The 57,436-nt window shown below is 74.8% G+C and carries 54 protein-coding genes and 1 pseudogene (1 of these 55 running past the window's edge); 23 read left to right on the forward strand and 32 right to left on the reverse strand.

The window, feature by feature from the left end:
- The 5 genes from ACVJO7_RS12910 to ACVJO7_RS12930 all read left to right on the forward strand — a co-directional run.
- Nucleotides 1–608, forward strand: partial view of an ABC transporter family substrate-binding protein gene (locus ACVJO7_RS12910; RefSeq protein WP_491673067.1) — the final stretch only. It extends 1,072 nt beyond the left edge of the window; 608 of the gene's 1,680 nt are visible here — the last part of the coding sequence; its start codon lies off the left edge, out of view; its stop codon occupies nt 606–608.
- A 67-nt stretch (nt 609–675) separates the two neighbouring features.
- Nucleotides 676–1,659 (forward strand): ABC transporter permease, encoded by a 984-nt coding sequence (locus tag ACVJO7_RS12915; RefSeq protein WP_491673068.1) that lies wholly within the window; start codon nt 676–678, stop codon nt 1,657–1,659.
- A 1-nt stretch (nt 1,660) separates the two neighbouring features.
- Nucleotides 1,661–2,557 (forward strand): ABC transporter permease, encoded by an 897-nt coding sequence (locus tag ACVJO7_RS12920; protein WP_491673069.1) that lies wholly within the window; start codon nt 1,661–1,663, stop codon nt 2,555–2,557.
- Nucleotides 2,554–4,629 carry an ABC transporter ATP-binding protein gene (locus ACVJO7_RS12925; RefSeq protein WP_491673070.1) on the forward strand — a complete coding sequence of 692 codons (2,076 nt, stop codon included), beginning with the start codon at nt 2,554–2,556 and terminating at the stop codon, nt 4,627–4,629. Before ACVJO7_RS12920 ends, ACVJO7_RS12925 begins: the two co-directional genes overlap by 4 nt.
- Nucleotides 4,630–4,644: 15 nt before the next feature.
- Complete coding sequence (locus ACVJO7_RS12930) at nt 4,645–6,339, forward strand: ABC transporter family substrate-binding protein (RefSeq protein WP_491673071.1); 1,695 nt, start codon at nt 4,645–4,647, stop codon at nt 6,337–6,339.
- A gap of 34 nt (nt 6,340–6,373) precedes the next feature.
- Here ACVJO7_RS12930 and ACVJO7_RS12935 read toward each other — a convergent pair whose 3' ends face one another.
- From ACVJO7_RS12935 to ACVJO7_RS12955, 5 genes are all read right to left on the reverse strand, one after another.
- The gene (locus tag ACVJO7_RS12935) at nt 6,374–7,684 is read right to left on the reverse strand and encodes a M16 family metallopeptidase (protein ID WP_491673201.1); all 1,311 of its coding nucleotides are present in this window, start codon (nt 7,682–7,684) and stop codon (nt 6,374–6,376) included.
- Nucleotides 7,685–7,754: 70 nt separating this feature from the next.
- Nucleotides 7,755–10,061, reverse strand: a complete 2,307-nt coding sequence (locus ACVJO7_RS12940) for a polyribonucleotide nucleotidyltransferase (RefSeq protein WP_491673072.1) — start codon at nt 10,059–10,061, stop codon at nt 7,755–7,757.
- Between the two features lie 228 nt (nt 10,062–10,289).
- On the reverse strand, nt 10,290–10,559 hold the full coding sequence (rpsO, locus tag ACVJO7_RS12945; RefSeq protein WP_093337181.1) for a 30S ribosomal protein S15: 270 nt from the start codon (nt 10,557–10,559) through the stop codon (nt 10,290–10,292).
- A 157-nt stretch (nt 10,560–10,716) separates the two neighbouring features.
- On the reverse strand, nt 10,717–11,061 hold the full coding sequence (locus ACVJO7_RS12950) for a hypothetical protein (RefSeq protein WP_491673073.1): 345 nt from the start codon (nt 11,059–11,061) through the stop codon (nt 10,717–10,719).
- Entirely contained in the window at nt 11,007–11,189 is a 183-nt protein-coding gene (locus tag ACVJO7_RS12955; RefSeq protein ID WP_491673074.1) for a hypothetical protein, read from the reverse strand. Before ACVJO7_RS12955 ends, ACVJO7_RS12950 begins: the two co-directional genes overlap by 55 nt.
- Nucleotides 11,190–11,533: 344 nt before the next feature.
- Between ACVJO7_RS12955 and ACVJO7_RS12960 the strand changes: the two are divergent.
- A pseudogene (locus ACVJO7_RS12960) lies at nt 11,534–11,989 on the forward strand (ABC transporter substrate-binding protein); the annotation flags it as partial.
- Between the two features lie 83 nt (nt 11,990–12,072).
- On the opposite strand, the gene ACVJO7_RS12965 reads toward ACVJO7_RS12960, so the two are convergent.
- The 4 genes from ACVJO7_RS12965 to ACVJO7_RS12980 form a co-directional block, all read right to left on the reverse strand.
- Nucleotides 12,073–12,609 carry a 2'-5' RNA ligase family protein gene (locus ACVJO7_RS12965; RefSeq protein ID WP_491673202.1) on the reverse strand — a complete coding sequence of 179 codons (537 nt, stop codon included), beginning with the start codon at nt 12,607–12,609 and terminating at the stop codon, nt 12,073–12,075.
- 661 nt (nt 12,610–13,270) lie between these two features.
- Entirely contained in the window at nt 13,271–14,233 is a 963-nt protein-coding gene (locus ACVJO7_RS12970) for a bifunctional riboflavin kinase/FAD synthetase (protein WP_491673075.1), read from the reverse strand.
- A 38-nt stretch (nt 14,234–14,271) separates the two neighbouring features.
- Nucleotides 14,272–15,168 carry a tRNA pseudouridine(55) synthase TruB gene (truB, locus tag ACVJO7_RS12975; RefSeq protein ID WP_491673076.1) on the reverse strand — a complete coding sequence of 299 codons (897 nt, stop codon included), beginning with the start codon at nt 15,166–15,168 and terminating at the stop codon, nt 14,272–14,274.
- A 25-nt stretch (nt 15,169–15,193) separates the two neighbouring features.
- Entirely contained in the window at nt 15,194–15,853 is a 660-nt protein-coding gene (locus tag ACVJO7_RS12980; RefSeq protein ID WP_491673077.1) for a response regulator transcription factor, read from the reverse strand.
- Nucleotides 15,854–15,969: 116 nt separating this feature from the next.
- Between ACVJO7_RS12980 and ACVJO7_RS12985 the strand changes: the two genes are divergently transcribed.
- Nucleotides 15,970–17,412, forward strand: coding sequence for a cation:dicarboxylate symporter family transporter (locus tag ACVJO7_RS12985; RefSeq protein WP_491673078.1), 1,443 nt, complete (start codon nt 15,970–15,972; stop codon nt 17,410–17,412).
- Nucleotides 17,413–17,482: 70 nt separating this feature from the next.
- Nucleotides 17,483–19,174, forward strand: coding sequence for a sensor histidine kinase (locus ACVJO7_RS12990; protein ID WP_491673079.1), 1,692 nt, complete (start codon nt 17,483–17,485; stop codon nt 19,172–19,174).
- A 46-nt stretch (nt 19,175–19,220) separates the two neighbouring features.
- Here ACVJO7_RS12990 and ACVJO7_RS12995 read toward each other — a convergent pair whose 3' ends face one another.
- The 9 genes from ACVJO7_RS12995 to rimP form a co-directional block, all read right to left on the reverse strand.
- On the reverse strand, nt 19,221–20,585 hold the full coding sequence (locus ACVJO7_RS12995; protein ID WP_491673080.1) for an MATE family efflux transporter: 1,365 nt from the start codon (nt 20,583–20,585) through the stop codon (nt 19,221–19,223).
- 3 nt (nt 20,586–20,588) lie between these two features.
- Entirely contained in the window at nt 20,589–21,218 is a 630-nt protein-coding gene (locus ACVJO7_RS13000; RefSeq protein ID WP_491673081.1) for a class I SAM-dependent methyltransferase, read from the reverse strand.
- Between the two features lie 119 nt (nt 21,219–21,337).
- Nucleotides 21,338–22,345 (reverse strand): DHH family phosphoesterase, encoded by a 1,008-nt coding sequence (locus ACVJO7_RS13005; protein WP_491673082.1) that lies wholly within the window; start codon nt 22,343–22,345, stop codon nt 21,338–21,340.
- Nucleotides 22,342–22,788, reverse strand: a complete 447-nt coding sequence (gene rbfA, locus ACVJO7_RS13010; protein WP_491673083.1) for a 30S ribosome-binding factor RbfA — start codon at nt 22,786–22,788, stop codon at nt 22,342–22,344. Before rbfA ends, ACVJO7_RS13005 begins: the two co-directional genes overlap by 4 nt.
- Nucleotides 22,789–22,975: 187 nt before the next feature.
- The gene (locus ACVJO7_RS13015) at nt 22,976–23,266 is read right to left on the reverse strand and encodes a DUF503 domain-containing protein (RefSeq protein WP_491673084.1); all 291 of its coding nucleotides are present in this window, start codon (nt 23,264–23,266) and stop codon (nt 22,976–22,978) included.
- A gap of 77 nt (nt 23,267–23,343) precedes the next feature.
- Entirely contained in the window at nt 23,344–26,376 is a 3,033-nt protein-coding gene (gene infB, locus ACVJO7_RS13020; RefSeq protein ID WP_491673085.1) for a translation initiation factor IF-2, read from the reverse strand.
- Between the two features lie 97 nt (nt 26,377–26,473).
- Nucleotides 26,474–26,851, reverse strand: a complete 378-nt coding sequence (locus tag ACVJO7_RS13025; RefSeq protein ID WP_344024671.1) for a YlxR family protein — start codon at nt 26,849–26,851, stop codon at nt 26,474–26,476.
- A gap of 29 nt (nt 26,852–26,880) precedes the next feature.
- The gene (gene nusA / locus ACVJO7_RS13030; RefSeq protein ID WP_491673086.1) at nt 26,881–27,921 is read right to left on the reverse strand and encodes a transcription termination factor NusA; all 1,041 of its coding nucleotides are present in this window, start codon (nt 27,919–27,921) and stop codon (nt 26,881–26,883) included.
- Nucleotides 27,918–28,481: a ribosome maturation factor RimP gene (gene rimP, locus ACVJO7_RS13035; protein WP_344024675.1), complete on the reverse strand. Its 564-nt coding sequence runs from the start codon at nt 28,479–28,481 to the stop codon at nt 27,918–27,920. Before rimP ends, nusA begins: the two co-directional genes overlap by 4 nt.
- Before the next feature lie 296 nt (nt 28,482–28,777).
- On the opposite strand from rimP, the gene ACVJO7_RS13040 reads away from it, so the two are divergent.
- Both ACVJO7_RS13040 and ACVJO7_RS13045 read left to right on the forward strand, forming a co-directional pair.
- The gene (locus ACVJO7_RS13040) at nt 28,778–29,239 is read left to right on the forward strand and encodes a hypothetical protein (RefSeq protein WP_491673087.1); all 462 of its coding nucleotides are present in this window, start codon (nt 28,778–28,780) and stop codon (nt 29,237–29,239) included.
- A 100-nt stretch (nt 29,240–29,339) separates the two neighbouring features.
- The gene (locus tag ACVJO7_RS13045) at nt 29,340–29,822 is read left to right on the forward strand and encodes a ferritin-like domain-containing protein (protein ID WP_344024680.1); all 483 of its coding nucleotides are present in this window, start codon (nt 29,340–29,342) and stop codon (nt 29,820–29,822) included.
- Nucleotides 29,823–29,868: 46 nt separating this feature from the next.
- On the opposite strand, the gene ACVJO7_RS13050 is transcribed toward ACVJO7_RS13045, so the two are convergent.
- On the reverse strand, nt 29,869–30,933 hold the full coding sequence (locus tag ACVJO7_RS13050) for an aminotransferase class V-fold PLP-dependent enzyme (protein WP_491673088.1): 1,065 nt from the start codon (nt 30,931–30,933) through the stop codon (nt 29,869–29,871).
- 37 nt (nt 30,934–30,970) lie between these two features.
- Here ACVJO7_RS13050 and ACVJO7_RS13055 point away from each other — a divergent pair, with 37 nt between their 5' ends.
- Both ACVJO7_RS13055 and ACVJO7_RS13060 read left to right on the forward strand, forming a co-directional pair.
- Nucleotides 30,971–31,381 carry a secondary thiamine-phosphate synthase enzyme YjbQ gene (locus ACVJO7_RS13055; protein WP_344024684.1) on the forward strand — a complete coding sequence of 137 codons (411 nt, stop codon included), beginning with the start codon at nt 30,971–30,973 and terminating at the stop codon, nt 31,379–31,381.
- Nucleotides 31,382–31,462: 81 nt separating this feature from the next.
- On the forward strand, nt 31,463–32,233 hold the full coding sequence (locus ACVJO7_RS13060) for a hypothetical protein (RefSeq protein WP_491673089.1): 771 nt from the start codon (nt 31,463–31,465) through the stop codon (nt 32,231–32,233).
- Nucleotides 32,234–32,356: 123 nt separating this feature from the next.
- On the opposite strand, the gene ACVJO7_RS13065 is transcribed toward ACVJO7_RS13060, so the two are convergent.
- Entirely contained in the window at nt 32,357–34,102 is a 1,746-nt protein-coding gene (locus tag ACVJO7_RS13065; protein WP_491673090.1) for a proline--tRNA ligase, read from the reverse strand.
- Between the two features lie 98 nt (nt 34,103–34,200).
- Between ACVJO7_RS13065 and ACVJO7_RS13070 the strand changes: the two genes are divergently transcribed.
- Entirely contained in the window at nt 34,201–34,620 is a 420-nt protein-coding gene (locus ACVJO7_RS13070; protein ID WP_344024690.1) for a PPOX class F420-dependent oxidoreductase, read from the forward strand.
- Between the two features lie 23 nt (nt 34,621–34,643).
- On the opposite strand, the gene metX is transcribed toward ACVJO7_RS13070, so the two are convergent.
- Nucleotides 34,644–35,774 (reverse strand): homoserine O-acetyltransferase MetX, encoded by a 1,131-nt coding sequence (gene metX / locus ACVJO7_RS13075; protein WP_344024692.1) that lies wholly within the window; start codon nt 35,772–35,774, stop codon nt 34,644–34,646.
- 13 nt (nt 35,775–35,787) lie between these two features.
- On the reverse strand, nt 35,788–37,098 hold the full coding sequence (locus tag ACVJO7_RS13080) for a bifunctional o-acetylhomoserine/o-acetylserine sulfhydrylase (RefSeq protein WP_344024693.1): 1,311 nt from the start codon (nt 37,096–37,098) through the stop codon (nt 35,788–35,790).
- Nucleotides 37,099–37,615: 517 nt separating this feature from the next.
- Between ACVJO7_RS13080 and yaaA the strand changes: the two genes are divergently transcribed.
- Entirely contained in the window at nt 37,616–38,365 is a 750-nt protein-coding gene (gene yaaA, locus ACVJO7_RS13085) for a peroxide stress protein YaaA (RefSeq protein ID WP_491673091.1), read from the forward strand.
- Between the two features lie 12 nt (nt 38,366–38,377).
- On the opposite strand, the gene ACVJO7_RS13090 is transcribed toward yaaA, so the two are convergent.
- Entirely contained in the window at nt 38,378–38,848 is a 471-nt protein-coding gene (locus ACVJO7_RS13090; protein WP_491673092.1) for a hypothetical protein, read from the reverse strand.
- Between the two features lie 293 nt (nt 38,849–39,141).
- Between ACVJO7_RS13090 and ACVJO7_RS13095 the strand changes: the two genes are divergently transcribed.
- Nucleotides 39,142–40,767 (forward strand): DEAD/DEAH box helicase, encoded by a 1,626-nt coding sequence (locus tag ACVJO7_RS13095; RefSeq protein ID WP_491673093.1) that lies wholly within the window; start codon nt 39,142–39,144, stop codon nt 40,765–40,767.
- Nucleotides 40,768–40,815: 48 nt separating this feature from the next.
- Here ACVJO7_RS13095 and ACVJO7_RS13100 read toward each other — a convergent pair whose 3' ends face one another.
- The 3 genes from ACVJO7_RS13100 to ACVJO7_RS13110 form a co-directional block, all read right to left on the reverse strand.
- Nucleotides 40,816–41,259, reverse strand: a complete 444-nt coding sequence (locus ACVJO7_RS13100) for a LapA family protein (RefSeq protein WP_358482321.1) — start codon at nt 41,257–41,259, stop codon at nt 40,816–40,818.
- 136 nt (nt 41,260–41,395) lie between these two features.
- On the reverse strand, nt 41,396–42,154 hold the full coding sequence (locus ACVJO7_RS13105; protein WP_491673094.1) for an SDR family NAD(P)-dependent oxidoreductase: 759 nt from the start codon (nt 42,152–42,154) through the stop codon (nt 41,396–41,398).
- A 1-nt stretch (nt 42,155) separates the two neighbouring features.
- Complete coding sequence (locus ACVJO7_RS13110) at nt 42,156–42,623, reverse strand: GNAT family N-acetyltransferase (RefSeq protein WP_491673095.1); 468 nt, start codon at nt 42,621–42,623, stop codon at nt 42,156–42,158.
- A gap of 53 nt (nt 42,624–42,676) precedes the next feature.
- Between ACVJO7_RS13110 and ACVJO7_RS13115 the strand changes: the two genes are divergently transcribed.
- On the forward strand, nt 42,677–44,068 hold the full coding sequence (locus tag ACVJO7_RS13115) for a mycothione reductase (protein ID WP_491673096.1): 1,392 nt from the start codon (nt 42,677–42,679) through the stop codon (nt 44,066–44,068).
- A 1-nt stretch (nt 44,069) separates the two neighbouring features.
- Here the strand turns inward: ACVJO7_RS13115 and ACVJO7_RS13120 are convergent, their stop codons facing one another.
- A complete protein-coding gene (locus ACVJO7_RS13120; RefSeq protein WP_344030289.1) occupies nt 44,070–44,879 on the reverse strand; it encodes a lysophospholipid acyltransferase family protein in 810 nt (269 codons plus the stop codon).
- A 340-nt stretch (nt 44,880–45,219) separates the two neighbouring features.
- Between ACVJO7_RS13120 and ACVJO7_RS13125 the strand changes: the two genes are divergently transcribed.
- The 7 genes from ACVJO7_RS13125 (at nt 45,220) to ACVJO7_RS13155 (ending at nt 52,062) form a co-directional block, all read left to right on the forward strand.
- Nucleotides 45,220–45,951 carry an alpha/beta hydrolase gene (locus ACVJO7_RS13125; RefSeq protein WP_344030286.1) on the forward strand — a complete coding sequence of 244 codons (732 nt, stop codon included), beginning with the start codon at nt 45,220–45,222 and terminating at the stop codon, nt 45,949–45,951.
- 34 nt (nt 45,952–45,985) lie between these two features.
- On the forward strand, nt 45,986–47,266 hold the full coding sequence (locus tag ACVJO7_RS13130; RefSeq protein WP_491673097.1) for an NAD(P)/FAD-dependent oxidoreductase: 1,281 nt from the start codon (nt 45,986–45,988) through the stop codon (nt 47,264–47,266).
- Nucleotides 47,263–48,048 carry a DUF1365 domain-containing protein gene (locus tag ACVJO7_RS13135; protein WP_344030281.1) on the forward strand — a complete coding sequence of 262 codons (786 nt, stop codon included), beginning with the start codon at nt 47,263–47,265 and terminating at the stop codon, nt 48,046–48,048. Before ACVJO7_RS13130 ends, ACVJO7_RS13135 begins: the two co-directional genes overlap by 4 nt.
- Nucleotides 48,049–48,050: 2 nt before the next feature.
- Nucleotides 48,051–49,346: a class I SAM-dependent methyltransferase gene (locus ACVJO7_RS13140; protein ID WP_491673203.1), complete on the forward strand. Its 1,296-nt coding sequence runs from the start codon at nt 48,051–48,053 to the stop codon at nt 49,344–49,346.
- Entirely contained in the window at nt 49,343–50,704 is a 1,362-nt protein-coding gene (locus tag ACVJO7_RS13145; protein ID WP_344030278.1) for a class I SAM-dependent methyltransferase, read from the forward strand. The genes ACVJO7_RS13140 and ACVJO7_RS13145 overlap by 4 nt, the downstream gene beginning before the upstream one ends.
- On the forward strand, nt 50,701–51,519 hold the full coding sequence (locus ACVJO7_RS13150) for a DUF1295 domain-containing protein (protein ID WP_491673098.1): 819 nt from the start codon (nt 50,701–50,703) through the stop codon (nt 51,517–51,519). The genes ACVJO7_RS13145 and ACVJO7_RS13150 overlap by 4 nt, the downstream gene beginning before the upstream one ends.
- A gap of 78 nt (nt 51,520–51,597) precedes the next feature.
- Nucleotides 51,598–52,062, forward strand: coding sequence for a peroxiredoxin (locus ACVJO7_RS13155; protein ID WP_344030272.1), 465 nt, complete (start codon nt 51,598–51,600; stop codon nt 52,060–52,062).
- 17 nt (nt 52,063–52,079) lie between these two features.
- Here ACVJO7_RS13155 and map read toward each other — a convergent pair whose 3' ends face one another.
- From map to ispG, 5 genes are all read right to left on the reverse strand, one after another.
- Nucleotides 52,080–52,937, reverse strand: a complete 858-nt coding sequence (map, locus tag ACVJO7_RS13160; RefSeq protein WP_491673099.1) for a type I methionyl aminopeptidase — start codon at nt 52,935–52,937, stop codon at nt 52,080–52,082.
- Between the two features lie 75 nt (nt 52,938–53,012).
- Nucleotides 53,013–53,399, reverse strand: coding sequence for a DUF3054 domain-containing protein (locus ACVJO7_RS13165; RefSeq protein WP_344030266.1), 387 nt, complete (start codon nt 53,397–53,399; stop codon nt 53,013–53,015).
- 103 nt (nt 53,400–53,502) lie between these two features.
- The gene (locus tag ACVJO7_RS13170) at nt 53,503–55,341 is read right to left on the reverse strand and encodes a penicillin-binding transpeptidase domain-containing protein (RefSeq protein WP_491673100.1); all 1,839 of its coding nucleotides are present in this window, start codon (nt 55,339–55,341) and stop codon (nt 53,503–53,505) included.
- Between the two features lie 67 nt (nt 55,342–55,408).
- Complete coding sequence (locus ACVJO7_RS13175) at nt 55,409–56,242, reverse strand: GNAT family N-acetyltransferase (protein WP_344030255.1); 834 nt, start codon at nt 56,240–56,242, stop codon at nt 55,409–55,411.
- A 29-nt stretch (nt 56,243–56,271) separates the two neighbouring features.
- Nucleotides 56,272–57,420, reverse strand: coding sequence for a flavodoxin-dependent (E)-4-hydroxy-3-methylbut-2-enyl-diphosphate synthase (gene ispG, locus ACVJO7_RS13180; RefSeq protein WP_491673101.1), 1,149 nt, complete (start codon nt 57,418–57,420; stop codon nt 56,272–56,274).
- Between the last annotated feature and the right edge of the window lie 16 nt (nt 57,421–57,436).

The raw sequence follows: 57,436 nt of genomic DNA on the forward strand, positions 1-57,436 counted from the left end.
AGCCGGGCTACCGGGACAACCTGGCCGAGCTGCTGCAGTTCGACCCGGCGGCCGCCCGCGCCGGGCTGGACGCCGCGGGCTGGGCCCCCGGGCCGGACGGCATCCGGGTCTCCGGCGGGGAGCGGCTGACGCTGTCCTACGTCCGGTTCACCGACAGCCCGACCAGCCGGGCCTTCGGGATGGCGCTGACCGCGATGATGCGGGAGATCGGCGTCGAGCTCCAGGACCGTCAGGTCCCGATGAGCGAGTACCCCGCCGTCCTCGCCGAACGCGACTTCGACATCGTGACGAGTGGCTTCGGCGCCGAGACCCCCTACGGCGTCGCGACGCTCTGCCAGCTGTACTGCTCGGACAGCCAGCTGAACAAGTCCGGCACCGGCAACTCCGGGCTGGACACCGAGCTGCAGGCGGTCGGCGGGCTGCCCACCGCGGAGGAGCAGCTGGCCGCCGCCAACGAGGTGGAACGGGTCGCGCTGGCCAACTACGGCGTGCTCCCGCTCGGGTCCGGCCCGACCGCCTGGGCCGCCCGGCAGGGGCTGGCGAACGTCGGTGCCTCGCTGTTCGCCCGCCCGCTGCCCGAGACGGTCGGCTGGCAGTCCGGTAGCTGACGTCACCCCGGCCCCGGCGACCGGTGGGTCGCCGGGGCCCGGGCACCACCACCAGAAAGGGAGCACCGTGCTCCGCTACCTCCTGCGCCGGGGCGCGGGCTGGCTGGCGATGATCGTCGTCGCCACCAACCTCACCTACCTCCTGGCGAACGCCTTCCTCGATCCGCGGGTCAACTACTTCCAGCTGCGCCCGCCGCGCACCGACGAGGAGATCGCCCGCGCGCTGGCGCAGTACAACCTCGATCCGGGCACCCCGCTGGCGCAGCGCTGGTGGACCTGGATCACCGGGATTCTCACCCGCTGGGACTGGGGCTCCTCCCCCGTCGGGGACAGCGTCAACGATCAGGTCGCGTTCCGGGTGGTGATGTCGGGCCAGCTGGTGTTCGGGGCGCTGGTGCTCTCGATCCTGGTCGGGGTGGCGCTGGGGGTGTACTCGGCGCAGCGGCAGTACCGGCTCGGTGACCGGGTCGCCCAGCTCGTCTCGGTGATCACCCTGAACACCCCGGTCGCGGTGGCCGGTCTGGTGGTGGTCGTCGCGGCCATCACGGTCAACCAGGCCGTCGGCAGCACCCTGTTCTCGGTGGCCGGGGCGCAGACGCCGGGCGTCACCGGGTTCTGGCCGGTGCTGGTCGACCGGGTGCAGCACCTGGTCCTGCCGACGATCTCGCTGCTCGTCACCAGCTACGCCGGCTACCACATGCTGCAGCGCGCGATGATGCTCGACGTCGTCGGCTCCGACTTCGTCCGCACCGCACGCGCCAAGGGGCTCACCCGCGACCAGGCGATCCGCCGGCACGGCCTACGCAGCTCGCTGATCCCGGTCGCCACCCAGGTCGCGTTCGCCATCCCGGCGCTGTTCACCGGCTCGGTGCTCACCGAGAAGATCTTCGCCTGGCAGGGCATGGGCGACTACCTGGTGCGGACGGTCTCCGAGAACGACGTTCACGGCGTCGTCGCGACGGCGGCCTTCGCCGCGCTGGCCACCGCGATCGGCGCGATCCTGGCCGACGTCGCCGTGGTCGCGCTCGACCCGAGGGTGCGGGTGAGCTGAGATGACCACGATCCGCACTGCACCGCGCCGCGGGCGGGCCGCCCTGCTGTGGCGCCGCTACCGGCGCAGCGCGCCCGCCGTGGCCGGGCTCGCGATCTTCGCGACGCTCGTCTCGTTCACGCTGGTCGGCGACCTGTTCACGCCCTACGGGCACACCGACGTCGACTTCACCGCGCTCACCCAGGGGCCGTCCGCGGAGCACCCGTTCGGCACGACCGCCGGCGGGAACGACGTCTACGCCCAGGCCGTGCACGGGCTCCAGCGCTCGCTGCTGATCGCCGTCTCGGTGTCCCTGCTGACCACGCTGGCCGCGGCGGTCGTGGGCTCGACGGCCGCCTACCTCGGCGGCGGTGGTGCCTGGGGCCGGCGCGGCGAGCGCGCCGTGCTCGGCGTCGTGCACTTCCTGATGGTGGTGCCCGCGTTCCTGATCCTCTCGCTGGCCTCGCAGTGGGGCTCCGGCGACTACCGGATCCTGATCCTGGCGCTGTCCGCGCTCGGCTGGATGACCGGCGCCCGGGTGGTGTGGACGGTCGTCACCACGTTGCGCGAGCGCGAGTACGTGCAGGCCGCACGGTTCATGGGTGTGCGCGGCCCGGTGATCGTGCTCCGCCACCTGATCCCGAACATCGGCTCGCTGCTGATCGTCAGCTTCACGATCACAGTCGTCTCCGTCGTCCAGGCCGAGACCGCGCTGTCGTTCATCGGCTTCGGCGTGCAGGTCCCGGACGTCTCGCTGGGCACGATGCTCGCCGACGGCGCCTCCTCGATGACGACGGCGCCGTGGCTGCTCACCGTCCCCGCGACGCTGCTGGTGCTCACCACGGTCTCGCTGGCGCTGGTCGGCGACGGCCTGCGCGACGCCCTCGATCCCACCTCGCAGGCCGGAGGCCGTGCATGAACCCGGTGCTGTCGGTACGCGACCTGCACGTCACGTTCCCCTCCGAGGCGGGCCCGGTCCGGGCGGTCCGCGGTGTCGACTTCGACCTGCTCCCGGGGCGGACCCTCGGTGTCGTCGGCGAGTCCGGTTCCGGCAAGTCGGTCACCTCGCTGGCGGTGATGGGCCTGCTGCCGGGCACCGCCACGGTGACCGGGTCGATCCGGCTCGGCGGCGACGAGCTCGTCGGGCTCGGCGACCGCGCCCTCTCCCGGGTCCGCGGCCGGGACATCGGCATGGTCTTCCAGGACCCGCTGTCCTCGCTCACCCCGATCTTCACCGTCGGCGACCAGCTGGTCGAGGCGATCCGAACGCACCGCGGCCTGCGTCGCCCGGCGGCCCGGTCGCGCGCCGCCGAGCTTCTCGACATGGTGGGCATCCCGGATCCGGAGCGACGGTTGCGCTCGTTCCCGCACGAGTTCTCCGGTGGGATGCGGCAGCGCGTGATGATCGCGATGGCGATCGCGAACGAGCCGAAGCTGATCATCGCGGACGAGCCGACCACCGCGTTGGACGTCACCGTCCAGGCCCAGGTGCTCGACGTCCTCAAGGTCGCCCGGGACGAGACCGGCGCCGCCGTCGTGCTCATCACCCACGACCTGGGGGTGGTCGCCGGCACCGCCGACGACGTGCTGGTCATGTACGCCGGCCGCCCGGTCGAGACGGCGCCGGTGCAGGACCTGTTCGACGCGCCCCGGATGCCCTACACACTGGGCCTGCTCGGCGCGGTGCCGCGGGTCGACTCGGTGGACCGCAGGCCGCTCGTCCCGGTGCCGGGCAGCCCGCCGACCCCGGTGGCGCCGCCCGCCGGCTGCGCGTTCGCGGACCGCTGCCCGGTCGCCGTCGACGCCTGCCGGGGCGCCGAGCCGCCGTTGCTGCCGCTGCCCGGCTCCCCGGCGCACGCCGCCGCCTGCGTCCGCACCGGCGAGATCATCGACGGCGCGATCGGCGGGCGGCCCGTCTTCGGGGTCCCGGAGGCGCCCGCCGCCGGTCCGGACGACCGGGACCGGCGGGAGCCGGTGCTGTGGGTGCAGCACCTGCGCCGCAGCTACCCGCTGATGACCGGCTCGCTGATCCGGCGCCGGATCGGCACCGTGCACGCGGTGTCCGACGTGGATCTCGACATCCGGCGCGGCGAGACGCTCGGGCTGGTCGGCGAGTCCGGCTGCGGCAAGACGACGACGCTGCTGGAGCTGATGAACCTGCGGCCGCCGGAGGGCGGGCGGATCGAGATCGCCGGCACCGACGTCGCCACGGTTCGGCGCAGCGCGGACCGCGCCGCGCTGCGCCGGGAGATCCAGATAGTGTTCCAGGACCCGATGGGCGCGCTGGACCCGCGGATGACCGTCGCCGACATCCTCGCCGAGCCGCTGCGGGCCGCCGGACGGCCGGGCCGGGACCGGATCGCCGCCCGGGTGGACGAGCTGATGGCGATGGTCGGGCTCGATCCGGCGCACGCCGAGCGGTTCCCGGCGGCGTTCTCCGGCGGGCAGCGGCAGCGGATCGGCATCGCCAGGGCGCTGGCCTGCGAGCCGTCGCTGCTGGTGCTCGACGAGCCGGTGTCCGCGCTGGACGTGTCGGTGCAGGCCGGGGTGCTGAACCTGCTCGCCGGGCTGCAGCGGGAGCTCGGGCTGAGCTATCTGTTCGTCGCGCACGACCTGTCGGTGGTCCGCCACGTCGCCGACCGGGTCGCGGTGATGTACCTGGGCCGGATCGTCGAGTCCGGCTCGGTCGCGGACGTGTTCGGGAACCCGCGGCACCCGTACACCCAGGCGCTGCTGTCCGCGGTCCCGGTGCCGGACCCGCGGGTCGAGCGCAGCCGCGAGCGGATCGTGCTGACCGGGGACCTGCCGAGCCCGACCGGGGAGCCGGCCGGGTGCGCGTTCGTCGACCGGTGCCCGCTGGCCCGCACCCTGTCCGGCGCCGAGCTCGACCGCTGCCGGACCGAGATCCCGCTGCTCGCCGCGAAGGACGACGGCGGCGACCCCGCCGGCGGCGACCACCGCAACGCCTGTCACCACGCCAACGGCTCCTGACCCCCGAGGAGAACCATGCCCGGACCCCTGCCCGGACCGCGACCCGGACCGATGCTGACCGCGGCGCTGTCCGCGCTCGCCCTGGTGCTGACCGCCTGCGGTGCCGGGGCGGGCACCGGTGAGGTCCGCACCGGGGCGGAGCTGTCGGCCGTCCCCGCGTTCAACGAACAGCCCTACGAGAACGTCCGCGACGGCGGCACGGTCACGCTGCCGCTGCGCTCCGACCTGAACCCGCAGTTCAACCGGCACCAGGGCGACGCGACGCTGGACACGCTGACCGTGTGGCGCTGGTACAACCCGGTGCTGGTCACCTTCACGCCGCAGGGCGAGCCGCGGTTCAATCCCGACTACCTGGTCTCCGCGGTCGACGAGCGAATCGGCGACGACACCCGGATCACCTACACGATCAACCCGCGGGCGGTGTTCAACGACGGCACGCCGATCGACTGGCGGGCCTTCGAGGCGACCTGGCGGGCCCGCAACGGCCGGGACGCCGCCTACATCGCCCAGTCCACCGACGGGTTCGACCGGATCGCCTCGGTCACCCGGGGGGCCGACGACCGGCAGGTCGTCGTCACCTTCGACGGCGTGCACGCCTGGTGGCCCGGGCTGTTCCCCGAGCTGGTGCATCCGGCGGTGGCCGCCGATCCGGCCGTGTTCAACCAGGGCTACCTGAACGAGCCGCATCCGGAGTGGGGCGCCGGGCCGTACACGGTCGCCGCGCACGACCGGCAGAACTCGACGATCACCTTCGAGCGCAACCCGGCGTGGTGGGGCCGCCCCGGGAAGCTGGACCGGGTCACCCTGGTCCAGATGGAGCCGACGGCGAAGATCAACGCCTTCCGCAACGGCCAGCTCGACGCCACCGAGGCGGAGAGCGCCGACCTGCTCGCCCAGGCCCGGTCCGCGCCCGGCGCCGACGTCCGGATCAGCGCCCGGACGGCGTCGTTCCTGCTCACCGTCAACAGCGCGGCACCGCTGCTGGGCGACCCGGGCGTGCGCCGGGCGATCATGCAGGGCGTCGACCGCGGACAGCTCGTGGACATCGCCTTCCAGGGGATGGACTACACCGAGGAGCCGCTCGGCTCGCTGATGCTCAAGCCCTACCAGGAGGGGTACCGGGACAACCTGTCCGCCGTCGTCGACGGCGGGCCGGAGGCCGCCGCCGCGGGCCTCGACGCGCTCGGCTGGGTCCCCGGCCCGGACGGGATCCGGGTCCAGGACGGCACCCCGCTGTCGATCACCTTCGTGCAGGTCGGCGACACCCCGGCCAGCCGGGCCGCCTCGGGGGCGCTGGTCGCCATGATGCGGGCGATCGGCGTCGAGCTGCAGGTCCGCCAGGTGCCGGCCGGGGACTTCCCGGCCGTCCTCGCGAACAAGGAGTTCGACCTGCTCCTGTCCGGGTTCTTCTCGCTGGACCCGTACGGGATCGCCGGCATCTGCCAGCTGTACTGCTCCACCTCGCAGCTGAACAACTCCGGCACCGGCACCCCGGAGCTCGACGCGCAGCTGCAGCGGGTCGCGACGCTGCCGACACCCGGCGAGCAGTTCGCCGCCGCCAACGCCGCCGAGGAGCAGGCGCTGGCCGGCTACGGGCTGCTGCCGCTCTACGCCGGCCCGGAGACCTGGGTGACCCGGTCCGACCTGGCGAACGTCGGCGCGTCGCTGTTCCAGCGGCCGCTGCCGGAGACCATCGGCTGGACCGGCTGACCCGGTGGGTGGCCGCCGCCGCGGCGGCGGCCACTCACAGGTCGCGCAGCGACGCCGGCAGTGCGTCGACCTCGTCGAACGGCCCGACGACGGCCGCCGTGAGCGGCTGGTCGAGCAGTTCGGCGGCGACCACGGCCACCTCGTCGGCGGTGACGGCGGCGATCCGGGCGAGGCTGTCCCCGACCGACCGCTGCCGGCCGTGGTCGAGCTCCGCGCGGCCCAGCCGGTTCATCCGGGACGCGGTGTCCTCGCAGCCCAGGACGAGCCCGCCGCGCAGCGAGCCCTTGGCCCGGGCCACCTCGGCGTCGGTCAGGCCGTCGGTGGCGACCTCGCCGAGCACGTCCCGCACCACGGCGACGACCTCGCCCAGCCGCTCGGGGGCGCATCCGGCGTAGACCGAGAGGGCGCCCGCATCGGCGTACCGGACGGTCGACGAGTACACCTGGTAGGCCAGTCCGCGCTGCTCACGCACCTGCTGGAACAGTCGCGAGGACAGCCCGCCGCCGAGCGCGGCGTTCAGCACGGCGAGCACCGGGCGGGTGTGCGCGTGCCGGCCCGCGGTCGGCACGCCGAGCATGACGTGGGCCTGCTCGGACTCGTCGGGCTGCAGGCCGAGCGCGCCGGTCCGGTCCGGCCGCACCCCGGTCGAGGTGCGCGGCGGTACCGCGCGGGCGGTCGCCCGGGCCCGGCTCGCCGACGCCAGCGCGTCCCCGACGAGCTCGACGATCCGGTCGTGCTCCAGATTCCCGGCGGCGGCGACGACCATCCGCGGGGTCGTGTACTCGCCCTGCCAGAACGTGTGCAGGGTGTCCCGGCTCATCGCCCGGATCGACTCCTCGGTGCCGATCACCGGGCGGCCGAGCGGATGGTCCCCGAACAGGGTCTGGTCGAACAGGTCGCCGAGCAGGTCCTCCGGGTCGTCGTCGCGCATCGAGATCTCCTCGAGCACGACGCCCCTTTCCAGCTCGACGTCGGTGTGCGCCAGCTCGGCGTCGGTGACGACGTCGGCCAGCAGGTCCACCGCCAGCGCGACGTCGGTGTCCAGCACGTGCGCGTAGTAGCAGGTGTGCTCCTTGGCGGTGAACGCGTTGAGCTCACCGCCGACCGCGTCCATCTCCTCGGCGATCCCGGCCGCGGTGCGCCGCCGGGTGCCCTTGAAGAGCAGGTGCTCCAGGAAGTGCGCGGCACCGGCCTGGGCCGGTGACTCGTCGACCGAGCCGATGCCGATCCAGATGCCGAGCGCCACCGAGCGGACGCCCGGCACCGACTCGGTCACCAGCCGGACCCCGCCGGGCAGCTCGCTGCGCCGCACGGTGTCCGGCGGCCCGCCGATGTCGGCGGGCACGCGGGCGGCGGCCCGGGAACCCTCGGGTCCCCGGGCCGCCGTCACGTCGCCGTTCGTCTCGGCCAACTGATCAGCTCTGGTCGGCCGTGGCCTCGGCCGGCTCGTCGGCCGGAGCCTCCGTGGGGGCGTCCGCCGCGTCCGCGGCCGCAGCGCCCTCCTCCTGCACCGGCACCAGGCTGATCTTGCCCCGATTGTCAATGTCGGTGACCTCGACGCGCAGCTTGTCGCCGACCTTGACGACGTCCTCGACCTTGCCGATCCGCTTCCCGTTGCCGAGCTTCGAGATGTGGACCAGGCCGTCCTTGCCGGGGACCAGCGAGACGAAGGCACCGAACGCGGCGGCCTTGACCACCGTGCCCAGGAACCGCTCGCCGACCTTCGGCAGCTGCGGGTTGGCGATCGCGTTGATCATGCCGATCGCCTCCTCCGCGGAGGGGCCGTCGTTCGCGCCGACGTAGATCGTGCCGTCGTCCTCGATCGAGATGTCGGCACCGGTCTTCTCGGTGATCGAGTTGATCATCTTGCCCTTCGGGCCGATGACCTCGCCGATCTTGTCGACCGGGACCTTCACCGCGGTGACCCGCGGCGCGTACCTGCTCATCTCGTCCGGGCCGTCGATGGCCTCGCCGATCACCTCGAGGATGGTCAGGCGGGCGTCCTTGGCCTGGTTCAGCGCGGCGGCGAGCACCTCGGACGGGATGCCGTCGAGCTTGGTGTCGAGCTGCAGCGCGGTGACGAACTCCTTGGTGCCGGCGACCTTGAAGTCCATGTCGCCGAAGGCGTCCTCGGCACCGAGGATGTCGGTCAGCGCCACGTACTTCGTCTCGGGCTGCCCGGCTGCGTTCTCGACCTGGTCGGAGACCAGGCCCATCGCGATGCCCGCGACCGGCGCCTTCAGCGGCACACCGGCGTTGAGCAGCGACATCGTGGACGCGCAGACCGAGCCCATCGAGGTCGAGCCGTTCGAGCCCAGGGCCTCGGAGACCTGCCGGATCGCGTACGGGAACTCGTCGCGCGAGGGCAGCACCGGGATCAGGGCCCGCTCGGCCAGCGCGCCGTGCCCGATCTCGCGGCGCTTCGGCGAGCCGACCCGGCCGGTCTCACCGGTCGAGTACGGCGGGAAGTTGTAGTGGTGCAGGTAGCGCTTGCGCGTCTCCGGCCCCAGCTGGTCGATCTGCTGCTCCATGCGGAGCATGTTCAGCGTGGTGACACCCATGATCTGGGTCTCGCCACGCTCGAACAGCGCCGAGCCGTGCGCCCGCGGGACGACCTCGACCTCGGCCGACAGCGGCCGGATGTCGGTCAGCCCGCGGCCGTCGATCCGGACCTGGTCGGTCAGGATCCGGCGGCGGATCAGCTTCTTGTTCAGCGCCCGGAAGGCGTTGCCCAGCTCGGACTCGCGCCCGGTGAAGCGCTCGCCCAGCTTGTCCAGCACCGACGCCTTGATCTCGTCGGTGCGGGTCTCCCGCTCCTGCTTGCCGGCGATGGTCAGCGCCTGCGCCAGCTCCTGCTCGACGGCCTCGGAGACGGCCTCGAAGGCGTCCGGCTGGTAGGCCGGGAACACCGGGTAGTCGGCGGTCGGCTTGGCCGCGACGTCGGCCAGCTGCTGCTGGGCGACGCACAGGCTGCGGATGAACGGCTTGGCCGCCTCCAGCCCGTCCGCGACGACGGCCTCGGTCGGGGCGGCGGCGCCGCCGGCGACGAGATCGATCGTGTTCTCGGTGGCCTCGGCCTCGACCATCATGATCGCGACGTCGTCACCGACGATCCGGCCCGCGACGACCATGTCGAACGCGGCGTGCTCGAGCTGGTCGTGGGTCGGGAACGCGACCCACTGAGACGACGGCGCGGCGTCGGTGCCGTCGCCCGCGATGAGCGCGACCCGGACGCCGCCGACCGGGCCGGAGAACGGCAGGCCGGCGAGCTGGGTGGACGCCGACGCGGCGTTGATCGCCACGACGTCGTAGGGGTCCTTCGGGTCGAGCGACATGACCGTCACGACGACCTGGATCTCGTTGCGCAGGCCGTCCACGAAGGACGGGCGCAGCGGGCGGTCGATCAGGCGGCAGGTCAGGATCGCGTCGGTGCCCGGGCGGCCCTCGCGGCGGAAGAACGAGCCGGGGATCCGGCCCGCGGCATACATCCGCTCCTCGACGTCCACCGTCAGCGGGAAGAAGTCGAACTGGTCCTTCGGCCGCTTGGAGGCGGTCGTCGCGGACAGCAGCATGGTCTCGTCGTCCAGGTAGGCGACGACGGATCCGGCGGCCTGCCGGGCGAGCCGGCCGGTCTCGAACCGGACGGTGCGGGTGCCGTGGGCACCGTTGTCGATGACGGCGGTGCTCTCGTGCACGCCGTCCTCAGAGATGACGTCAGTCATACGGGGATGTCTCTCCTCGTCGTTGGGAGTGTGTCTCGGCTCCCCACCACCGACGACGTCCGGCTCGATCCCCTGCTGGGCCGGTCTTCGATCGAAGCCCCCGGCAACGCGTGTTCCCGGGAGCCACTACCGAGGACCGGCGGATGTCCGGTCGTCCCGCGGTGGGTGGGGTTTCAGTTGTGGAACGACCCGGCACCGGGGATCCGGTGCCAGGTCGACGGTGCGGGTCTAGCGGCGCAGACCCAGCTTCTCGATCAGTGCGCGGTACCGCGCGACGTCGACCGCACGCAGGTACTTGAGCAGCCGGCGACGACGACCGACCAGCAGCAGCAGGCCGCGCCGGCTGTGGTGGTCGTGCTTGTGCTGCTTCAGGTGCTCGGTCAGACCGATGATGCGCTGCGTCAGCAGCGCCACCTGGGCCTCGGGGGACCCGGTGTCGGTGGCGTGGGTGCCGTACTTCTCGAGCGTGCTCTTCTTCTCGGCCGTGGACAGGGCCACTACAACTCCTTCATCGTGTCGACGGTCCGTGGTGCCGTACCACCTCGGAACGGGTGGCAGGTAGTCGGTCGCGGCCGCCACGGACTGCAGCCGGACCCGGGTGAAACGGTACCAGCGCCCCACTTCCGGACCGTCGCCGACCCGCGGGGCGGGCGGCTCAGCGGGGCAGCCGGGCGGCCAGGCCGTCCAGCACGATCGCCAGCTTGACCGGGTAGGCGCCGCGCGGCGCGGCGATCAGCCCGCGCATGCCCGGGTCGTCCCGCCGGGCCCGGTCCTGCGCGGCCCGGTCGAGCCCCTCCAGCGCGGCCGCGGTGTCCAGCGCCAGGTCGGCGACCATGTCCAGGGCGACCAGCGCGTCCGCCGGGGCGAACCCGTGGCGTTCGAGATCCGCCCGGACCCGCCCGACCTCGGCGACCACCGCGGCCGGCGGCGCCGGCAGGCTCCTGATCAGCCCGGCCGCCCCCGGCCGGCGCCCGGCCAGCTCCCACAAGGTGTCCCCCACGCGGTGAGCAGCTCCCGCCGGCCGGTCCCGGCCCGGGGCCGGTCGGCCTCCCGGGCGAGCCGGTCGGCGGCCGCGGCGAGCAGGTCGTCCCGGTCGCGGACGTGCCCGTAGAGCGTCGAGTGGTGCACGCCCAGGTGGGCGGCGACGGCGGTGAGCGTGAGCGAGCCGGGCCCGACCCATGCGCCCCCTCCCCCGCGCGGCCGCCGCGCTCGTCCTCCTGCTGCTCGCCGGGTGCTCGGGCGGGACCGTCGCCGCCGAGCCGGAACCCGCCGGCACCCGCACCGTCACCCACGAGCGCGGCACCGTCGAGGTCCCGGCCGATGCCCGGTCGGTCGTCGCGCTCGACGAGTACGCCGGGCTCAACCTGCTCACCGTCGGCGTCCGGCCGGTCGCCGTGTTCGGCGGCCTGTCCTCCGAGCTCGCGGCGACCGTCCTGGGCGACGCCGGGATCGCCGTCACCCCGGCCCCGACGATGATCACCAGCCCGGACCTGGAGGCGATCGCCGCCGCGCCGGGCGTCATCGTCCCGACCTCGCCGGGATCGCTGCTCGACACCACCTACCCGCAGCTGTCCGCCGTCGCACCGACCGTCGTGCTGCCGTTCGAGGGCGACTGGCGGGAACCGGTCCGGGTGGCCGGGGCCGCGTTCGGCGCCGAGGACCGGGCCGCGGCCGTGGCCGGCGTCCTGGAGGACCGGCTGGCCGCGCTGCGCGAGGTGACCGCGCGGCAGCCGCTGGAGCTGTCGGTGCTCGGCTCGTTCCAGGACGTGCTCTGCTCCCCGGCGCCGGCGAACCCGGGGTCCCGGCTGGTCGCCGACGCCGGCATCACCCGGCCGGCACCCGAGCTCGCGGCCGCCGCGGGGGCGTCGGCGTCGACCGTCCCGGTGTCCGCCGAGACCCTCCCCGGGCACGACGCGGACGTCGTCGTCGTGCTCGGCGGGTCGATCTGCGACGCCGACGCGGTCACCGGGCGGCCGCGCTGCAGGCGGCGGCGGACACCGCGGGCTGATCCTCACCGGCCCAGCGGGACCCGGTACACGGCGCGGTACACCGGGGCACCCGCCGGATCACCGCCCGCCGGGGCACCGTGCGCCGGATCGCTGCGCACCAGCAGCGCCTCGGTGGGTGTCCACCACGGTCCCGGGGCCGGGTCCGGGTCCGTCCGCTCCCGCGGCGGCGCGGCCCGCTCCGCGGTGCGGGAGCGGCGGGCCAGGGTCAGGTGCGCCCGGAACCCGGCCGGCCCGGCCCCGGCCCGGGCCGCCAGGCCGGCCAGGGCGCCCGCGGGCTGCACCCCCGCCCACAGCACGCCCGGGAAGCGGCCGGTCCCGGCGAGCCTCAGCCGCGGCGCCGGGGCCCCGGCCAGTGCCGTGTCGAGCGCACCGGCGAGCCGCGCCGGATCGTCCTCGCCGTGGAAGCACAGCGTGACGTGCCAGTTCTCCGGGGGCACCGGCCGCCATCCACCCCCCGGCGGCCAGGGCCGCTGCGCCAGGGCCGCCCGGAGGGCCGCCACCACCGGGGCCGGCGGCCACAGCGCCGTGAACAACCGCATCGTCCCTCCAGGGTCGCCGTCCGGTGATCGTCGCACCGCTCAGCGCCGGGACGCGGCCCGGCGCAGCACCTCGGCCAGCTCCGGGAACGAGGTCGCCAGCTCCGCCGCCGCGGCGACCAGCCGGGCCGGGCTGCTCACCCCGCGCAGCGCGTCGTCCGGGTGCGGGGCCGCGTCCCGGCCCGGGGTGCGGGCCCGGGCCGGTGACGGCGACGGATCGGCGCCGCAGCAGCAGCCGGCGTCGCCACCCCACGGGGTGGCCGTGGCCCGGACCCGGTCCAGCAGGCCGGCCACCTCGCCGGGCGGCACCGGTCCCCGGGAGACCCGCCGGTCCAGCGCCACCATCCGGCCCAGCACCGCCGGATCGCCGATCTTCACCCGGCGCGCGCCGGACAGCTGGCTGAGCATCGCCGGGCTCAGCCCCAGCGCCGTCGCGAGCCGGGCCTGGGTGATCCCCAGTGCGGTCGTGAGCCGGTGCACCCGCTCCCCCAGCGGCTCGCCGTAGAGCTCGCGCTGCCGGGCGCGGTTCTCCGCCAGCGGGTCGCGATCGGGCCGGTCGGCGGGCACGTCGTCCATGCCCCGATCCTCGGGCCGGAGCCGCACCCGACGGAGCGCTTCGGGCCGGGGAGGGGGTTTCCACTCAACGCCCGCCCGGCGCGGTGGATCAGGCCGGTTCGTCGTCCGGGCCGAGCGCGCCGCCGGAGGCGGTGAGGATCGTCCGGGTGTCCGCGACGTCCTTGCCCATCTGCGCGATCAACGGCTCGACGCCGTCGAAGTGCTCCTGCCCGCGCAGCCGCTCGACGAACTCGACGCCGACCTCGTGCCCGTAGAAGTTCTCGTCGACCTCGAGCACGTAGGCCTCGACGGTGCGCACCCGGCCGGAGAACGTCGGGTTGGTGCCGACCGAGATCGCGGTCATCAGCCGGCGCTCGCCGATCCGGAACCAGCCGGCGTAGACGCCGTCCGCGGGGATCGCGGTGTGCGGCGGGCAGGCCACGTTGGCGGTCGGGAAGCCCAGGTCACGGCCGCGCTTGTGGCCGTGCACGATCACCCCGTCCACCCGGTGCCAGCGGCCCAGCGCGTGCGCGGCGTCCCGGACGTCCCCGGCGTCGATGCAGGAGCGGATGTAGGTGGAGGAGAAGGTCACGTCGTTCTCCGAGATGAGATCCAGTGCCTCGCAGGAGAACCCGAACCGGCGGCCCAGCTCGGCCAGTGCCGTCACGTCACCGGCCGCCCGGTAGCCGAAGGTGAAGTTGCTGCCGACGACGACGACGGCGGTGTGCAGCCGGTCGACCAGGATCTCGTGCACGAACCCGGCGGGCTCGGTCCGGGAGAGCTGCTCGGTGAACGGGATGACGCAGAACACGTCGGCGCCGCGCTCGGCGACCAGCTCCGCGCGCCGGTCCAGGGTGGACAGCCGCGCCGGATGGGTGCCCGGCCGGATCAGCTCCGCCGGGTGCGGGTCGAAGGTCACCACGACGGCGGGCAGATCGCGCTCGCGGGCCCGCCGCACCGCGCGGTCGATCAGCTCACGGTGCCCGCGGTGCACCCCGTCGAACACGCCGATGGTGACGACGCACCGCCCCCAGCCGGGCGGAACGGCCTCCAGACCACGCCAGCGCTGCACGGCCGCGAGCCTACGGAACGGCTCCCCGGCCCCCGCGGTCAGCCCGCCGGTGCCAGCACCACGACCGGGCGGGCGGAGCTGCCGCGGTCGGCCATCAGGGCGAGCGCGGCGCCGTCCGGGCCGAACACGCCGTAGGTGCCGGGGATCCCGGCGGGCGGCAGCGACCGGCCGATGCGGACGTCGGTGGCGGCGGTGTCGTCGACGTCGACCCGGGGGAACGCCGTCGCGACCGCGGCCGCGAGGTCCAGCGACAGCCCGGGCGCGGCGGCCAGCTCGTCGACGGTGCGGGCGTGCTCCAGGGTGAAGGGCCCGACCCGGGTGCGGCGCAGCGCCGTCAGGTGCCCGCCGGTCCCGAGCGCGGCACCGAGATCGCGGGCGAGCGCCCGGACGTAGGTGCCCGAGGAGCACTCGACGGCGACGTCGAGGTCCAGGAACGGCTCGTCCCGGCGGAGCGCCAGCAGGTCGAACGCCGACACGGTGACCGGCCGGGCCGGGATCACCACGGTCTCGCCGTCGCGCACCCGCTGGTAGGCCCGCTTGCCGTCGATCTTGACCGCGGACACCGCGCTCGGGACCTGCTCGATGTCACCGGTCAGCCGCGCCATCCGCGCGCGGACCTCGTCGGCGCCGGCGTCGACCGGCACCGGTTCGCCCAGCGGGTCGCCCTCGGCGTCGTCGGTGTCGGTGCCGAGGCCCAGCCGGACCGTCGCGGTGTAGGCCTTGGTGTCCAGCGACAGGTGGCCGAGCAGCTTGGTCGCCCGCTCGATCCCGACGACGAGCACGCCGGTCGCCATCGGGTCCAGGGTGCCGGCGTGCCCGACCTTGCGGGTGCCCATGATCCGGCGCAGCTTCCCGACGACGTCGTGGCTGGTGGGCCCGCGGTCCTTGTCGACGATCACGAGGCCGGGCGGCGGGGGCGGGACGCGGGGTGGCACGGGCGACGATCGTAGGAGCAGGCGCTCAGCGCGCCAGCCGGTACCCGACCCCGCGGACGGTCAGCACCACGTCGCGCTCGCCGAGCTTGGACCGCAGCGACGCGACGTGCGCCTCCAGCGTGCGGGCCGCGGAGGCGTCGGCGATCCCCCAGACCTGCTCGAGCAGCTCGGTGCGCGGCAGCACCGCGCCCTCCCGGCGGGCGAGCGCGGCGAGCAGGTCGAACTCCTTGCGGGTCAGCGCGATCTCGGCGCCGCCCGCGGTGACCGCGCGCCGGTCCAGGTCGACGGTCACGTCGCCGACGGTCACGGTGGCCGCGACCGCGGCACCGGTGGCGCGGCGGAGCACGGCGTCGATCCGGGCCAGCAGCTCCTCGGTGGAGATCGGCTTCACCAGGTAGTCGTCGGCGCCGGAGCGCAGGCCCTGCACCCTTGCCGCGACGTCGCCGCGGCCGGTGATCGCCAGGATCGGCACCCGGGAGCGCTCCCGGATCTCCCGGCAGACGCCGAGACCGTCGCGGTCGGGCAGTCCCATGTCGAGCAGGACCACGTCCGGTTCCCGCTCGGCGACCGCGGCCAGCGCAGCCGTGCCGCTGCCGACCAGCTCGGTCGGGAACCCGTTCCGGACCAGGGTGCGCCGCAGCGCATCGCCCAGGATCGGGTCGTCCTCGACCAGGAGCACGCGCACGTCACCAGCCTAACCGTGCTTCCTCAAGGGTTCCTCAAACCCGGTGCCCGTTCCGTTGCAGCGGCTCACGGTCGGCCCGCAGTGTTCTCGCACCGAACGCGTCGAGGAGGACGGACATGGCCGAGGTTGGCGCTGCAGCCGGCTCACCCGGGCAGGGGGCCACCCCCACCCGCCGGAAGAAGAAGGTCTACACCCAGCTCTGGTTCTGGGTGATCATCGGTATCGCCGCGGGCATCGCGCTGGGCCTCGTCGCCCCGGACGCGGCGAAGCAGTTCAAGTGGCTCGCGGACACCTTCATCCAGATGATCAAGGTGATCGTCGGCCCGGTGATCTTCTGCACGGTCGTCGTGGGCATCGCCTCGCTCGGCAACCTGGCCCGGGCCGGCGGGCTGGCGCTGCGGGCGCTGGCCTACTTCCTGCTGATGACGGTGATCGCCCTGTCGATGGGCCTGATCGCCGCGAACGTCTTCCAGCCCGGCGCCGGTTTCGAGGCCGCGCCGACGCCGGAGCAGCTCGAGCAGGCCTCCGAGCAGTTCCAGACCGGCAGCTCGGAGTCCGGCGTCATCCCCTTCATCCAGGACTCGCTGCTCCCGCAGAGCTTCTTCGGCCCGTTCGTCGACAACTCGGTGCTGCAGGTGCTGGTGCTGGCGATCCTGACCGCCTGCGCCATCTCGTCGCTGAACGACGGCCTGCGCACCCGCCTGGTCGGCGGCATCGAGTCGATCGCCCAGGTCATCTTCGGCATCATCAAGATCATCATGTGGGCGGCGCCGGTCGCCGCGTTCGGCGGCATGGCCTACACGGTCGGCCAGTTCGGTTCGGCGTCGCTGGCCAACCTGGCGCTGCTGATGGCGGTCTTCTGGGGCACGTGCGCGGTGTTCGTCGTGGTGGTGCTGGGGATCGTGTCCCGGATCGCCGGGTTCAGCATCTTCAAGGTCATCCGGCTGGTGAAGGACGAGCTGCTGATCATCGTCGGCACCTCGTCGTCGGAGTCGGTGCTGCCGCGGCTGCTCACCAAGCTGCAGTCGGCGGGCGCGTCCAAGCAGACCGTCGGCATGGTCATCCCGACCGGCTACTCGTTCAACCTCGACGGCACCTGCATCTACCTGACCCTGGGTGCGCTGTTCATCATCCAGGCCGGCGGCGCGTCGCTGCCGATCGGCGTGCAGATCGGCCTGGCCGTGCTGATGGTGCTCACCTCGAAGGGCGCCGCCGGCGTCACCGGTGCCGGCCTGGTCACCCTGGCCGCGTCGCTGCAGGCGTTCGGCGGTGAGTTCTTCACCCCGGAGGCGATCGTCGTCGGGCTGGCCCTGATCGTCGGCATCGACCGCGTGATGTCCGAGGGCCGGGCGCTGACCAACTGCATCGGCAACGTCGTCGCGACCCTGGTCGTCGCCCGCTGGAACGGCGAGCTGGACCGCGAGCGGCTCACCGCGGTGCTCGACGACCCGACGCTGGTCGAGGCCGACATGGAGGCCGCGCACGGCAGCTCGCCGGCGCCGGTGGAGCCCGTCGCCGGGGACGAGGAGCCCCGCGAGAAGGTCGGCGCGAACGCCTGACCCGGCGGCCCGCCTCCCCGTGACCGGCTCCCGGACCACCCTGCCACCCCCGCGGTGGCAGGGTGGTCCCGTGCGCCGGCCATCGCGTCCCTCCCTGCGCCGGTCCCGGCTGGTCCGACGGCTGTTCGTGCTGCAGGTGGTGACGGTGCTGCTGACCGTCGGGAGCCTCACCGCGCTCGGCGTCGTCGGGGCCCGGGAGCTGGAGCACGACGCCGCGGCCCGGCTCACCACCGCCACCGCGCTGAGCGTGGCCGCGGACCCGGAGGTCGTCGAGGCGCTGCGGGCCGGCGGCGACGTGGACGCGCTGTCCGCGCGGCTGCAGCCGGTCGCCGAGCGGATCCGGATCGCGACCGGCACCAGCTTCATCGTCGTCATGTCCCCGGACGGCATCCGGTACAGCCACTACGACCCGACCCGGATCGGCGGCCCCTACCAGGGCAACATCGCCCCGGCGCTGGCCGGGCGCACCGACACCGAGATCTACCCGGGCACCCTGGGCCCGTCGGTCCGCACCGTCACACCGGTCGTCATGGACGGTCGGATCGCCGCCGTCGTCTCGGTGGGGGTGCTGCAGACCCGGATCTCCGACCTGGCACTGCGCTGGCTGCCCGCGATCGTCGTCGCCGCCGGGACCGCCCTGCTGCTCGGGCTCGGGCTCGCCGCGCTGCTGGCCCGGCGGCTGCGCCGGCAGACCCTCGGCCTGGAACCCGAGGAGATCACCGCCGCCTACACCCATCACGAGGCGGTGCTGCACGCCGTCGGCGAGGGCCTGCTGGTCGTCGACGGCGACGGCCGGCTGGTCGTGGTGAACGCCGAGGCGCTGCGGCTGCTGGCCCCGGCGGACCCCCGCGACGCCGCGCCGGGGCGGCCGCTGTCCGGGCTCGGGATCGATCCCGCGGTGCTGTCCGTGCTCCGGCGCGGGCTGCGCGAGAACCTGCACGACGCGACCGCGCTCGCCGGGGAGCGGATGCTGCTGGTCAACAGCAGGCACGCCGGTCCGGCCGCGGGCCCCGGCACCCGGGTGTTCACCCTGCGCGACCGCACCGAGCTCGCCGGGGTGCTGCGCGAGCGGGATCTCGCCCGGGACAAGGTCGCCGCGCTGTCCGGTCAGGCACACGAGTTCGCGAACCGGCTGCAGACCGTGCTCACCCTGATCGAGCTCGGCGACACCTCGGACGCCGCCGCCGCGGGTTCCGCGGCGCTCGACCGGACCCGCGGCCCCGGGGCACGGGTCACCGCCGAGGTCCACGACCCGGTGCTCGCCGCCCTGCTCGCCGACAAGGCCTGGCAGGCCGCCGAGTACGACGTCGCCTTCGAGATCACTGACGCCTGCGATCCCGGCGTGCTGCCCGACCAGCGGCTCCCGTTCGCCGCCGACGATCTCGTCTCGCTGGTCGGGAACCTCGTCGACAACGCCATCGAGGTGGTCGCCGAGCTCCCCCGCGACACCGAGCGCCGGGTCTCGGTCATCCTCCGCACCACCGGCGACGAGCTGCTCGCCGAGGTCGCCGACAGCGGTCCCGGAGTGCCCGAGGAGACCGCGAGCGAGCTGTTCACCTTCGGGTTCAGCACCCGCGCGACGCCGGAGGGCCGGCCACGCGGGATCGGGCTCGCACTGGTCGACCGGATCACCCGGCGGCTCGGGGGGACGGCCGCCGTCGGGACCCGGGACGACGGCAGCGGCGCCGTCTTCACCGTCCGGCTCCCGCTGGCGGGGCGGAGCCCGGCGCCCGGTCCCACGGGCTCGCCCGCCGCGCACTGACCGCCGGGTTGCGGCCCCGACCGGCCGCCCCGGGTGTCCGGTTCGCTCAGCTCCGCACCGCGCCCGGCACCGCCCACCGCCCCGACCAGGTCCGCCACCCCACCGCGACCAGCCGGATCACCATGAAGGCGGCGAGCCCGGTCCAGATCCCGACCAGCCCCCAGCCGAGGAGCAGCGACAGCCAGATCAGCGGCAGGAACCCGCCCAGCGCGGCGAGCAGCGTCGTCGTGCGCAGGAAGGCGGCGTCCCCGGCGCCGAGGAGCACGCCGTCGAGGGCGAAGACCACCCCGGCGATCGGCTGCAGCGCGGTGAAGAACCACCATGCCGCCGGGATCGTCGCGAGCACCAGCGGGTCGGTCGTGAACACCCCCGGCAGCACCGGGTAGAGCGCGGCGAACACGACCGCGAAGACGCAGCCCAGCAGCAGCCCGTAGCGGGTCACCCGGGCGGCGACGGCGCGGGCCCGCACCGTGTCGGCGGCGGTCCGGGCGGCGCCGAGGGCGGATCCGACGAGCGCCTGGGCGGCGATCGCGACGGCGTCGAGCACCAGCGCCTGGAACACCCACAGCTGCAGCACGATCTGGTGCGCGGCGACCGATCCGGCCCCGAACCGGGCGGCCACCGCGGTCGCGGACAGGAAGCACGCCTGGAAGCCGAGCGAGCGGATCACCAGGTCGCGGCCCATCGTGGCCTGGGCGCGCAGCACCGCGGTGTCCGGGGCGAGCCGGACCGGATCGGACGCAGGCGCCCGGCGCCGCTCGACGGCCAGCGCCCGCAGGAAGAACGACGCCGACACGGTCTGGGCGACGACGTTCGCGACCGCCGAGCCCTCCAGCCCCCAGCCGTCCCAGTCCCCGGCGCCGTGCACCAGGAACGGGCACAGCGCCGCGGACAGCGCGTTGCCGGCGATCACGTAGCGCATCGGGCGCACGGTGTCCTGCACGCCGCGCATCCAGCCGTTCCCGGCGAGGGTGATCAGCACCATCGGTGCGCCGAACAGCGCGATCCGCAGCCAGCCTGCGGCCCCGTCGGCGATCTCACCGCTGCCGGCGAGCGCCCGGGTGACCGGCCCGGCGACCAGCTGCCCGATCCCGATCACGAGCAGCCCGACGGCGACCGCCAGCCACGTCGCCTGCATCCCCTCGGTGACGGCGGCGGACCGGCGCCCGGCACCGTAGAAGCGCGACGCGCGGGCCGTCGTCCCGTAGGACAGGAACGTCAGCTGGGTGGTGACCTGCGCGAACAGCACACCGGCGACGGCCAGGCCGGCCAGCGGGACCGCCCCGAGCCGGCCGACGACGGCGGTGTCGACGAGCAGGTACAGCGGCTCGGCGGCCAGCACCGGCAGCGCCGGGACGGCGAGCCGCAGGATGTCCCGCGCCCCGCCGGGGGTGCGGGTGCGTCCGGGCACCGGTCAGCGTCGGGGACGGCGGCAGAGGAAGCAGAACGCCGGTGGGACGTTGCGCCACACCGTCCGGGTCATCACGACCTCGTCGAACGTCTCGGTCAGGATCGCCCGGAACCGGCGGGCCGAGGACATCGGCAGGGTGTGCGAGTAGGCGAAGGTGGTGAAGGCGCCGGTGTCGCCGATCACGTCGACCACCTGGCCGAGGATCTCCCGCTGGCCCTCCCGGTCGAACAGCGACCAGGGCAGCCCGGAGATCACCGCGTCGACCCGCTCGATGCCGCGCTCGGCCAGCAGCTCCCCCAGCTTGCGGGCGTCACCGTTGATCACCTCGACGTCCGGGTGCCTGCGCTGCAGGTAGCCGGCCATGCCCGGGTCCAGTTCGACGGCCAGGTGCCGCCCCTCCGGGGACAACCGGCGGGCCACCTCCCCGGTCACCGCCCCGGTGCCGGGACCCAGCTCGACGACGACGGGCCTGCCGTGCCCGGGCGCGACCCGGGCCAGCTTCTCGGACAGACGCCGCGAGCTCGGCCAGACGGCGCCGACGCGCACCGGGTTGCGGACCCATGCACCGAGGAACTCCCGCCACCCGCTGCTGTCTCCGTGGCCGTCCGGGGCCGGAACGGGCTGCGAACTCACACGAACCTCCTGAGGTGATCGGCGGACACGCTACGGCGCGCAGGGACCGCGCGCGGGACCGGCCCGGTTCCTACCGCGCCCGGATGGCGTACCGGTGTACGCCGGTGGGCGGGCGGTGGTCAGCCGGTCGCGCTCGCCAGCTCGGCGCGCAGCAGCGTGAGGAGCTCGTCGCGGGTGCCGCCGCGCTCGAACCCGGCCGCGGCCGGGTGCCCGCCGCCGCCGAGCGCGGTCGCCACCCGGGACAGGTCCGGGGAGCCGGTGCCGCGCAACGACACCGACCACATGTCCGGCTCGCTCTCGGTGAGCAGTGCGGCCACCCCGTCGCCCGCCGTCGCGAGCAGCTGCCCGACGACGGTGAGGGTCTGGTCCCGGAACCGGGTGGCGGTGTCGACGTCGACGGCCGCCCACACCAGCCCGGCACCGCCGGCCGCGGCGGGCTCGCGCCGGGCCCCGGCGAGCACCGCGGCCTGGGCGGCCAGCCAGCCGAACGGCCGGGTCCCGGTGAGCTCGCGCATCAGCCCGCGCGGTTCGGCGCCGGCGTCGACCAGTTCCGCGCCGAGGCGCAGCGCCTCCGAGCCGCCCCAGCGGAACCCGCCGGTGTCGGTGTAGAGCCCGGCGAACAGCGCGCGGGCCAGCACCGGATCGAGCTCGGTGCCGAGCTCGCCGAGGACGGCCCGGACCAGCAGCACGGTGGCCGGCGCCGCCGGATCGACCAGGTGCCGGGTGGCGAAAGGGGTGAACGACGCGTGATGGTCGACCGCGAGGGACTCCCGGGCGGTGTCCAGCCGGCCGGCCAGGTCACCGAGCCGGTGCGCCGACGACACGTCGCAGGTCACCAGCAGGTCGGGCGCGGCGGGCGCGCTCGTCGACGGGACGACCAGGCCGTCCGGGTCGAGGACGGCGAGGCTCGCCGACACCGGATCCGGCCCGCCGAAGGAGACGGTGGCCGGTACGCCCGCCCGGTGCAGCGCGGTGGCGAGCGCGATCGCGCTGCCCGCGGCGTCGGCGTCCGGCCGGACGTGCCCGACGATGAGCACGTCGCGGGCCGCCCGCAGCACCACCGCGGCCCCGGCCGGGTCGACCGGGCCGGGACCGGGCAGCGGCTGGTCCGATCCGGGCCCGCTCACTCCGACTCGGAGTCGCGCGGGGCCCGGTAGGGATCGGCGTCACCGGCCGGCGACGCCGACGCGGCCAGCCGGGCCACCTCGGCGTCCGAGGCGCGGGTGCGGGCCAGCAGCTCCTCCATCCGCCGGGCCTCCTCCGGGACCTGGTCCAGGACGAACGCGAGGCTGGGGGTGTGCCGGACCCCGGTCTGCTGGCCGACCCGGCTGCGCAGCACGCCGGTCGCGCTGTCCAGCGCGGCCGCGGCGCCCGCGGTGTCCGGTGCCTCGTCCAGCGACGCCCCCATCACGGTGTAGTAGACGGTCGCCTCCCGCAGGTCGCCGGTGACCCGGGTGTCGGTGATCGTGACCATCGACAGCCGCGGGTCCTTGACCTCGTGTTCCAGCGCCTCGGCGACGATCTGCGAGATCCGCTTGGCGAGCTTGCGTGCGCGCGCGTGGTCGACCATGTCGTGCTCCTTCCACCGGCATTTCCGCGGCAGAGTCTATGCGCGGCGGCCGGTCGGGTGGCGCGCGCGCAGCGTCGGTTCGGTCATCGGCCCAGTCAACGGCTCAGCCATCGGCCCAGCGATCGGCCCAGTCGTCGGCCCAGTCGTCGGCCCAGTAATCGGCCCGGTCGCAGGTTCGGTCATCGGCTCAGTCGTCCGGGCCGATCAGCCGGGTCCGGGCGGACAGCAGTTCGAGTTCGGGACGGGCCGCGACCAGCCGCTCGCAGCGCTCCAGCAGGGCCCGCGCGTGCGCCGGGTCGCCGGACACGCAGCTGACCCCGATCAGCGCCCTGCGGTACAACTCCTGGTGGCCGGCCTCGGCGGCCGCCACCTCGAACCTGCGCAGCTCGGCCAGCAGCGGGCGCACCACCGACCGCTTCTGCTTCAGCGACCGGACGTCGCCGAGCAGCACGTCGCACTCCAGCGCGCCGACGTACATCGGACCTCCACGGCGGGTGGACGGGAAACAGGCGGGGCGGCCGGTGAACACCGACCGCCCCGCCTGGCTGACCTGGGTCAGGCCCGCGGCTTCTCCCGCATCTCGAACGTCTCGATGACGTCGTCGACCTTGATGTCGGAGTAGCTGCCGAGCGTCAGACCGCACTCGTAGCCCTCACGGACCTCGACCACGTCGTCCTTGAACCGGCGCAGCGAGGACACCGGGAGGTTCTCGTGGATCACCCGCGAGTCGCGCAGCAGGCGCGCCCGGGCGTTCCGGCGGATCTCCCCGGAGGTGACGAGGCAACCGGCGATCGTGCCGAACTTGGAGGACTTGAAGACCTCGCGGACCTCCGCGCGGCCCAGCTCGACCTCCTCGTACTCCGGCTTCAGCATGCCCTTGAGGGCCGCCTCGATCTCGTCGATCGCCTGGTAGATCACCGAGTAGTAGCGGATCTCGACGCCCTCGCGGTTGGCCAGCTCGGTGGCCTTGCCCTCGGCACGGACGTTGAAGCCCATGACGATGACGTTGTCCGCGATGGCGAGGTTGATGTCGCCCTCGGTGATACCGCCGACGCCGCGGTGGATGACCCGCAGCTCGACCTCCTCACCCACGTCCAGCTTCATCAGGGCTTCCTCGAGCGCCTCGACGGTGCCCGAGTTGTCACCCTTGATGATCAGGTTGAGGGTGTTCGTCTCCTTCAGCGCGGCGTCCAGGTCCTCCAGGCTGACGCGCTTGCGACGGGACGCCAGCTCGGCGTTCCGCTCGCGGGCACGCCGCCGGTCGGCGATCTGGCGCGCCACCCGGTCCTCGTCGACGACGAGGAACGTGTCGCCCGCACCCGGGACCGACGTCAGGCCGATGACCTGCACCGGACGCGACGGGAGCGCCTCGGTGACGTCCGCGCCGTGCTCGTCGATCATCCGCCGGACGCGCCCGGAGGCGTCGCCCGCGACGACCGAGTCGCCGACCCGGAGCGTGCCGCGCTGGACCAGCACGGTGGCGACCGGGCCGCGGCCGCGGTCCAGGTGACCCTCGATGGTGACGCCCTGGGCGTCCATGTCGGGATTGGCCCGCAGGTCGAGCGCCGCGTCGGCGGTCAGCAGGATCGCCTCGAGCAGGGCCTCGATGTTGGTGCCCTGCTTCGCGGAGATGTCGACGAACATGGTGTCGCCGCCGTACTCCTCGGCCACCAGGTTGTACTCGGTGAGCTGCTGACGGATCTTGTCCGGGTTGGCGCCCTCGACGTCGATCTTGTTGACCGCGACCACGATCGGCAGGTCCGCCGCCTGGGCGTGGTTGATCGACTCGACGGTCTGCGGCATCACACCGTCGTCCGCCGCCACCACGATCACCGCGATGTCGGTGGACTTCGCACCACGGGCACGCATGGCGGTGAACGCCTCGTGACCCGGGGTGTCGATGAAGGTGATGAGCCGCTCCTCGCCCTCCAGCTCGGCCGGCACCTGGTACGCGCCGATGTGCTGGGTGATGCCGCCGGCCTCGCCCTCCCGGACGTTGGCCTTGCGGACCGTGTCCAGCAGGCGCGTCTTGCCGTGGTCGACGTGACCCATGACGGTGACCACCGGCGGCCGGGCCGCCAGCGCGTCCTCGTCGCCGAGGTCGCCGAACTCGATGTCGAACGACTCGAGCAGCTCGCGGTCCTCCTCCTCGGGGGACACGACCTGGACCCGGTAGTTCATCTCCTGGCCGAGCAGCTCCAGGACCTCGTCCGACACCGACGCCGTGGCGGTGACCATCTCGCCGAGGTGGAACAACACCTGTACCAGCGATGCCGGGTTGGCGTTGATCTTCTCGGCGAAGTCGGTCAGCGACGCACCGCGGGGCAGCCGGATCGTCTCGCCGTTGCCCTTGGGCAGGCGGACGCCGCCCACCGAGGGCGCGGCCATCGAGTCGAACTCCTGGCGCTTCTGCCGCTTCGACTTGCGACCCCGCCGGGCGGGACCGCCGGGACGGCCGAACGCACCCGCGGCACCGCCGCGGCCACGACCGCCGCCACCACCGGGACGGCCACGGAAGCCGCCACCGGGAGGGGGTCCACCGGGACCGCCGCCGCCGGGACGGAAACCGCCACCGCCGCCGCCGCCACCGGGACCGCCGCGACCGCCACCGGGGCCACCACGACCGCCACCGGGACCGCCGGGGCCACCACGGCCGCCACCGGGGCCACCACGGCCACCGGCGCCGGGCCGGCCCGCGGCCGGACGCGCGGGCATCATGCCCGGGTTCGGACGGGGCGGCATGCTGTTCGGCGACGGACGCGGGCCACCGGCACCGGGGGCACCGCCACCGGGACGCGGCGGACGCGGCGGGGCCTCACCGGAGCGTGCGGCCGGCGCGCTCGCGCCACCGCCGCCCTGCTGACCACCCTGCTGCGGCGCGGCCGGACGCGGGCCGGGCTTCGGCGAGCCCTGCCCGACACCGAACGGGTTGTTGCCGACCCGCGGCTGGCGCGGACCGGGCTTCGGCTGGCGGGCTCCGCCGTCGCCACCCTGGCGCGGGCCGCCCTGGCCCTCGCCGGGACGACCGCCCTGCGGCGCCTGCCGGGGGCCGGGACGCGGACCCGGCTGACCGGTGCGCGGAGCGGCCGGGGCCGACGCGTCGGCGGCCGGGGCCTGCGGCTGCGGGCCGGGCTTCGGCGCGGCCGGGCCGGGGCGCGGTGCGTCGGTCCGGGCGGCGGGCTGCTCGGGCCGGGCCGCCGGAGCGTCCTGGGCCGGGCCGGCCGGCGCTGCCGGGCCGGGCTTCGGCGCCGGACGCGAGGGCGAGGACGCCCCCGGGGTCGGGCCGGGCTTCGGGGCGCTCGGGCGGGACGGCGACGGGGCGCCGGAACCGCCGCGCGGCGCTGCGGCGCCGGGGCCACCGGCACGCGGGCGACCGGCGCCGGGGGCACCGGAGCCGCGGCGCTGACCGCCACCGGCGTTGCCGCCGCCTGCGGCCATCGCGTCGCGCAGCTTGCGCACGACGGGGGCCTCGACGGTGGATGAGGGGGACTTCACGTACTCCCCGAGGTCCTGCAGCTTGCTGAGGACCTGCTTACTGCTGATTCCGAGCTCTTTCGCGAGCTCGTGCACGCGGGCCTTGCCTGCCACTGCTCTCCTTGTCCTGACCGGAGGCCGGGCGGCAGCATCCCGCTCGACCTCGAACCTAGTGTCGAAGCACGTTCATGGTGCGATCTTCACTGCTGGCTCATGACTGGTCGACCTTGCTTCCTTCCGATGACGGGCCGGGGAGGCTCCCTGACCCCTGCTGATCCTGGATCCGGATCCGTACGGCCGTGGCGTCCAGTGGAGCTCGGACGCGCAACGCCCGGCTGAACGCCGAGCGGCGCTCGGCGCGGTCCAGGCACCCCGTCGCGGGGTGCAACCAGGCACCCCGGCCGGGGAGGCGGCGGCGAGGATCCGGGACGAGATGTCCGTTCTCCGCGACCACCCGCAACAGTGCGTCGGCCCGTTCCCGGGTCCGGCACCCCACACAGGTCCGGATCGGGATCGACCGGGGACGTGCGGGCGACGGACCGCGACCGCGGACCGTCTGTGAGTGTAGCGCAGAGGACGGACCGGGCATTCCCTCGCCCGCCCCTGCCGCACACCCGGCTACGACGACACCTCGACCGGGTCACCGCCCGGGCCGACCGGGTCGCGCGGGTCCGCGTCGCTCCGGATGTCGATCTTCCAGCCGGTCAGCCGGGCGGCCAGGCGGGCGTTCTGCCCCTCCTTGCCGATCGCCAGCGACAGCTGGAAGTCCGGGACGACGACGCGGGCGATCCGGGCGCGCTCGTCCAGCACCGTGACCGAGACCACCTTGGACGGTGAGAGCGCGTTGCCGACGAACTCGGCGGGGTCCTCGGACCAGTCGATGATGTCGATCTTCTCGCCGGCCAGCTCGGCCATCACGCCGCGGACCCGGGCGCCCATCGGACCGATGCACGCGCCCTTCGCGTTGAGCCCCGGGCGGGTGGAGCGGACCGCGATCTTGGACCGGAAGCCGGCCTCGCGGGCCACCGACACGATCTCGACGGTCCCGTCGACGAGCTCGGGGACCTCCAGCGCGAACAGCTTGCGGACCAGGTTCGGATGGGTGCGCGACAGCGTGATCGAGGTCCCGCGCGGGCCGCGGTTCACGCCGATCACGTAGCAGCGGATCCGGTCCCCGTGCCGGTAGACCTCCCCCGGCACCTGCTCGGCCGCGGGCAGCACGGCCTCCGTCCCGCCGGACCCGCCGAGCGCCACGACGACCATGCCGCGGGCGTTCGCCCGCGCGTCGCGCTGCACGACCCCGGCGACGATCTCGCCCTCCTTGGTGGCGAACTCGCCGTAGGTGCGCTCGTGCTCGGCGTCCCGCAGCCGCTGGACGATCACCTGGCGGGCGGTGGTCGCGGCGACCCGGCCGAAGCCGTCCGGGGTGTCGTCGAACTCGGGGCCGGGGGTGCCGTCCTCGGCCCGGTCGGCGGCATCGCGGGCGAGCACCCGGACGACCCCGGTCTTGCGGTCGATCTCGACCCGGGCCTCCGGATGGTGGCCGTCGGTGTGCTTGTAGGCGGTCAGCAGCGCCGTCTCGATGGCGTCGAGCACCGTCTCGAACGGGATCTCCTTGTCCCGCTCGATGGCCCGCAGCGCAGGGATGTCGACGTTCACCGGTTCTCCTCGTTCGCGCTGTCCGTACTTCCCTCGCCGGCGCCGAGCAGCGCGGCCTCGCCCGCCGGGGCGGGCTTGAACTCGATCTGCACCTGGGCGTGCTCCACGTCGGCGTAGGCGATCTCGCGCAGCTCCGGCTTCCGGCCGGGCACCGCGACCTCGACCCGGTCGTCCCCGGCCCGGCCGATCCTGGCCTCCAGGGTGTCCCCGCCGGTCAGGGTGATCCGCGCCAGGCGCAGGAAGTTCCGCTGCCAGTGTCGGGGACGGGTGAGCGGCCGGTCCACCCCGGGCGAGGTGACCTCGAGGGTGTAGGAGCCCTCGATGAGGTGCTCGTGCGGGTCCAGCTCGGCGGCGGCGGTCCGGCTGAGCCGGGCGATGACGTCCAGGTCGATGCCGGTGGCCGGGGAGCTCTCCGGCAGGTCGACGACGAGCTTCACCGCGTGCCGCCTCCCGGCGGTGCGGACCTCGACGGCGTCGATCTCCAGCCCGGCCTCCAGGACCACCGGCTCGAGCACGCCGCGCAGCTGGTCTGCCAGCGCTGCGGGGTCCGGACTGCGCATCGGGTGACTCTCCTCGTGATCGCGTCGGTCGGCGGCCGTCGGGATGCCGACCCGGCCCGCACCGTCGCGACCGCAGCCGGGCACCCCGCTGCGCGGCGTGTCTCGGGTACGGGCACCGTCCGGCTCGGGCGGACGCGGACGACGGCAGGGGACGGCCGATGAGCCTAGCGCGTTCGATCGGGGCGCCCGCGGTCGCGGTGCGGTCCTCCGATCCCCCGTCCGCACCACCCGGTCGGTGACGGGCGGGCGCACCCCGGCTGGCAGCATGACCGTTCGTGAGGGACCGGAGACGTGCGGTGGCGGGTGCGGCCGGACCGGTGCTCGACCGCCGCCGGGTGCTGGCCTCGGTGGCCGCGGTCGTGGCGCTGCCGCCGGTGCTCGCGGCCTGCTCGCCCAGCACCGACCGGCGGGCCGACGCGAGCGAGGCGCTGCTGGCGATGGCCGACGCCGCCCGGCGGGACGCCGCGCTGGCCGCCGCCGCCGTCACCTCGGACCCGGCGCTGGCCGGCCGGCTGGAGCCGCTGCGCGCGGCCCGGCTGGAGCACGCCGCCGCGCTGGACCAGGCGGGCGGGCGGCCGCCCGGGTCGGCGCCGGTCCCGGCGACCCCGCCGTCCGCGGACGTCGCCGCCGTCCGGGACTCGGTCGACGGCTCCGCCCGCACCGCGGGCGAGGTGGTGATCGAGGCGTCCGCGCTGCAGGCCGGGCTGGTCGCCGAGGTGGCCGCCTGCTGCGCCGCGTACGTGGTGGCCCTGCAGTGAGCCGCACAGCAGCGATTCGCACAGCAGTCAGCCGCACAGCAGTGATTCGCACAGCAGTGATTCGCACAGCGCCGGGCCGCACGGGGACAGGAGGCAGCCGGTGAACCGCCATCTCGCGCCCGCCCAGGACGGCGGCGCCGAGCAGCCGTCCGCCCAGGTGGCGAAGGAGGCGCTGCAGCGTTCGCTGGCCGGTGAGCACGCCGCGATCTGGGCGTACTCGACGGCGCTGGCGTTCCTCCCGCCGGATCTCGCGGGCCGGGCCCGCGCCGAGCTGGAGGCGCACCGGACGCTGCGCCGCGAGGTCAGCGAGGCGCTCACCGAGCTGGGCGAGCGGCCGGTCTCGGCGCAGCCGGCGTACACCCCGCCGCAGCCGGTGGTCGACGAGCTGTCGGCCAGCGCGCTGCTGGTCACCGCGGAGACCGACACCGCGGCGGCCTGGCGGTCGCTGGTCGAGCGGGCGCCCAGCCGGGAGATGCGCCAGGCCGGGCTCACCCGGATGATCGAGTCGACGGTGCGGTGCGCGTTCTGGCGCGGCGCGACCGAGCAGAGCCCGGCGATCCCGGTGTTCCCCGGCCGGGGCTGACCCGCCGGACGGATCAGGCTCCGACCGGCCGCCGAACGGCCGTGGATCAGGCGCGCAGCGCCGCCGCGGCGAGTTCGACGTCGTCGGTGGTGTTCGTCAGGTGGAACGCCAGCCGGGCCGCGCCGTCCCTGACCGCCGCGGTGACCCCGGCCCGGGCCAGCCGCTCGGCGGCGTCCTCGGTGCGGACCGCGACGATCGCCGATCCGGCGGGCGGCATGCCCAGCCGCTCGCGCAGCGCGTCGGCCAGCCCGGCGCAGTGCTCGCGCAGCGGCTGCGGATCGAGCGCGGCCAGCCAGGGGACCGTGACGGCGGACCCGACGTGGGCGAACCACACCGGCGCCTCCTCGCCGCCCGCCGGACCGGGCCGGCCCGGCGGATCGGGGGTGTACAGACCGCTTCCCCACCGGTCCCGGGCGCCGTACCAGCCGGCGCCGTGCCGGACGACGTCCGGCCAGCGCCCGCCCGGACCGTCCACCCAGGACGGTCGCTGGGCCAGCCAGGCGGTGCCGCGCGGACCGAGCAGCCACTTGTACCCGGCGCCGACCACGGCGTCCGCCCGGTGCAGCCGCAGCGGCAGCCAGCCGGCGGCCTGGGTGACGTCGAGCAGCAGCCGGAACCCGGACCGCTCGCGGGCCGCGAACAGCGCGTCCAGGTCGGCGATCCGGCCGTCCGCGGACTGCACCACCGACACCGCGACGAGATCGTGCCCCGGGGCCCGCCCGGCCAGCTCCTCGAGCGGCGCCTCGGTGATCCGGACCCCGCGGTGCGCCTGCATCGCGAACGGCCGGGTGACGCTGGCGAACTCGCCCCTCGCCACCAGCACCCGGGCGCCGTCCGGGACGGCGGCGGCGAGCGGCCCGAGCAGCCCGGACACCGTCGCGCCCTGGGCGACGTCGGCGACCGGTACCCCGGTGATCGCGGCGAACCCGGCCCGGGCGGTCTCCACGGCGTCGTCGAAGTCGCGGGGTGCGGACCTGCCCTCGGCCCAGGCCCGGACCGCGACGGCGACCGCGGCGGACGCGTCCAGCGGCGGGATGCCGATGCTCGCCGTGTTGAGGTAGCCGGGGCGGAGCGGCAGCTCTCGCCCGAACACCGTCGTCGTGCCTTCCACGCTGCCCGACTCTAACGAGGGTCCTAGGGTCCGGAGGGTGCACAGCGAGCTGATCGACATCCGTACCGGTTCCGAGGAGGCCGTGGTCGACCTGACGACCCGGATCGAGCGATTCCTGGCCGACGCCGGCGCCGGTGACGGGCTGCTCAACGTCTTCGTCCCGCACGCCACTGCCGGGATCGCCGTGATCGAGACCGGCGCCGGCAGCGACGCCGACCTGCTCGCCCAGCTGCGCGAGCTGCTGCCGGCCGACGACCGCTGGCGGCACCGGCACGGCAGCGCCGGGCACGGCCGGGACCACGTGCTGCCCGCGTTCGTGCCGCCGTCCACGACGATCCCGGTGATCGGCGGGCGGCCGGCGCTGGGGACCTGGCAGTCGGTCTGCCTGGTCGACACCAACGTCGACAACCCGACCCGGTCGGTGCGCCTGACGCTGCTCCCGGGCTGACGACGACCGCCGGACGACCCGGTGCCGCCGCCCGGCGGTGAGCCGTCGGTCCGCCGGCGCGGTCGGTCGTAGGCTGCGCCGGTGAACTCCGGCCGGACGTCGACGACCGGCCGTCCGGGTGCGGCCGCACAGGCCCGCCCGGGCGAGCCCGCTCGCCCTTCCGGTGTACGCCGGCTCCGTCCGGTGCTCGCCGCGCTGGTCGCGGTGCTGCTCGTCGCGGGCACGGTCGCGGCGCTGACCGGGATCGGCGACGCCCCCGCGGCGCCGGCCGCGGCGCCCCCGGCACCGGCCGCCCCGGCACCGCCGGACACGTTCGCGGTGACACCGCCGGACGGCTGGACGGCCGCCCCGGCGGGTGCGCCGCCGCTGGAGGTGTTCGGGGTGCCGTTCCCCCGGCTCGCCGAGGTGCCGCCGTTCGCGGCCGGGCAGTGCCCGGCCGATCCGGCGCCGCGCGGGGTGGCCGCGGCCGCGCTGGTCGCCGTCCCGGCCGGGACGAGCGTCGAGGAGGCGGCCATGGCGTTCGCCCGCGGCGCCGGCGAGGCCGCCTACGCGGGCGCCGCCCCGCAGGTCGCAGTCGGCCCGGCCGGTCCGCGCCCGGGGCCCGACGGCGCCGAGGACGGCGTGTGGGTCGAGGCGACCGTGCGCACCGACGGGACGGCCGCCGGGCAGGCCGGCTGCCGCGCGACCGACGGCACCGTCGGGGTGCTCGCGGTGCCGCGCACCCGGGCCAGGGACGGCTCGACCGGGGTGGCGATGCTGGTCGTCGCCGCCGACGCCGCGGGCGGGCCGGGCGACCCGGTGAGCCGGGCGGCGCCCGGCGAGCTGGCGGCGTCGGCGGTCCGCCCGGGCTGAGCCCGGGCCGAGCCCCGGCCGAGCCCGGGTAGCGGCCCGGCAGCGCGGACCGCGTCCGGCCCGCGCCCGCCCGGTGGCCGGACCGGTCCGTCCCGGCGGCCGGCCCGCCGCGTCCGGTGCGGGTCAGGCGCCCCGGACGATCCCGGCGACGTGCTCGGCGACGCCCGCGCGGGCGATCTCGGTGCGCTCGCCGCTCGCCCGGTCCTTCAGCTCGACCTTCCCGTCGGCCAGCCCGCGCCCGACGACCACGATCGTCGGGACGCCGACCAGCTCGGCGTCGGCGAACTTCACGCCCGGCGACGCCTTGCGGTCGTCGAGCAGCACGTCCAGGCCCTGCCGCTCCAGCTCGGCGGCGATCTCCTCGCCACCGGCCAGCAGCTCCGCGGACTTGCCCGCGACGACCACGTGCACGTCGTAGGGCGCGACCGTGCGCGGCCAGACCAGGCCGTGCTCGTCGTGGCTCTGCTCGGCGATCACCGCGACCAGCCGGGAGACGCCGACGCCGTAGGAGCCCATCGTGATCCGGACCGGCTTCGAGTCCGGGCCGAGCGCGTCCAGCCCGAACGCGTCGGCGTACTTGCGGCCGAGCTGGAAGATGTGCCCGATCTCGATGCCGCGGGCCGCCTCCAGCACGCCCTCGCCGTCCGGCGACGGATCACCGGCGCGCACCTCGGCGGCCTCGATCGTGCCGTCCGGGGTGAAGTCCCGCCCGCACACCAGGTCGACGACGTGGTGGTCGGCCTTGTCGGCGCCGGTCACCCACGCGGTGCCGGTCACGATCCGCGGGTCGACGAGGTAGCGGACGCCGTTCGCGGCCAGCGCGCCCGGCCCGATGTAGCCCTTGACCAGGAAGGCGTTGCGGGCGAAGTCGGCCTCGTCGAGCAGTGCCACCTCGGCGGGCTCCAGCGACGCCCCGAGCCGCTTCAGGTCGACCTCGCGGTCCCCGGGGACGCCGACACCGAGCAGCTCCCAGTCCTTCGCCCCCGGTGCGCGGGTCTTGACCAGCACGTTCTTCAGGGTGTCCGCGGCGGTGAAGCGGCGCTCCCCGGCGGCGTTGAGGAAGTCGACCAGGGTGTCGATGGTCGGGGTGTCCGGGGTGTGGTGCACCTGCGCGGCGGGCAGCCCGTCGAGCGGGATCGCCGGGGGCGCAGGCGTCGTCACGGCCTCGACGTTCGCCGCGTACCCGCCGGGCCCGCGGACGAAGGTGTCCTCCCCGGTGGGCGACTCCGCCAGGAACTCCTCGGAGGTCGAGCCGCCCATCGCGCCGGAGGTGGCCGCGACGATCACGTAGTCCAGCCCGAGCCGGTCGAAGATCCGCACGTAGGTGTCGCGGTGCCGCCGGTAGGACTCGGCCAGGCCGTCGTCGGACAGGTCGAACGAGTAGGAGTCCTTCATCAGGAACTCGCGGCCGCGCAGGATGCCGGCGCGCGGCCGCTCCTCGTCGCGGTACTTGGTCTGGATCTGGTAGAGCACGACCGGGAAGTCCTTGTAGGACGAGTACTCGCCCTTCACCGCGAGCGTGAACAGCTCCTCGTGGGTGGGGCCGAGCAGGTAGTCGCCGCCCTTGCGGTCCTGGAGCCGGAACAGGTTCGGGCCGTACTCGGTCCACCGGTTCGTCGTCTCGTACGGCTCGCGCGGCAGCAGCGCCGGGAACTGGATCTCCTGGGCGCCCATCGCGTCCATCTCCTCGCGCACGACGGCCTCGATGCGGCGGAGCACCTTGAGGCCGAGCGGCAGCCAGGAGTAGACGCCCGGGGCGACGCGACGGACGTAGCCGGCGCGGACCAGCAGCTTGTGGCTGGGCACCTCCGCGTCGGCCGGGTCCTCGCGCAGGGTCCGCAGGAACAGCGACGACATCCGGGTCAACACCCGCAGCAGCGTAGCGACGACCCCGGTGCCGCTTCACCCCGGTTCTCCCCCGGGTCCGTGAGCGGGAACACGCCGGGCCGCCCGCGGGTTGCCCGGACATGGGTGAGGAACAGCACGAGCTGCTCGAGAAGGCGGCACAGGGCACGCTGGCGACGATCAAGCGCAGCGGCATGCCGCAGCTCTCGCCGGTCACGCCGCACTACGACCGGGCGGCCGGGACGATCCGGATCTCGATGACCGAGGGCCGGGCGAAGACCGCGAACCTGCGCCGGGACCCGCGCGCGGCGCTGTCCGTGGAGAGCGCCGACGGCCGGGCCTGGGCGACCGCCGAGGGCCCGGTCGAGATCGCCGGCCCGGACGACTCGCCCGACGGCCCGGCCGTGCAGGCGCTCGTCGACTGGTACCGGGACGCCGCCGGCGAGCACCCGGACTGGGACGAGTACCGCCAGGTCATGGTCGCCGACCGGCGGGTGCTGGTGACGATCCGGGTGCAGCGCGTCTACGGCGAGCGGGTCTGAGCAGGCCTGAGCGGGCCTGACGCTCAGGAGTCCAGGAGCTCGGCGAGCAGCCGGGCCACCGTCGGGGTCTCGACCAGGAAGCCGTCGTGGCCGTACGGCGAGTCGATCACCTTGAGCGGATCGGCGTTCGGGATCCCGGCGGCCAGCTCCTCCTGCTCGGCGAGCGGGTACAGCCGGTCCGAGGTCACCCCGGCGACGAAGGTCCTGGCCCGCACCCGGGCCAGCGCGGAGGCGACGCCGCCGCGGTCCCGGCCGACGTCGTGGTGGTTCATCAGCTGGGTCAGCCGCACGTAGGACGCGGCGTCGAACCGGTGCACCAGCTTGGCCGCGTGATGGTCCAGGTAGGACTCGACGGCGTAGCGGCCGCCGTCGAACGGGTCCTCGGCGGCCTGCGGGTCGCGGCCGAACCGGGTCGCCAGCTCGTAGCCCGAGCGGTAGCTGAGGTGCGCGATCCGGCGGGCGATCCCGAGCCCGCGCCACGGCCCCTCCGGCAGCTCGTGGTAGTCGCCGCCGTGCCAGTGCGGGTCGGCCCGGATCGCCTCGATCTGCGGGTTCGCCCAGCCGATCTGGTCCGCCGACGACGCGGCGGGCCCGGCCAGCAGGAACAGCCGCGCCACCCGGTCCGGCTCGGTGGCCGCCCACTCCAGCGAGCGCATCGACCCCATCGAGCCGCCGATCACGCAGGCGAACGCGTCGATGCCGAGCGCGTCGGCCAGGTACTGCTCGGCGGCCACCGTGTCCCGCACGGTGACCACCGGGAACCGGCTCCCCCACGGCCGGCCGTCCGGCGCCGCCGACGCCGGCCCGGTGCTGCCCTGGCAGCCGCCGATCGCGTTGGGTGCGACGACGAACCAGCGCGCCGGGTCGAGCGGGCCGCCGGGCTCGATCAGCCCGGGCCACCAGCCCGCCGTCGGGTGCCCGGGGCCGGCCGGGCCCTCCAGGTGGGTGTCCCCGGTCAGCGCGTGCAGCACGAGGACGGCGTTCGACCGGTCCGGGGCGAGCTCGCCCCAGGTCTCGTAGGACAGCCGCACCGCGGGCAGCTCACCGCCCGCCTCCAGCTTCAGCGGGGCGGGCAGGTCCAGGAACCGTCGTCGGCCGGGGTCGTCCCCCTCCCGCCACGCACCGGTGGCGGGAGGGGGCGGTGTGGTTCTCACGTCCAACAGAAGATCAGGCGCCCTTCGACGCCCGGAAACCGGCGTCCAGGTCCGCCTTGATGTCCTCGATGCCCTCGAGGCCGACCGAGAGCCGGACCAGGCCCGGGGTGACCCCGGAGGCCAGCTGCTCCTCGGCGGACAGCTGGCTGTGCGTGGTGGACGCCGGGTGGATCACCAGGCTGCGGACGTCGCCGATGTTGGCGAGGTGGCTGTGCAGCTCCAGGGCGTCGACGAACTTCTTGCCCGCCTCGACGCCGCCCTGCAGCTCGAAGGCCACGATCGCGCCGCCGCCGCGGGGCAGGTACTTCTGCTGCGCGGCGTGCCAGGGCGAGGACTCCAGGCCGGCGTAGTGCACCTTCTCGACCTCGTCGCGCGCCTCCAGCCACTCGGCGAGGGCCTGCGCGTTCTGGTTGTGCCGCTCGATCCGCAGGGACAGCGTCTCGATGCCCTGGATGATCAGGAAGGCGTTCTGCGGGGAGATCGCCGGGCCGAGGTCGCGCAGCAGCTGCACCCGGGCCTTGATGATGTAGGCGATCGGCCCGACGGCGTCGGTGAACACGGCGCCGTGGTAGCTCGGGTCCGGGGTGGTGAGCCCGGGGAACTTGTCGGCGTTGCCGACCCAGTCGAACTTCCCGGAGTCGACGATGATGCCGCCGATCGAGGTGCCGTGGCCGCCGAGGAACTTGGTCAGCGAGTGCACCACGATGTCGGCGCCGTGCTCGATCGGGCGGACCAGGTACGGGGTCGGGACCGTGTTGTCGACGATCAGCGGCAGCCCGGCCGCGTGCGCGACGTCGGCGACGCCGCGGATGTCGAGCACGTTGCCGCGCGGGTTGCCCAGGGTCTCGGCGTAGAGCGCCTTGGTGTTCGGCCGGATCGCGGCCTTCCACTCCTCGAGGTCGTCCGGGTTCTCGACGAAGGAGACCTCGATCCCGAGCTTCGGGAACGTGTAGTGGAACTGGTTGTAGGTGCCGCCGTAGAGCGAGGCACTGGAGACGATGTGGTCCCCGACCTCGGCGATGTTCTGCACCGCGAGGTGCTGCGCGGCCTGCCCGGAGGCGACGGCGAGCGCGGCGGCGCCGCCCTCCAGCGCGGCGACGCGCTGCTCCAGCACGTCCTGCGTGGGGTTCATGATCCGGGTGTAGATGTTGCCGAACTCGGCGAGCCCGAACAGGTTCGCGGCGTGCTCGGTGTCCCGGAACGCGTACGACGTCGTCTGGTAGATCGGGGTCGCCCGGGCACCCGTCGTGGGGTCCGGGGCGGCGCCGGCGTGCACCTGCTTGGTCTCGAAGGACCAGGATGCGGTCTTGTCGGGGTCGGTCATGAGGAACTCCTCGGTATCGGCCGTCACCGTCGGCGGTCGGATGCCGGTCCGTGCGGGACCGGCGGGAGGACGCCTGCGGCGTCGGCGGTCGGGTCGGCGGAGGGATGCGGCCGGTGCGGTCGCCGCACCGGCCGGGTCGAGCACGAGGTCAGCGACAGGGGCGACAGGTCGCGCTCGTGATCCGCATGAAGTCGACGTGGAGGCGCGCCACGAGGCAGGTCACGCCCGGAAACCTAGTCCGGTACTCCGTCCGGCACAACGCCCCGGTCGGGCGCGATGACACGGCCCCGGTCGGGCGCGATGACACGGCCCCGGTCGGGCGCGATGACACGGCCCCGGTCGGGCGGGGTGACACGGCCCCGGTCGGGCGCGATGACACGGCCCCGGTCGGGCGGGGTGACACGGCGCCGGTCGGGCGGGGTGACACGGCGCCGGTCGGGCGGGGTGACACGGCCCCGCCGGCGGCGGTGTCCCGTGCGCGCCGGGGCCGTCCGCCGGGCCACTAGGGTGGCGACCCGTGCTCGTGCTGCTTCCGCCCTCGGAGACCAAGCGCCCCGGCGGGGACGGTGCCCCGCTGGATCTGGCCGCGCTGTCCCACGACGCCGAGCTGGGCGCGGCCCGCAAGGAGCTCTGCGACGAGCTGGTCGCGCTGGCCGCGGACGTCCCGGCCGCCCGGGCCGCGCTGGGCGTGTCACAGCGTCAGGACGCCGAGATCGAGCGCAACGCCGCGCTGTGGAGCTCGCCGACACTGCCCGCGCTGGACCGCTACACCGGTGTGCTCTACGACGCGCTCGACGCCGGCTCGCTGACCCGGGCGACCCGGGACCGGGCCCGAGGCAGGCTGGCGGTCTGTTCGGCGCTGTTCGGGCTGCTCGGTGCCGACGACCCGATCCCGGCCTATCGGCTCTCGGCGGGCTCGAAGCTGCCCGGTGCGGGGACGCTCGCCGCGCGCTGGCGGCCGGTGCTGGATCCGCTGCTCGGCCGGACCGCGGGCGGTGAGCTGGTGGTCGATCTGCGCTCCGGCGGCTACGCGGCCCTCGGGGCGGTGCCGGGCGCGGTGACGGTGAACGTGCTGGCCGAGCGCCCGGACGGCTCGCGGTCGGTGGTCAGCCACCACAACAAGTCGCACAAGGGCGGGCTGGCGCGGCTGCTGGCGACCTCGCGAGCCGAGCCGGCCGATGCCGGGGCCGTCGCCCGGATCGCCCGCCGAGCCGGGCACGTCGTGGAACGCACCGGCGACCACCTGGACCTGGTGATCCCGGCCTGAGACCGGCCCCGGTCAGCTGAGCGCATTGACCGCACCGAGCGCGAGCGCGCCGAAGGCGATCCCCCAGACGACGACGGTGACCACCTGCCAGATGATCACCTGCTGCCGGTTCAGCCCGGCCGCGACCATCACGAACGCGGTGATCGAGATGGCCAGCAGGTTCGGGGCGGCGAGCGAGGCGATCGGCACGCCGTAGCGGTCGACGCGGGCGAGCAGCTTGCGGCGCCGCCCGCTCTGCGGCTTCGCCGTGCCGTTCGTCAGGCCCCGCCGGGCCCGGTCCCCCAGCCAGACCGCGACGGCCAGTGCGATCAGGTTGCCGACCACCGCCGCCGTCACCGCGAGCGCCACCGGCATCCCCGCCACGACCCCGATCCCGGCGCCCGCGTAGGACTCCAGGAACGGCACGATCCCGATCACCAGCACGGCGAGCACCTGCACCACCGGGTGCAGGGTGTCGACGAACGCGTTCAGCTGCTCGATCATGACGCCATCGTGCCGGGCGTCGCGTTCACCCGGAACGTCCGGTTGTCACCCGTTCACCGCAGCGTTGCACGGAGCAGCCGTGACAGATGTCAGACGTCCTGCGGCACCGCCGGATGCGGCGCGCGCCACGGGGCGTACGCTGATCTCACGAGTGCCCGGCCACCCAGCTGCCGGGCCGAGCCTTCCCATCACGGAGCGCGCGCAGCGAGGACGCCCAGCCGCGCCCGGGCCCGTCGGCCGAGCACCCGCTTCCGAGGTCTCCGCAGGACGTGCCACGTCACGCGAGGAGACCTGTGACCAGGCCCCAGTTCCGCCCGCCGTCGTCCGACGCGGGTCATACCACCGACGCGCGGCCGTCCCGCCGCCGGGCCACCCGGCCCGCCGGGGCGACCGCATCGGCGGCCCCGGCCGGCGAGCGGCCCCGTGCCGACCGCGCCGCGGCCGGCGGCGAGCGCCCCGGACGCGGCTCCCGCGGCGGCCGCCGCACCGACGCCGAGCACCCGCGCGCCGCGCACGGCCCCCGCACCGAGGGCAACCGCGGCGGCGACGCACCGGCCCGGGCCGGCCGTCCGAACCGGCGGCGCCGCGGTAAGGGCTCCGGCGCGCCGCAGCAGTCCCGCGGGCCGGCCGCCCCGGCGAGCACCACCGGCACCGCGGACGTCCAGTGGACGGCCCCCGAGTCGGGCATGCCGTCGTTCGCCGAGCTCGGTCTGCCCGAGTCCCTGGTGAAGGCGCTGGCCGCCGAGGGTTTCACGGCACCGTTCCCGGTGCAGGCGGCCACCCTGCCGGACACCCTGGCCGGGCGCGACCTGCTCGGCCGCGGCCAGACCGGCTCCGGCAAGACGCTCGCGTTCGGGCTGGCGCTGCTCGCCCGGCTGACCGGTGAGCGGGCCCGCTCGCGGGCCCCGCTCGGGCTGGTCCTGGTGCCGACCCGCGAGCTGGCCGCCCAGGTGGTCGACGTCCTGACCCCGCTGGCCGGGCCGGCGAACCTGCGGCTCGCCACGATCGTCGGCGGGCTGTCGATGTCCAAGCAGGTCGCCGAGCTGCGGCGCGGGGTCGATCTGCTGGTCGCCACCCCGGGCCGGCTCACCGACCATCTCCAGCAGGGCACCTGCGACCTGTCCGAGGTCACCGTCACCGCGCTCGACGAGGCGGACCGGATGGCCGACATGGGCTTCCTGCCGCAGGTCCGCTCGATCCTGGACCGCACCCCGTCCGACGGCCAGCGGCTGCTGTTCTCCGCGACCCTGGACGGCGACGTCGATGCGCTCGTCCGCCGCTACCTGACCGACCCGGTGACCCGCTCGGTCGCCCCGGCGACGGCGAGCGTCGACACGATGGAGCACCACGTGCTCGTCGTCGGTCCGGACGACCGGGCCCGGGTGGTCGCCGAGATCGCCGCCCGGGAGGGCCGGACGATCCTGTTCGTGCGCACCAAGCACGGCGCAGACCGGATGGTGCGGGTGCTGCGCCGCCAGGGGGTCGCCGCCGGGCCGCTGCACGGCGGGCGCTCGCAGAACCAGCGCAACCGGGCGCTCGACGACTTCCGCTCCGGTGAGGTGCCGGTGCTGGTCGCCACCGACGTCGCCGCCCGCGGCATCCACATCGACGACGTCGGCCTGGTCGTGCACGTCGACCCGCCGGCCGACCCGAAGGCGTATCTGCACCGCGCCGGGCGCACCGCGCGGGCCGGTGAGGACGGCGTGGTCGTCACGCTGGCGACGCCGGAGCAGAAGGCCGAGGTCGACACCCTCACCCGGCAGGCCGGGGGGAAGCCCGAGGTGGCCCGGGTCGGGCCGGGGCATCCGGACCTGGTCCGGGTCACCGGGTCGCGGGAGCCGTCCGGCGAGCCGATCCCGACCCCGCGCAGCCAGCAGCCCGCACCGGCCAAGGGCCGCGGGCGCGGCCGTCGGCGCTGACACCCGGCCGGCGGACGATCGCCGGTGCCTCCGGGGCGGCCCGGGAGCCTAGTGCTTCCGGGCCTCCCGGCGGAGCTGCAGGATCCGCCCGGTCCCCGGGACCGCGACCAGCAGGATCCCGGCGACCGCCGCGAACAGCAGCGCCACCCCGGTCGGCAGGGTGCCGCTCAGCCACAGGAAGTTGATCACCACCGGCGTCGTGTTCTGCACGATGAAGATCAGCAGGAAGATCAGCACGACGGCGGAGAGGATCAGCGCCGCCCACAGCCCGCCGGTGCGGCTGTGCGGGATGGAGCGGCGCACCGTCGTGCTGTCGTCGCCGGCGGGCTGCGATCCGTCGGTGGGCACCGCGACCGTCGGCTGCTCGGACGGCTCCAGCTCGGTCGACGGCTCCGGGACCCGCAGCGCGGGATGCGTCGCCGGGTCCGCGGTGGGGTCCTCCGGCCCGACCCGGCCCCACGCGGGCCGCTCGCCCCGTCGCTCGTCGCTCATCCGAACTCCGCCCCTCCCGGTCGTGGTCACGCGGGAGTATCGCGCACGACGCACCGGTGCCGGTGCCGACGCGCGAGCATGATCGCGACCCGATCCGGCGGTGCGGCCGTTCGGGGCAACGACGGTCCCGGGTCGCTCAGCCCGCCGGACGCGGCCGGAGCCGGAGGTCCTGCATCCCGCCGTCGACGGCGAGCGCGGTCCCCGCGGTCGATCCCGAGCGCGGGCTGGCCAGGTAGGCGACCGCGCCGGCCACCTCGTCGGCGGTGACCAGCCTGCCGTGCGGCTGGCGGGCCTCCAGCGCGGCCCGCTCGGCGGCCGGGTCGTCGGCGGCGGCCAGCAGTCTGCCGATCCACGGGGTGTCGGCGGTGCCGGGATCGACGCAGTTCACCCGGATCCCCTCGCCGAGGTGGTCGGCGGCCATCGCCCGGGTGAGCGCCAGCACCGCACCCTTGCTGGCGCTGTAGAGCGCGCGCTGCGGCAGGCCGGCGGTCGCCGCGATCGACGAGGTGTTCACCACCGCGGCCGCCGGTGACCGGCGCAGCGCGGGCAGCGCGGCGCGGGTGGTGCGCACGACGCCGAGCAGGTTGACGTCCAGGACCCGCATCCACTCGTCGTCCGGGTTGTCGGCGACGGTGCCCTGCGCGCCGATCCCGGCGTTGTTCACCAGCACGTCGAGCCGGCCCCACCGGTCGACGACGGCGTCGACGGCGCGGCGCACCGAGCCGTCGTCGGTGACGTCGGCGGCGAACCCCACGGTCCCCGCGGGGACCTCGCCGACGTCCAGGTCGAGCACCGCCACCCGGGCGCCGTCGGCGGTGAGCCGCCGGGCCACGGCGGCCCCGATCCCGGACGCGCCGCCGGTCACCAGGGCCACCAGGCCGTCGAACTCGCCCACCTCAGGCCCGCGACCGGACCATCGGGACGTGCGGGATCCCGTCCTCGACGAACGGCTCCCCCGCGACGTCGAACCCGTGCCGCCGGTAGAAGGCGGTCTGCGCCTGCTGGGCGTCGAGCGCGCAGTGCCCGTCGCCGACCTCGGCCAGCGCGGCGTCCATCAGCCGGTGCCCGAGGCCGCGGCCGCGGGCGTCGGACCGGGTGCAGACCCGCCCGATCCGGTAGCCGCCGCCGGGCTCCTTCAGCAGCCGGAGGGTGGCGAGGATCTCGACGTCGTCGCCGCGCTCGGCGGCCAGCCAGTAGTGCCGGGTCCGCGGTTCCAGATCGCGGCCGTCGAGCTCCTGGTAGGGGCATTCCTGCTCGACGACGAACACCTCGGTGCGCAGCGCGAGCAGCGCGTAGAGGGTGCCGGTGTCGAGATCGGGCGCCCAGCTGCGGCGCACCGTGGCGCCCGGGGTGTGCACGGTCACCGCCCCTGGGTACCAGACCGCGGAGCCGCCACGGAAGCGGTTAGCCTCGCGGTGTGTCCCACCACGATCTGGTCGTCATCGGCACCGGCTCCGGCAACACCTTCCTGGACGAGCGGTTCGCCGGGCTGGACGTGGCGCTGGTCGAGCACGGGGTGTTCGGCGGCACCTGCCTCAACGTCGGCTGCATCCCGACCAAGATGTACGTCTACGCCGCCGACGTCGCCGAGACCGTCCGGCACGCGCACACCTACGGCGTCGACGCGAGCATCGACAAGATCCGCTGGACCGACATCCGGGACCGGGTGTTCGGCCGGATCGACCCGATCTCCGCCGGCGGCCGTGAGTACCGGGTCGAGCGCAGCCCGAACGTCACCGTGTACTTCGGGCACGCCCGGTTCACCGGGGAGCGCGAGCTCGCCGTCGACCGGACCGACGGCTCCGGCACCGAGGTCGTCACCGCCGACCGGGTGGTGATCGCCGCCGGCTCCCGGCCCAGCATCCCGCCGGTGGTCGCCGCCTCCGGGGTGCCGTTCGAGACCTCGGACACCGTGATGCGGATCGACGCCGTCCCGCGCCGGCTCGCGATCCTGGGCAGCGGCTTCATCGGCAGCGAGTTCGCGCACGTGTTCTCCGCGCTCGGCGCCGAGGTCACCGTGATCGCCCGCGGCCCACGGCTGCTGCGCCATCTCGACGACACGATCTCCGAGCGCTTCACCGAGATCGCCGCCGCCCGCTGGGACGTTCGGCTCGGCCGCCAGGCCACCGCGCTGTCCGGCGACGGGACGGGCGGGGGCGGCGAGGTCACGATCACCCTCGACGACGGCTCGCAGGTCGTCGCCGACACCCTGCTGGTCGCCACCGGGCGGATCCCGAACGGGGACCGGATGGACCTGGACCGGGCCGGGATCACCGTGCACGCCGACGGCCGGGTCGCCGTCGACGAGTTCCAGCGCAGCGTCTCCGCCGAGAACGTGTGGGCGCTCGGCGACGTCAGCTCGCCGCACCAGCTCAAGCACGTCGCCAACCACGAGGCCAAGATCGTCGGGCACAACCTGGGCAACCCGGCCGAGCTGCGCGCGACCAACCACGATCTCGTCCCGTCCGCGGTGTTCACCGAGCCGCAGATCGCCGCCGTCGGGCTCACCGAGTCCGAGGCCCGCGAGCAGGGCCTGGACGTCACGGTGAAGGTGCAGAACTACGGCGACGTCGCCTACGGCTGGGCCATGGAGGACCGCACCGGGCTCTGCAAGATCGTCGCGGAGAAGGGCACCGGGCGGCTGCTCGGCGCGCACATCCTGGGGCCGCAGGCGTCCACCCTGATCCAGCAGCTGATCCAGGCGATGGTGTTCGGGCAGGACGCGCGGGCGCTGGCGACCCAGCAGTACTGGATCCACCCGGCGCTGCCGGAGGTCGTCGAGAACGCCCTGCTCGGCCTGGAGATCTGAGTCAGCTCGCCGCGCGCTCGGCCGGATCCACCGGCTCCCCCGGGGACCCGCCGCGCCCACCCAGCTCCGGGTCGTACGGGGTGGCCGGGCGGGTCTCGTCGCGCATCTGCTCGAGCAGCGTGGTGACCTCGTCCATGATCTTCCTGGTGGCGGCGTCCAGGGTGCTGCGGGTCAGCGGCTTCCCCTCGAACTCCGACAGGTCGACGGGCGGGCCGAGGGCGATGCCGATCCGCTTGCGCGGGCGGAAGCGCGGCCGCCCCTCGGCGGGCAGGAAGTCCTGGGTGCCCCAGTTGGCCATCGGGATCACCGGCGCGCCGGAGCGCAGCGCGATCCGGGCGACGCCGTTCTTGGGCTTCATCGGCCAGCCGTCCGGGTCGGCGGTGTAGGTGCCCTCCGGGTAGACGGCGACGATCTCGCCCCGCTCCAGGGCGTCGATCGCGCCGGCGAACGACTCGGCCGCCCGCTTCGACGCCCGGTACACCGGGATGTGCCCGCCCCCGCCGAGCACCCACTTCACCACCGGCACGCTCCACAGCTCCGACTTCGCCATGAACCGCGGCATCCGGCCGTGCGTGGTGCCGAAGGCGATGTCGAAGATCGGGTCGGAGAACGAGACGTGATTGGCGACCAGCAGCGCGCCGCCGGTCCGCGGCAGGTGCTCGCCGCCCCGCCAGCCCGGCCGGGTGCCCCACAGCACGAACGGCCAGATGACCGCGATCGCCAGGCCGAACCAGAATCCCGACCCGCGCCGCCGGCGGCGCAGCGTCGCCGCGATCCGCTGCCGCACCGTCAGCTCCGGTGGCATGCCCATCGTTGCGCTCCTCGCGTCCGGTGTCCCCGGCCGGGCCGGGGACGCCCCACATCCTCGTCGCTCCCCGGTCGCCGGATCCACCGGGCCGGGTGATGATTCCGGCGGCGCACCACGGTCGCGGCGCCCCACCTGGGGTGATCCTGCGACCCGTCCGGCCGCGCCGCGTCCGTACTCCCACGGAACCGGTGCGGCCGCCGGGGACCGTGCCTCCCGCATCCCACCGAGTCACGGGGCCGCGGTCCACCACTGCCGGTGTGATGCCGGTCCCAACCACCGGGCCGTCGGCGGCCCGCCGGACGAACCACCCGTGACATCCGCACCCGGCCCCGAGAGGTGAACCGTGCCCGACCCGACGCCGCAGCTGGACACGGTGGGCCGGGCCCGCCCGGAACCGGCCGGGGTGCTGCTGGTCGCGCACGGCGGGCGGGCGCACTCGACGGCACCGGCCCGCCGGCGCGGCCTGGCGTACCGGCGGATGTCGCCGTTCGCCCGCGCTGTGGAGCGCGCCGGGCGGGGGTACCGCACCGCGCTGGGCACCGGGATCGCCACCCATCTGCTCCGCTACCGGGTGCGCGGCTGGAACGGCCCCGCGATGGACGCCCTCCAGGACGTCCGGTGGGCGGTCCGGGAGCTGACCGACCGCCATCCCGGACGCCCGGTCGTCCTGGTCGGGCACTCGATGGGCGGGCGGGCCGTGCTGCGGGCCGCCGGCGCCCCCGGCGTGGTCGCCGTCTGCGCGCTGGCGCCCTGGCTGGACGGCACCGACCCGGTCGCGCAGCTGGCCGGGCGGGCCGTGCTGATCGCGCACGGCGACCGGGAGCGGATGACCGATCCGGCCGCGTCGTACGCCTACGCGCTGCGGGCCCGCGAGGTCACCGGCCGGGTGGCGCGCTTCGACGTGCACGGCGACGGGCACGCGATGCTCCGCCGGGCCGCGGACTGGACGGCGCTGGTGCGCCGGTTCGTGCTCGGCGAGCTCGGGGCCGAACCCCCGGACCCGGTCGTCTCGAACGCCATGACGGAACCCGCGCCCGCCGGGCTGCGGGTCGCCCTCGGACCGGCGCACCGGTGAGCCGCCGGTGCCCGACACGGACAGGAGCGAGACGATGACCGGTCGCCCGACCGTCGCGGTGGTGGGCAGCGGGGTGTCCGGCCTGACCGCCGCGCACCTGCTCGCGGGAACCCACGACGTCACCCTGTACGAGGCCGACGACCGGCCCGGCGGGCACGCGCACACCCACGAGCTCACCACCTCCGACGGCGGGATCACCGCCGTCGACACCGGCTTCATCGTGCACAACGACCGGACCTACCCGAACCTGCTGCGGCTGTTCGGCGAGCTCGGCGTCGCCACCCAGGAGTCCGACATGTCGATGTCGGTCCGGTGCGACGGCTGCGGGCTGGAGTACGCCGGTGCCCGCCGGATCGGCGGGCTGTTCCCGCAGGCGTCGAACCTGGCCCGGCCGCAGTACCTGCGGATGCTCGCCGAGGTGACCCGCTTCCACCGGCACGCCCGGCGGGTGCTGCACGACGAGCTGGCCGGGGACGTCACGCTCGGCGCGTTCCTGGCGATCGGCGGCTACTCCCGCTACTTCGTCGACCACTTCATGATCCCGGTGGTGTCCTGCGTGTGGTCGGCGGGCGCGACGCTCTCGCTGGACTACCCGGCCCGCTACCTGTTCACCTTCCTCGACCACCACGGGATGCTCGCGATCGGCGGCTCCCCGCGGTGGCGCACCGTGACCGGCGGCTCCCGGTCCTACGTGGACCGGATCGTCAAGCAGCTCCCGGCGGTGCGGACCGGGACCCCGGTGCGCGCCCTGCTGCGGACCCCGGCCGGGGTCGAGGTCACCGACGACGCCGGCGGTGTCGCCGGGTTCGACAAGGTCGTCGTCGCCACCCACCCGGACCAGGCGCTGCGGATCCTCGGCGACGACGCCACCGCGGCCGAGCGGGACGTGCTCGGCGCGTTCACCTACTCGCGCAACGAGACCTGGCTGCACCACGACACCTCGCTGCTGCCCAGGACCGCGGGCGCGCGGGCGTCCTGGAACTACCTCAAGCCGGCCTGCTCCCCCGACCCGGACGCCCCGGTGCTGGTCAGCTACGACATGAACCGGCTGATGCGGCTCACCGACCCGGACGACTGGGTCGTCACCCTGGGCGCGGCGGGCCGGGTCGATCCGGCGGCCGTCGTCGCCCGGATGAGCTACCAGCATCCGGTGTACACACCGGACTCGGTCGCCGCGCAGCGCCGGCTGCCGGAGCTGAACACGCCGGTCACCGCGTTCGCGGGCGCCTACCACGGCTGGGGCTTCCACGAGGACGGCTGCGCGTCCGGCGTGCGCGCCGCCGCCGCGCTCGGGGCCGGCTGGGACGCCCGGTGACCCCGGCGCCCGCCATCTACGACGCGCAGGTGCGGCACGCCCGGCACCGCGACCTGCGGACCGCGTTCGCGCACCCCACCCAGCTGTGGCTGGTCGACCTGGACGCGCTGCCCGAGCTGCCGTTCTGGCTGCGCCCGTTCGCCCGGTTCCGGGCCGAGGACCATCTCGGTGACCCGGCCCGCAGCATCCGGGAGAACGTCGACGAGCTGCTCGCCGGGCACGGCGTCGACCTGGCGGGCGGCCGGGTGCTGATGCTCGCGCACGCCCGCGAGCTGGGCCACGTGTTCAACCCGATCTCGGTGTTCTGGTGCCATCGCGCCGACGGCAGCCTCGCCTGCGTCGTCGCCGAGGTGCACAACACCTACGGCGGACGGCACTGCTACCTGCTGCGGCCGGACGAGCGGGGCCGGGCCGGCGCCGACAAGGACTTCTACGTCTCGCCGTTCCTGGAGGTGCGCGGCCACTACACGATGTCGCTCCCGCCGCCCGGCGAGCGGCTCGCCGTCGCGGTCACCCTGCACCAGGACGGGCGGCCCGCGCTGGCCGCGACGCTGACCGGCACCCGCCGGCCGGCCACCACCCGGGAGATCGTCCGCAGCGTGCTGCGCAGGCCGCTGGTCACCCGCCGCACCTCGCTGCTGATCCGGCTGCACGGCATCGCGCTGTGGCTGCGCAGGCTGCCGATCGTGCCGCGCCCCACCGGACCGCCGCAGAACCGTCCGGCGCCGCCCGCCGAACACCCTCCACACCAGATCGTCGACGAGGAAGGGATCACCCGATGACCATGCAGCACGACGTGCCGGTGACCGGACCGGCCCGGAACGGGCGGCGCCGCGCGCACGCCGTGCCGCGCCCCGACGAGGGGGTCTGGCCCGGCCTGGCGACACCGCCGTCGGCACCGGTCAAGGCGCAGATCGCCGAGTCGCTGTTCCGCAACGCGGTCCGGAGCCTGCCGGTGCGGGTGGTGCTGCCCGGCGGCGAGCGGCTCGGCGCGGGCGGACCGGACAGCCCGGTCATGCGGATCGAGCGGCCCGCCGCGTTCTTCGCCCGGCTCGGCGCGAACTCCAAGATCGGGTTCGGCGAGTCCTACATGGTCGGCGACTGGACGACCACCGACCTGCACGGCCTGCTGACGCCGTTCGCGGCCCGGCTGTCCACGCTGGTCCCGCCCGCGCTGCAGCGGCTCGGGCGGCGCTTCGCCGAGGCCCGCCAGCCCCGCGAGGAGCGCAACTCGCTGGAGGGGTCCCGGGAGAACATCCACCGCCACTACGACCTGTCCAACGAGCTGTTCGCGCTGTTCCTCGACGAGACCATGTCGTACTCCTCGGGCTGGTTCGCCGATGGCTCCGACGACCTGGTGCTCGCCCAGCAGCGCAAGATGGACGGCATCCTGGACATGGCGGGCGTCCGGGACGGGATGCACGTGCTGGAGATCGGGACCGGCTGGGGCGGCCTCGCGACGCGCGCCGCGCAGCGCGGCGCCCGGGTGACCACGCTGACCATCTCCCAGGAGCAGAAGGACCTCGCCGAGCGGCGGATCGCCGAGGCCGGCGTCGCCGACCGGGTGCAGGTGCTGCTGCGCGACTACCGGGAGGCGCGCGGCAGCTACGACGCCGTCGTCTCGGTGGAGATGGTGGAGGCGGTCGGCGAGGACTACTGGCCCACCTACTTCGCCGCGCTGGACCGGCTGCTCGCCCCGGGCGGCCGGGTCGGCCTGCAGTCGATCACCATGCCGCACGAGCGGATGGTCGTCTCCAAGGACGACTACACCTGGATCCACAAGTACGTCTTCCCCGGCGGCCTGATCCCCTCGGTCACCTCGATCGAGCAGAACCTGGCCGCCGACACCGGCCTGCGGGTCACCGAGCGGCGCAGCCTCGGCTACGACTACGCCCGCACCCTGGGGCACTGGCGGCGGGACTTCCTGGACCGCTGGGAGGACGTCGCCGCGCTCGGCTTCGACGAGACCTTCCGCCGGATGTGGGAGTTCTACCTGGGCTACTGCGAGGCCGGCTTCCGGGTCGGCTACCTCGACGTCTTCCAGTTCTCGCTGCAGCGCCGCCCGGGGGTGTCCTCGTGAGCGCCACCGCCGCCGACCGGCTCGCCGCCCTGCTGGAGGACGTGCTGCGCGCCCCGCTGCCGGTCCGGCTGCGCGCCTGGGACGGCAGCGAGGCGGGCCACCGCGGCACCGCCGAGGACCCGGACCCGCCCACCGTGGTCGTCCACCGGCGGCGCGCGCTGCGCAGGCTGCTGTGGGCGCCCGGCGAGCTCGGCCTGGCCCGCGCCTTCGTCTCCGGCGACCTGTCCGTCGACGGCGACGTCGCGGACGGGCTGTCCCGGTTCTGGGCGCTCGCCCGGCCCGGCTCCGGCGCGGTGCGCCCGTCCGGCCGGCAGAAGCTGGCGGCGGTCCGGACCGCCGCCCGGCTCGGCGCCGTCGGGCCGCCGCCGCGGCCGCCCGCCTCGGAGGCGCGGATCGGCGGCCGGCTGCACACCCGCGGCCGGGACCGGGCCGCGATCAGCCACCACTACGACCTGTCCAACGAGTTCTACGCCTTCCTGCTCGACCCGCAGATGGCCTACTCCTGCGGCTACTGGACCCGCGAGGAGGGCCCCGACTACGGCCTCGTCGACGCCCAGCGCGACAAGCTCGACCTGATCTGCCGCAAGCTCGGCCTCGGGCCCGGGATGCGGCTGCTCGACGTCGGCTGCGGCTGGGCGTCGCTGCTGGTGCACGCCGCCGAGCACTACGGCGTGCACGCCACCGGCGTCACGCTGTCCGCGCAGCAGCGCGACTACGGCGTGGAGCGGGTCCGCCGGGCCGGCCTGTCCGAGCGGGTGGAGATCCGGCTGCAGGACTACCGGCAGATCCCGGCCGAGCAGTTCGACGCGGTCGCGTCGATCGAGATGGGCGAGCACGTCGGGCAGGACAACTACCCGGTCTACGCCGCGCAGCTGCACCGCATGCTGCGCCCGCAGGGACGGCTGCTGCTGCAGCAGATGTCGCGCGGCGCGGCCGGCGCGAACACCGCCCCGGGCGGCGGCGCCTTCATGGAGTCCTACGTGGCGCCGGACATGTACATGCGCCCGCTCGGCGAGACGCTCGGCTTCCTGGAGCGGGCCGGGCACGAGATCGTCGACGTGCACTCGCTGCGCGAGCACTACGTGTGGACCGTCCGGCCGTGGCTGGACACGCTGCAGCGGCACCGGGAGACCGCGACCCGGATGATCGGCGAGGAGCAGTGGCGGATCTGGCTGCTGTACCTGGCCGGGGCGGCGCTGGCGTTCGAGCAGAACCGGATGGGCGTGCACCAGATCCTCGCCGTGCGACCCGGCCCGGACGGCGCGTCCGGGCTGCCGCGCAGCCGCACCGGCGTGCTCGGGCTCGATCCGGCCCTGGACGGCGCGGCCGCCGCGCCCGGGCAGGTCACCCTCCGGTGACGCCGTTCCCGTGGGCGGCCTGGGGTGCGAACCTGGCGATCACCGCGGCCGCGGTCCTGGTGCTGGCCGTGGCCGGGTATGCGATCGGCGTGCGGCGCGGGCGGCACGACGGCGCGGACGTCCTCTGGGGGCTCGGGTTCGTCCTGGTCGCGCTGGTCACCGCGGTGTCGGCGACGGTGCTGGATCCGGCGGGCCCGGCCTGGCGGCGCTGGCTGGTGGTGCTGCTCGTCGCGCTCTGGGGCGGCCGGCTGGCCTGGCACATCGCCCGCCGCAACCGCGGCCGCGGTGAGGACCGGCGCTACGTCGAGCTGCTCGCCCGGTCGCCGGGCACCGCGTTCCGGAAGGTCTACCTGACCCAGTGCGCGGTGATGTGGCTGGTGTCGCTGCCCGTCCAGGTCGCCGCCTACGGCGCCGTCGGCGGCTGGGGGCTGGTCGTGACGGTGGCCGGCGTACTCGTGTGGGCGGTCGGGTTCGGCTTCGAGACCGTCGGCGACGCCCAGCTCGCCCGGTTCACCGCCGATCCGGCGAACCGCGGCGCCGTGCTCGACACCGGGCTGTGGCGCTTCACCCGGCATCCGAACTACTTCGGCGACGCCTGCGTGTGGTGGGGGCTGGGCATCCTCGCGCTGCACCACCCGGCCGGGCTGGTCGGGCTGGTCGGCGTCGCCGCGATCACGGTGAACCTGGTGCGCGGCACCGGTGCGGCGCTGCTGGAGCGCGACATCGCCGGGCGGCGGCCCGGCTACGCCGACTACGTCCGCCGGACCAGCGGGTTCCTCCCGCTTCCTCCGCGGGCGCCGCACCGTGCGGGATGAGAAACTGATCATCATCGAACCGGAGCCCCGCGCCGGGACGAACACCGGGTGAGTCCCCATCCGCGACGAGGAGAGACCATGGCCGTCGGCGATCTCGCGACCGACTTCGAACTGCAGGACGAGACCGGCACCCCGCGCAGGCTGAGCAGCCTGCTCGCCGCCGGTCCGGTGGTGCTCTTCTTCTACCCCGCCGCGATGACCAGCGGCTGCACCCAGGAGGCGTGCCACTTCCGGGACCTGGCCGCGGAGTTCGCCGAGCTGGGCGCGCAGCCGGTCGGGATCTCCAGCGACCGGGTCGACAAGCAGGGCATGTTCGCCGCCGCCAACGCGCTGTCGTTCCCGCTGCTGTCCGACGCCGAGCACACCGTGGCGAAGTCGTTCGGCGCGTGGCGGGCCTGGCTGCCGGGCAACTTCCACACCCGGCGGCGGACGTTCGTGATCGACACCGACCGCCGGATCCTGGCCGAGATCGGCTCCGAGACGGCGATGACCCGGCACGCCGACGACGCGCTCGCCGTGCTGCGGGAGCGCCGCGCCGCCTGAGGCGGGTGGGTGCGAACTCAGGGCAGGGTCAGGATCTCCGCGCCGTCGTCGGTGACGACGATGGTGTGCTCGAACTGGGCGACCCAGGACCTGTCCTGGGTGACCACGGTCCAGTCGTCGTCCCAGGTGTCGTGCTCGATCCCGCCGAGGGTGATCATCGGCTCGATGGTGAAGGTCATCCCCGGCTCGAGGACGGTGTGCACGTCGGGCTCGTCGTAGTGCAGCACGACCAGCCCGGAGTGGAACTCGTGGGCGATGCCGTGCCCGGTGAAGTCGCGGACGACGCCGTAGCCGAAGCGCTTGGCGTAGGACTCGATGACCCGGCCGACGACGTTCAGCTCGCGGCCCGGGCGGACCGCCTTGATCGCCCGCATGGTGGCCTCGCGGGTGCGCTCGACCAGCAGCCGCGGCTCCTCGGCGACGTCCCCGGCCAGGAACGTGGCGTTGGTGTCGCCGTGCACGCCGCCGACGAAGGCGGTGACATCGACGTTCACGATGTCGCCGTCGTTGATCACGGTGGTGTCCGGGATGCCGTGGCAGATGACCTCGTTGAGGCTGGTGCAGCAGGACTTCGGGAAGCCGCGGTAGCCCAGCGTCGACGGGTAGGCGTCGGAGTCGATCAGGAACTCGTGCACCACGCGGTCGATCTCGTCGGTGGTGACGCCGGGGCGGACGGCCTCCCCGGCCAGCCGCAGCGCCTCGGCGGCGACCTTGCCGGCGTGCCGCATGAGCTCGATCGTCTCCGGCGTCTGCACGTCGCCGCGGCGGCTGCGCGCCGGGGACGGCTTGCCGACGTACTCCGGCCGCGGGATGTGGGCCGGCACCTCGCGGATCGGGGTCGGCGTGCCGGGGACGAGCAACGTGCGGGTGGCCATGCGTTCCATGGTATGCCTCGCCGCGCGGTGCCGACCGGGCCGCGGGGTGTGACCCCCGGGACGGGCCCGTCCCGGTCAGCCGTGGGACGGCTCCCGGGGGCCGCGCAGCCGGGCCACCACGCCGGACAGCCCGCGCCAGCCGAGCAGCAGCACCGCCAGTGACACCAGGGCGACGACCGCGAACGACAGCGGCAGCCGCCCGAGGAAGCCCAGCCGCAGCGCGAACCCGATGCCCGCCGTGCAGGCGAGCACCACGGACCCGGCCCACAGCGACGCCGGCGAGGCACGCACCCAGGGTGTCGCCCAGGCGACCCCGGCGCCGATCAGGAACGGCAGCGCGGTACCGGCGAGGCCGACGAGACTGTCCGACTCGGCATGGCTGATCCGGCCGACGGCGGCGAACACCACGACCGCGACGAGGTCGGCAGCGAGCGCCAGGGCGGGGATCCGGCTCGGGTGCACGCCGACCAGGGTAGGCGCCGGGGCAAGAGTGCTCCCCCGGCCGTGATCGCGGATCGGGAACCGGGACGGTCGCCCGGCGGACGTCCCGGTTCCGGATCGGTGATCAGCGGGGCACGTCGGCCAGGAACCGGGACGAGAGCTGGACGGCCGGGCCGGACGAGCCGCCGTCCACGATCAGCGTCGCGAACGCCAGGTCGCCGCGGTAGCCGGTGAACCAGCCGTGTGCGCGGTTGGTGCCGTCCGGGCCCGCGTACTCGGCGGTGCCGGTCTTGCCGAACACCTCGCCCTGCCCGTTCGCCGCGGTCGCGGTGCCGGAGGTGACGACGGACCGCATCATCGGCCGGAGCTGGTCGAGCACGGCCGGGTCCGGGGTGCCGGGGGCGATCGTCGCCTCGGTGGGCAGGCCGCGGATCAGCGCCGGGGTGACCGGTGCGCCGTGCGCGATCGTGGCCGACACCAGCGCCATCCCGAACGGGGAGGCCAGCACGTCGCCCTGCCCGATGCCGTCGACGGAACGCTGCAGGTCGTCGGTGGCGGCGTCGACCGAGCCGGTGATCGTCGTCATGCCGGGGATCGTCCAGTCCGCGCCGAAGCCGAGCTCCCGGCCCGCCTCGGGGAGGCCCTCGGGCGGCAGGCCGAGCGCGAGCCGGGAGAACGTCGTGTTGCAGGAGCGGGCGAACGCCTGCTGCAGCGGGACGGTGCCCAGCACGAACGAGTCCTCGTTGGGGATGGTGCGGCCGTCGATCACCGTGGTGCCGGGGCATTCCACCGGCGTCTGCGGGGTCAGGTTCTCCGCCGGCATCGCCGCGTAGGCGGTCACCATCTTGAAGGTGGAGCCCGGCGGGTAGCGGCCGGTCAGCGCGAGCGTGCCGTCCCGGTCGGCAGCGGCGTTCTGGGCGACCGCGAGCACCGCCCCGGTCGACGGCCGGACCGCGACGATCATCGCCTGCCGCGACTCGCCGTCCACGGCGTCCTGCGCGGCGTCCTGCACGGTGCGGTCCAGTTCCAGGGTGACCGGCTGCCCGGGTGCGGGCGGCGCTCCGGTCAGCGACGACGCGGTGGCACCGTCGGCCCCGACCGCGTCGACCGACCAGCCCGGGGTCCCCCCGGCGGCCCGGTCGATCTCGGTGCGCGCACCCTGGATCACCTGGCCGGCGAACCCGGAGTCCGGCGGCAGCAGCCGGGTGGAGCGGACGAACCGCACCCCGGACAGGTCCTCGATCCGGTCGCGGACCCGGTCGTAGTCGGGTTCGCGCAGCACGACGACGGTGTACGCCTGGTCCTCCGGGGTGTTGTTCGCGCCGTCGGTGATGCTCCGCGCGGTGATCGCGGGGTCGACGTCGCCAAGTGCCGCGCCGAGCGTCGACGCCGTCCGCGCGAGATCACCCTGCCTGCGGTCGAGGGTGACCGACACGACCGGGACGGGCGCCAGCAGGGTCGCCCCGGAGGCGTCGAGCACCGGGGCGGGTTCGGCGTTCACGGTGCGGGCGACCGGGCGCTGCCCGTCGCCGAGGCCCGGCGCGAACGCGGCAGGCGACCAGTCGACGGCCCAGCCGGTGTCGTTCGCCGCCGTCCCCGGCGCGGCGAGGAGCGGCAGCTCCAGGGTGTAGGCCCAGCGGTGGCCCTGCCCCAGGTCCCAGTCGACCTGCACGGTCGAGGTGGCCCGGTCGTCGTCGGTGCGGGTGCCGGTGACCCGGGCCGTCATCGACGTCGCGTCCAGGTCGGTGCGGGCCCGCTCCAGGTAGGCCCCGGCGGCCTCCGGGTCGCTGGTCAGCCCCGCCGCGGCGGGGGCGTCGCCGGCCGCCCACGCGGTGATGTAGCGCTCCGCGGCGGTGCCCGCGCCGTCCCAGGGGCGCCACAGTGCGACGACCACCCCGGCCGTCGCCAGGACGGCGATCACCACGGCGAGCACGACCGGTCGGTTCCGCAGGGAGCGCAGCACGGTCGCCGAGTATGACGGGCCGGGGATTACACCGGCAGGACGGCACCGCTCACCGCGGCGCCGCGGCTCAGAACAGGACGGTCGCGAACTGCGCGACCTGCGTGAACCCCACCCGCCGGTAGGCGGCGCGGGCGGGCGAGTTGAACGCGTTGACGTAGAGGCTGGCGCAGCGCCCCATCGCCCCCAGCGCCACCGCGACCGACGCGGTGCCCGAGGTGCCGAGCCCGTGCCCGCGCCACGCCGGGTGCACCCAGACCCCCTGGATCTGCCCGACCTGCCGGGACAGCGCGCCGATCTCGGCCTTGAACACGACCTCGCCGTCCTGGAACCGGGCGAACGCCCGGCCGGAGGTGATCAGCTCGGCGACCCGGGCGCGGTAGCCGGCGCCGCCGTCGCCGTCCCGCGGGTCCACGCCGACCTCCTCGGTGAACATCGCGACCGCGGCGGGCAGGTAGCGGTCCAGCTCCTCGATCCGGACCGGCCGCACCTGCGGGTCCGGCGGGACGGCGGGCATGCCGGTCAGCGTCATCAGCGGCTGGTCCGGGCGGACCTCGCGGGCGGGCCCCCAGACCGAGGACAGCTCGTCCCACATCGGCAGCACCAGCTCGGCCCGGCCGACCAGCGACGAGCAGGCCCGGCCGGCGCGCCGGGCCCGGTCGGCGAACGCGCGCAGCGCGGACCGCTCACCGCGCAGCGGCACCAGGTTCGCCCCGGAGAAGCAGAGCCCCTCGGCCGGGCCGCCGTGCGACCACAGCTCCCCGCCCAGCCGCCACGGGTCCAGACCGACCGCTTCGACCCGCGCCGCGACCATGCAGGAGGCGACGGGGTCGGCGTCCAGCACGTCGTGCACCCCGGAGCGGTGACGATCGTCGAGAAGCCGTGCACCGGCCACCCTCAGCACGTGACTCATGATGCCACGCCGTACAACGATCAGCCGACCGTCACCTGTGGTTCGCCCGGGACGGTCTCGCCCATCTCCTCGGCGAGCCGCATGGCCTCCTCGATCAGGGTCTCCACGATCTTGTGCTCGGGGACCGTCTTGATGACCTCGCCCTTGACGAAGATCTGGCCCTTGCCGTTGCCGGAGGCGACCCCGAGGTCGGCCTCGCGGGCCTCCCCCGGCCCGTTCACGACGCAGCCCATGACGGCCACCCGCAGCGGCACCTCCATGCCGGTCAGACCGGCGGTGACCTCGTCGGCGAGCTTGTAGACGTCGACCTGGGCACGCCCGCAGGACGGGCAGGACACGATCTCCAGCCGGCGCGGGCGCAGGTTCAGCGACTCCAGGATCTGCTGGCCGACCTTGATCTCCTCGACCGGCGGCGCGGACAGCGAGACCCGGATCGTGTCGCCGATCCCCTGGCGCAGCAGCGCGCCGAACGCGACCGCCGACTTGATGGTGCCCTGGAACGCCGGCCCGGCCTCGGTGACGCCCAGGTGCAGCGGGTAGTCGCACTGCTCGGCGAGCAGCTCGTAGGCGCGCACCATGACGACCGGGTCGTTGTGCTTCACCGAGATCTTGATGTCGTGGAAGTCGTGCTCGGCGAACAGGCCCGCCTCCCACAGCGCGGACTCGGCGAGCGCCTCCGGGGTGGCCTTGCCGTACTTGTCCATCAGCCGCTTGTCCAGCGAGCCGGCGTTGACCCCGATCCGGATCGGGGTGCCGTGGTCCTTGGCCGCCTGGGCGATCTCCTTGACCTGGTCGTCGAACTTGCGGATGTTGCCCGGGTTGACCCGGACGGCCGCGCAGCCGGCCTCGATCGCGGCGAACACGTACTTCGGCTGGAAGTGGATGTCGGCGATCACCGGGATCTGCGACTTCTTGGCGATCGCGGGCAGTGCCTCGGCGTCGTCGGCGGACGGGCAGGCCACCCGCACGATGTCGCAGCCGGACGCGGTCAGCTCGGCGATCTGCTGCAGCGTCGCGTTGATGTCGGAGGTCAGGGTGGTCGTCATCGACTGCACGGAGATCGGGTGCTCGGAACCGACACCGACCGGGCCGACCTGCAGCTGACGGGTCCTGCGCCGCGGGGCGAGGGTCGGGGCTGGCGCGGACGGCATACCCAGGGAGACGCTCACGACCACCACTATCCCA

The organism is Pseudonocardia sp. DxW, from assembly GCF_058448985.1.

Bases quoted from the DNA above. Each gene is read 5' to 3' on its own strand.
- ACVJO7_RS12920 (WP_491673069.1), top strand. From the start codon at position 1,661: ATGACCACGATCCGCACTGCACCGCGCCGCGGGCGGGCCGCCCTGCTG.
- ACVJO7_RS12925 (WP_491673070.1), top strand. From the start codon at position 2,554: ATGAACCCGGTGCTGTCGGTACGCGACCTGCACGTCACGTTCCCCTCC.
- ACVJO7_RS12930 (WP_491673071.1), top strand. From the start codon at position 4,645: ATGCCCGGACCCCTGCCCGGACCGCGACCCGGACCGATGCTGACCGCG.
- ACVJO7_RS12940 (WP_491673072.1), bottom strand. From the start codon at position 10,061: ATGACTGACGTCATCTCTGAGGACGGCGTGCACGAGAGCACCGCCGTC.
- ACVJO7_RS12965 (WP_491673202.1), bottom strand. From the start codon at position 12,609: ATGCGGTTGTTCACGGCGCTGTGGCCGCCGGCCCCGGTGGTGGCGGCC.
- ACVJO7_RS12985 (WP_491673078.1), top strand. From the start codon at position 15,970: ATGGCCGAGGTTGGCGCTGCAGCCGGCTCACCCGGGCAGGGGGCCACC.
- rbfA (WP_491673083.1), bottom strand. From the start codon at position 22,788: ATGGTCGACCACGCGCGCGCACGCAAGCTCGCCAAGCGGATCTCGCAG.
- ACVJO7_RS13015 (WP_491673084.1), bottom strand. From the start codon at position 23,266: ATGTACGTCGGCGCGCTGGAGTGCGACGTGCTGCTCGGCGACGTCCGG.
- ACVJO7_RS13025 (WP_344024671.1), bottom strand. From the start codon at position 26,851: ATGCCCGGTCCGTCCTCTGCGCTACACTCACAGACGGTCCGCGGTCGC.
- rimP (WP_344024675.1), bottom strand. From the start codon at position 28,481: ATGCGCAGTCCGGACCCCGCAGCGCTGGCAGACCAGCTGCGCGGCGTG.
- ACVJO7_RS13070 (WP_344024690.1), top strand. From the start codon at position 34,201: ATGGGTGAGGAACAGCACGAGCTGCTCGAGAAGGCGGCACAGGGCACG.
- ACVJO7_RS13080 (WP_344024693.1), bottom strand. From the start codon at position 37,098: ATGACCGACCCCGACAAGACCGCATCCTGGTCCTTCGAGACCAAGCAG.
- ACVJO7_RS13090 (WP_491673092.1), bottom strand. From the start codon at position 38,848: ATGATCGAGCAGCTGAACGCGTTCGTCGACACCCTGCACCCGGTGGTG.
- ACVJO7_RS13100 (WP_358482321.1), bottom strand. From the start codon at position 41,259: ATGAGCGACGAGCGACGGGGCGAGCGGCCCGCGTGGGGCCGGGTCGGG.
- ACVJO7_RS13120 (WP_344030289.1), bottom strand. From the start codon at position 44,879: ATGGGCATGCCACCGGAGCTGACGGTGCGGCAGCGGATCGCGGCGACG.
- ACVJO7_RS13130 (WP_491673097.1), top strand. From the start codon at position 45,986: ATGACCGGTCGCCCGACCGTCGCGGTGGTGGGCAGCGGGGTGTCCGGC.
- ACVJO7_RS13140 (WP_491673203.1), top strand. From the start codon at position 48,051: ATGCAGCACGACGTGCCGGTGACCGGACCGGCCCGGAACGGGCGGCGC.
- ACVJO7_RS13155 (WP_344030272.1), top strand. From the start codon at position 51,598: ATGGCCGTCGGCGATCTCGCGACCGACTTCGAACTGCAGGACGAGACC.
- map (WP_491673099.1), bottom strand. From the start codon at position 52,937: ATGGCCACCCGCACGTTGCTCGTCCCCGGCACGCCGACCCCGATCCGC.